Source organism: Exiguobacterium sp. s125 (genome assembly GCF_018618605.1).
Taxonomy (GTDB): Bacteria; Bacillota; Bacilli; order Exiguobacteriales; family Exiguobacteriaceae; genus Exiguobacterium_A; species Exiguobacterium_A oxidotolerans.
Genome location: NZ_JACSMI010000005.1, coordinates 57,032 through 114,702, shown reverse-complemented (window position 1 = coordinate 114,702; position 57,671 = coordinate 57,032). Strand labels below are relative to the sequence as shown.

Genomic DNA, 57,671 nt, shown 5'->3' with positions numbered 1-57,671 from the left:
ATCTTATTGATTTTGTGGAAAGGGGTGCCGCTGTTCGGACAAGTCCAAAAACGACTGGACCGGTTAAATCTCGTCTTACGCGAGAATTTGACAGGTATCCGTGTCATCCGGGCCTTCAACCGGGAGAAAGAAGAAAAAGTCCGCCTGACGCAAGCCAATGCGGACTTGACGGACGTCTCGATTAAAGTTAATAAAATCATGGCATTCTTGATGCCGACGATGATGCTCGTGATGAACTTGACGGTCGTCGGCGTCATTTGGTTCGGTGGGATCCGGATCAATAACGGCGGCATGCAAATCGGTGACTTGATGGCGTTCATCCAATACGTCATGCAAATCATGTTCGCCCTCGTCATGGCATCCGTCATGTTCGTCATGATTCCCCGTGCTGCGGTCTCGGCGAAACGGATTAATGAAGTCCTCGAGATGACACCGACGATGGTCGATGAAGGAAGCGCTTCAGCAGACCGTGAGCCGGGCACGCTCGTCTTCGATCACGTGACGTTCAGCTATCCGGGAGCAGAAGCGCCGGTGCTGTCGGATATCAGCTTCAAAGCACGTCCTGGTGAAATCACCGCTGTCATCGGCGGGACCGGTGCCGGGAAATCGACGCTCGTCAATTTGATTCCCCGTTTTTACGACGTAACGAGTGGCAGCATCCAAGTCAACGGTGTCGACAGTCGTGACGTCCCGCAAGAGGAATTACGTTCAAAAATCGGCTTCGTGCCACAAAAAGCCCTATTGTTCACGGGATCGATTGCGGACAACATCCGTTTCGGGAAACAGGATGCATCATTAGAAGAAATCGAACATGCAGCGCGTGTCGCCCAAGCGACCGACTTCATCGAACGGATGCCGGACCGGTACGATTCCGTGATTGAACAAGGCGGATCAAACGTTTCCGGTGGCCAAAAACAACGGCTTTCGATTGCCCGGGCGCTCGTCCGGAAACCCGACCTTTATGTGTTCGATGACAGCTTCTCCGCCCTCGACTTCAAGACGGACGCGACACTCCGAAAAGCATTAAAAGAAGAAACGCGTCAAGCGACCGTTCTGATTGTCGCCCAACGTGTCAGTACGGTCATGGATGCGGATCAAATCATCGTTCTTGAAGAAGGGCGCGTCGCAGGAATCGGCACGCACGACGAACTGTACGCAACAAACGATGTCTATCAAGAAATCGTCAAATCCCAACTGTCAGAGGAGGAAATCGCATGAGTCAGACAACGAAACGACCTGCCGGCGGACCTCCGGGTGGACCGGGTGGCGGTCCCGGCGGTGGAAACATGATGATGATGGGGGAGAAACCGAAAGACTTCAAAGCGACGTTCCGTCGGTTACTCGCCTATTTAAAACCACGGCGGACGGCACTGATTGCTGTGTTTGTCGCCGCGATTCTCAGTACGGTCTTTATGATCGCAGGACCAAAAATCATGGGGACAGCGATTACAGAACTGTTCGAAGGGGCGTATGCGAAGTTCCAAGGGGTGCCGGGCGCTGAAATCGACTTTACGAAGATTGGTCAGATTTTGTTACTGCTCGCAGGACTTTACGTCATCAGTAGTATATTTAGTTACATTCAGCAATACATCATGTCGAGCGTCGCCCAAAAAACGGTGTATGACTTACGAGAGGACGTCAATCAGAAACTTGAGCGATTACCGCTGAAGTATTATGACGGACGACCGAACGGGGAAACGCTCAGCCGGGTGACGAACGATATCGATACGATTGGGAGTACGCTCCAACAAAGTGTCACATCGTTCATTACGTCAATCGTCACGATCGTCGGGATCTTAATCATGATGCTGACGATCAGTCCGCTCTTGACGCTGATTTCACTCGTGACGTTACCGTTATCGATTTTTGCGATCCGTCCGATTTTAAAACGGTCGCAAAAGTATTTTGCTGATCAACAACGGACGCTTGGTCAGCTGAATGGCCACGTCGAAGAGATGTATACGGGACATCCGGTCGTCAAGGCGTTCGGTCACGAACGGAAAGCCGTCGCAGAGTTTGACGACGTCAATGAACAGCTTTATGATGCCGGACGAAAAGCGCAGTTCATTTCCGGCATCATCATGCCGATGATGATGTTCATCGGGAACATCAGTTATGTCTTGATCAGTGTCGTCGGCGGGATTTTAGTGACGCAACGCAGTATCTCGATTGGGGACATTCAAGCCTTCATCACGTATACCCGACAATTCACACAACCGATCACGCAGACGGCGAACATCGCAAATATCGTCCAGTCGACGGTCGCAGCAGCAGAACGTGTTTTTGAATTGTTAGATGAAGAAGAGGAAATCAAAGAAGTGACAACGCATCATCTCGCGCGTGCGAAAGGTGCCGTCGCGTTTGAACACGTTGACTTCGGTTACGGAAAAGACCTCTTGATTGAAGACATGAACATCGATGTCCGGCCGGGACAAACCGTCGCGATCGTCGGTCCGACCGGTGCTGGGAAAACGACCTTAATCAACCTGTTGATGCGTTTCTATGAATTAAACGGTGGTGCGATCCGGATTGACGGAATCGATACCCGTGACATCTCCCGGGAAGACCTACGGACGACCTTCGGGATGGTCTTACAGGATACGTGGCTCTTTAACGGGACGATCCGCGATAATCTCGCGTACGGGAAAGTCGGAGCGTCGGAAGAAGACATCATCGATGCGGCGAAAGCAGCCCATGCCGATCACTTCATCCGGACGTTACCGGACGGGTATGAGACGGTCTTGAACGAAGAGGCCTCGAACATCTCACAAGGGCAAAAACAATTGTTGACGATTGCCCGTGCGGTTCTCGCCGATCCACCGATCATGATTTTGGATGAAGCGACGTCGAGCGTCGATACGCGGACGGAAATCTTCATCCAGCAGGCGATGCAACGCTTGATGGACGGACGGACGAGTTTCGTCATCGCCCACCGCCTGTCGACGATTAAAGATGCGGACTTAATCCTCGTCATGGATCAAGGGCGTGTCATTGAACAAGGAACGCATGAAGCGTTGCTAAAAGCAGATGGTTTCTATGCGGACCTCTACAACAGCCAGTTTTCCGAAAAAGAAGTCGTATGACAGGATCGTAAGAAATGAAGCAGTTCCTCGAGGAGAGGGGCTGCTTTTTTTGTCGGAATAATCCTTTCCCTTGATTTTTAATACCGCAGGGGGTATATTATGAGCAGAAATCATTTTGCCGAACGGGCAACAAAAGGAGAGAAACTTCATGAAAAACATGTCGACGACTGAACTTGAACAAACACTTCAAACGGATGCATCAATCCAGTTGATTGATGTCCGCGAAACGGATGAATACGCAGGCGGTCATATCGAACAGGCTAAAAATGTTCCATTATCTGAATTGACGGAACGCACGGCTGAACTGGATGCCTCTCAACCGCTCCACGTCATTTGTTTATCGGGTGGACGGAGTATGAATGCTTCGATGTATTTGGAACAAGCAGGCTTCGACGTCACGAACGTCGACGGCGGAATGATGAGCTGGGAAGGAAACGTCACACGCTAAGCAACGATCAATCGGGTACGACCATTCAACTAAAGGAGGAATCGTTATGTTATTACGCTATTTCTATGATGAAAAATTAGCACAAGCTTCATATATGGTAGGGTGCCAGAAGACAGGGGAAGCGATCGTCATCGATCCGGCACGAAACATCGAACCGTATCTCAAAGAAGCGGAAAAAGAAGGGCTTCGAATTTCGGCGACGGCGGAAACACACATTCATGCCGATTTCGTCTCTGGGACACGCGAATTCGCGAAGCGTCTCGGAACGACAGCTTATCTATCAAACGAAGGCGATGCTTCTTGGAAGTATGGTTTTGCTTCAGAGATTGATGCCCGTCTCGTCAAAGACGGGGAGACGTTCAAAGTCGGGAATGTGACGCTTGAAGTCATGCATACACCAGGTCATACGCCGGAACACATCTCGTTTGTCTTATACGATCGTGATCAGACAGTTCCGATGGGGATTTTCACAGGTGACTTCGTTTTCGTCGGCGATATCGGACGTCCTGATTTACTGGAAGAAGCAGCCGGTATTCAAGGAACGACAGCCCTCGGTGCGAAGCAAATGTTCCAGTCCTTGAAACGCTTCAAACAACTGCCTGACTTCACACAAGTCTGGCCGGGACACGGTGCAGGAAGCGCGTGCGGGAAAGCCCTCGGTGCTGTTCCGACATCGACGGTCGGCTACGAAAAAGTGACGAACTGGGCACTCCGGATGGAGGATGAAGCGGCATTTGTTAAAGAATTAACAACGGATCAACCAGAACCACCGAACTACTTTGCGATGATGAAAAAAGTCAACAAAGAAGGCATTGTCGTGACGACAGAAGTTGATCGTCCACGTTTTGCTGAAGCGAACACGGTGGAAGAACTCGTCAAGACGATGCAAGTCGTCGATACACGAGACGGAAAAACATTTGGTGCCGGACATGTACCGGGGACAATCAACATTCCCTACAATTCGAAATTCGTCGCCTGGGCAGGCTGGTTAGTCGATTTCAATCAGGATATCGCGATTCTCGCAGCAACGGATCAACTGGAAACGATTCAAACGGATTTACAATCGATCGGACTGGATCGTTTCGTGACATTGATTGATGTCGAAAAACTGACAGCGAGTCAGTTAACAGAAAGTTATCCGGACTGGACAGCAGACAAAGCCATCGCAGCAGCTGAAGCCGGTGACGTCTACGTCCTTGACGTCCGAAATAAAACAGAGTGGGAGGAGAGCCATTATGAACAGGCTCACCGGATTTTACTCGGAAAACTTGCGTCACGTCATGAAGAGCTTCCGAGCGACCAACCGATCGCCGTCCACTGTGCGTCAGGGGTCCGGTCACGGATGGCGGTCAGCGTCCTCCAATCACTCGGTGTGAAGAATGTCATTAACATCGATGGCGGGTATGCAGCGATTGAAGACGTCTTACACGATCAGACCGTCGCCGGAAAGGCAACGTCACGTTAATCAAATAAACAATGTCGAAACGGATGATTCTCGCGAGGGTCATCCGTTTTTTAGTGTTTCTTGAATTGTCTGTCAATTTGACTGAAAGCGTGTTTACTTCATTCACAACAGGGGGAAATGATAGATGTAAAGGTATGCCGATAATCCATTTTTTAAAAAAGGAGTGTGACAGGATGAACAATATGTGGAACGATACTTCGCTAAACCTGAACGGAATGTTCGGTGTTCTTGGTAACATATTAGGTGCACTACTTGTGTTCCTAATTGGTTGGCTGATCGCAAAATTAATTGCGAACGGCATTCAAAAGGCACTAGAAAAGTCAGGTGTCGTCAAGAAGTTGATGCCAGAAAAGTCAGCTGAAGCGACAACGAAGAAAAAGAAATGGACACCAGAAAAAGTCGTTGGAACAGTTATTTTTTGGGTCTTAATGGTTTTTGTACTAATTTTAGTGTTCAACATTCTTAATCTTGGCATCATTGCAGCACCACTCGCAGACACAATGAGCACGCTGCTTGCGGCAATTCCGAACATCTTAAAAGCTGCACTCGTTCTACTGTTCGCCTATATTATTGCCGTCGTCTTACGGATGGTCATCGTCAAAGGTGGAACAAAGTTGATGGCGAACGAAAAGGTTCGTTCAAACAAGATGTTACAAGGACAAGCCGATCTATCGAACTATCCGAAAATTGCCGGGGATATCGTCTTCTACTTGGTTTTATTGATTTTCCTACCAGGTGTACTTGATGCCCTCAACATTGACAGTGTTTCGGAACCGTTCAGTCAACTGTTATCCTCGTTCTTAAGCTTCATCCCACGACTAATCGCAGCAGCAGCTATTTTGCTAGTTGGGTTCTTGGTCGCAAAAATTGTCCGCGATATCGTGACGAACTTCCTTCATGCGATTGGGACGGATAAATTTGCTTCCCGTTTTAACATCGGGACAGACAATCAAAAAGATTCAAAATCGGTCTCGTCAATTCTCGGGACAGTCGTCTTCATCTTGATTTTGATTCCGATCACGATTTCAGCACTTGATCAACTGAACATCGAAGGAATCAGTGCACCAGCAATCAGCATGCTAAACGATGTCCTCGGAATGATTCCGAACATTGTAATCGGCGTCGTCTTGATTCTCGTCGGTGTCTATGTTGGACGATTCGTAAAAAAATTCGTCACCGACCTTCTCGTCCGACTCGGTTTTAACAATTTGACACGTCACTTGAAAATTGGAAACTGGGATGCTAACAATACGTCGATGTCACCTTCTTCACTCGTCGGTGCTCTCGTTGAGATTATCATCGTCGTCCTGTTCGTCGTCGAAGCCTTTAACCTGATTGGTCTGAACTTCATGGTCGATCTTGGACGAGCTGTCCTTGCCTTCCTTCCGAGTGTCTTGACGGCGATTGTCATTCTCGCAATCGGGATTATCGTCAGTAACTTGGTCAAACGCGCGATGGATAGTTTGTTCGGCAGTTCTGATCTTAAAGTCCTATCGAATGTTGCACGTTATGCGATTTTAGCCCTCGCGATCTTCATGGCACTCGATCAACTTGGGGTCGCAGCGACGATCGTCAACTCGGCCTTCATCTTGATTCTCGGAGCAGCCGCCCTTGCCTTCGGCCTCGCCTTTGGTTTAGGTGGTCGCGATAATGCTTCGCGCTACCTTGATCGTCTCGAGAAGAAAGCAGAAGAGACAGAGCTTGATACGTCGAGTCTTGCTTCGGACCGAACTCCATCAGCTCCTAAGCCAAGCCTGAAAGAAGCGGCTAAAGGTGCAGCTTCGAAAGCAGCAGATGATGTCACGCCAGACCGTGCCCCACGTGCTTCCCGTTCGACGGAATCGACTGATGAGAAACCGACGCACGGTAAGCCAAAAGGTGCGCTTCCTGAAAATGATTTGGCACAACAGGATGATTATCCGATTGACCCAGATGGAAATCGTGGACCAAATCTTGATCATCCAAACGATCGTCCGTAAGTAACGTGTAACTCCTTCGCTAGTATGCGAAGGAGTTTTTTACTCGGAATCGGTGCCATCATTGGTACAGGTATTTTCGTTTTAATAGGAACAGGCGCCTTATACGCAGGTCCAGCATTACCGGTCTCATTCATTATTTCAGCCATCGTTTGTGCGTTAGTCGCCCTCTGTTATGCCGAATTTTCCTCGATGATTCCTGTCTCGGGTAGTGTATATACATACACCTACGCTACGATTGGCGAACTCGTTGCCTGGATCATCAGGTGGTGTTTAATTTTAGGATACGGTCTGGCTTCGAGTGCCGTCGCGACAGGGTGGTCAGGTTACTTCCAGTCGTTGTTATCGGAATTCGGCATTGAACTTCCGACGACGCTCCGTGCGGCACCGGGCGCCGTACCTGGCAGTGAAACGTTCTTTAACTTACCGGCATTCTTAATTTTGATGGTCATTACGTTCTTGTTGTCACTTGGAATCAAGGAAACAAAACGCGTCAATAACGTGATGGTACTCGTTAAAGTCGCCGTCGTCATCTTGTTCATCGTCGTCTCTGCAATCATGGTCGGAATCGTCCCGTTCAAACAATTTGAAGGTGTCGATAGTCCGGTTTCGCTTGCGTTGAAAGTCGCAGGTCAAAACTGGGTTGCCGGATTGGAGCCATCGTCGGGATGACGACAGTTATTCTTGTCATGACATTTGGTCTCGTCCGTCTGTTGTTTGCGATGAGTCGTGATGGATTATTACCGAAAGTTTTCTCGGACGTCAATGAAAAATCGCATACACCGGTCAAGGCGACTTGGATTCTCGGTACCGCTTCTGGTTTGATTGCTGGATTCGTCCCGCTCGGTACGTTGGCGGAATTGATTAACATCGGAACACTCGCTGCGTTCGCATTAATCTCCGTCGCCGTCATCATCTTGCGTCGGACGCGTCCGGACTTGAAACGGGCGTTCAAAGTCCCGTTCGTCCCGGTTCTCCCGATTTTATCGGTCCTTGCTTGTATCATGTTAATGTTGAATCTCCAAACCTTTACGTGGATTGCGTTCTTCATCTGGACGGCGATTGGTTTGCTTGTCTACTTCGGTTACGGAAGAAGCCGTTCGAAATTAAATTAAGTACATGATCACTCTCGATTTCATCGGGGGTGATTTTTTTGTTGGAAACAAGTGCAGGAAACATCTTGTAAAAAGTCGAACGATTGAAGAGAGAAGAGGAGGGACTACATATGATTCATATTAAAAGAAATCCTGATTTAGAATCTGCCTACAACGCGATGCAAGAAGGGTTCAGTGATTACATGATTCCGCTCGGTTTGTCACTTGAAGTGTTTCAGGAACGGATTTTGACGCGAGATGCCAATCAATTGAAACACTCGTTTGTCGCCTTTCATGGAGAACGACCTGTCGGGTTATGGCTGAACGGCCTCAAGAAAATTAAAAAAGAGCAAGTCATGCGGTGTGGCGGGCTTGGCGTAGATCCGCAGTATCGCCGTCTCGGCATCGCAAAAGCATTATACGAGGCTCAACTAAGTTATGCGAAAGAGCTGGAAGTCGATCGATTAATGCTTGAAGTCATCCAAGGTAATACACCTGCAATTGATTTGTATCACCAGCTTGGCTACCGCCAAGACCATGAACTCGGTTATTTTCAGCGCGATGAACCGAACCAGGTGAATCCACTCGTTGAGATTGATGAAGTGGCATTTGAACGGAGATACGCCCAACAAGGCGAATACATTTGGCAACAAGATCCGGGCGTGATGAAATATAGAAAGGCCACCTATTATGAACTGGATGGAGCATTCATCGCTGCTTCAAACGACTCGATTTTTGCCATCTTGACAGAAGAATCGGAGGTCGCACGCATCGCAACGGAAGCGACCCGACGTTTGAGCGGAATGACGTATCAATTGCAGTCGACGAATCCACTCGTCTGGGAAACATTGCGTGCAGAAGGATGGGTACAGCGTGATTTAAAGCAATTCGTCATGAGTAAAGCCATTCGTTAACGAAAAAAATAGCCATCGTTCGTAAGTAGCAAGCACTACTATAGAACGAATGGCTATTTGTCATGTCCATAAGCTGATCATGACGAGGATGGCGAAAATTACGAATAAGATTCCAGTGCCACCCAGCATGATAAGCATAATTTTGTTCATCATTGGAAGTCCTCAAATCTTTAGAGCGCTACTCTTTATTTTACGAAGTAACTTAAGCGTGCACTATATTTATCCCATTCGTCCAGTCCTTTATTATAGGTTTTACTGTCAAAGTTGCGTGAGAGATAGCTATGTGACTCTTTTTGGACTAATTTGTTTTTTGTCAAAGCGAAATCGTGGAAAATAAAGCCAACTTTTTCTCCGCCATTTACATAGATGGGTGTTTGAATTAAATTTTTGGTCATTTTTGGACGCATTCCATAAGACACGATGGAATCAGGATGGCGAACTAATTTTTTATCAACAATCGAATAAGTTTTTAAACTGATAAATGAGTAAGTTTCACGAGTCGACAAAGAAAATACATTTGGTGACCCAGTCGTATTTTTTAGTTTTGCACTAGTTCTGAAGTCATGTGTAGCTCTGACGTAGGGATTATTTTTCGAGTAGTTGTATGAATACTTAGTCGCTTTTCCATTGAGATAAAGTGTGAATTTCCCAGTACAGAGTTCATCTTTATTCTTTATCCAAAAAGAGTCATTCGAAGTTGCTTTATGGCAAAGCGCTTTTGAAGAACGAACCGAAACAGTATACTTTTTGTTACTCGAATCAACCAATGTGTAGTTCTGAGTGATTTTTTTAGAGGTTGTTGCGGCTTGTGGATGAAGGGCAGATAAACTGAACATAGTCAGTACGCTTGTTGCGATAAACAGTTTTTTCAACGGATAGTCTCCCTTAATTAATTTTAAATTAAATCCATTTTATAACAAAAAAGGGTGTCGTGTAACTGGTTTTGATAAAATAAATAATTGTGAAGATAACACGTAAAAAAAACGCCTAGCTTTCTTTTTAGAAAGAGGCGCATTAATTTAGATCTGATTGTAGGAAAATCTCTATAGAGGCTTTTTTCAGACAGGCTCTTACATTAAAAAACTTTGCCTGCAACCTGAGCTTGTTTAAAGAGTTAGCGTTTAGCTATATAATCTTGAATCATCAGAAGATGCGAACCGACGATGTTATCCGGCAAGTCCGTCAGTGACACATACGTCAATGCAACACTTTCATCACTGACACGGAGTGTGCCGGAAGTATCGGACGCAACGTATGCGAGGGTTACACTTTGAAACACATCCCCGTTCGCGAGTGTCGTGACGTAATTTTTACCGGAGTAGACACCAAGCAACGCAAGCTGATCCGCGACGAGTCCGGTTTCTTCGAATAATTCGCGTCGGGCCGTCTCTTCCGTCGATTCTTCCCATTCCATGAGACCACCCGGAAGACCGAAACGTGCTTGTTCTTCATTTCGTTGTTCGAGTAAAATCTGACCTTCCTTAATGACGAGGACGACGGCACCGACTAAAATTAGTGGTGTGGGTCCGACTAAATCACGGATGGATTTGACGTAATTCACCGCGGCACCTCCTGGTGGAACGGACATCCCGTGGCTTGCGTCTGTTTCGGGAAAAAGTTCGGTCGCTGTAACGCATTGTCATAATCTTTATGGAAGACATGTGTCGCTGCTCCGCTCATCGGTGGAACGAGCCACGACCATTCCCCAGTGACGTCGCGACCGCAAGCGGCTTCATTTTTTTCGAACCGGGCGAATTGTTTGGCCGCCGTATGATGATCGACAATCGTCACTCCGGACCGCTCGAAGGATTCGAGGACGGCGACATTGAGTTCGACGAGGGCCCGGTCTTTCCATAAGGCGCGCTCACGGGACGTGTTCAGACCAAGTTGTTCAGCGACAAGCGGTAAGAGATTATAACGGTCCGCGTCAGCAAGGTTACGGGCTCCAATTTCAGTTCCCATATACCAGCCATTAAACGGAGCACACGGGTACGAAATGCCGCCGATTTCAAGACGCATATCGGAAATCATCGGGACGGCGTACCACTTGATGTCGCGTCCTGCGAACAAATCATAGTCGGGATGGATGATCGTAACTTCAAGAATCAGTTCTTGTGGAATCTCATGGAGTGTTACTTGACCATCGAGTTCAACCAACAGCGGTAAAATATCAAAGGCGGTCCCCTGTCCCGTCCACCCAAGTGCCTGACATTGTTTCGTGAAAGCGGTGGATGCAGGATCACCAAGTACGCCGTCGGCCGTTTCGTAGCCGGCGTAACGAATCAGTTGATGATTGAGGACGCGGACACGTTGCGGATGGAAAATCGTGATTGTCGAGCGGATCCGTCCCTCATTGGTGGCGTGGCAAATGTGGTGGAACAACGCGTCTCGAATCGCTTCGATCGTTGTCGCCGCACGGGCATCGATGACGTGCAGTTGATCCCAAAAGAGCCGTCCGATGCACCGGTTGCTGTTACGCCAAGCAAGTTTCGCCCCGAACGTCAATTCGTCCGTTGTTTGTGTATAGTTTCCCGTTCGTAAAATTTCTTCGCGCACGTCGTTCAAACGATTTTGTGTATGTGGTGTCTCTTCTATATAAGTCGTCAAGAAGCGTTCTGCTTCGTCTAGTAAATGTTGCACGGCGTTTGAGTCCTTTCTTCATCCAAAGCGACAGAGTTTCTTATTCTAGTGTACAAGGTGAATGGAGGAAGCGCCAACTCATAGCAATTGCCCGTTTTTTGATACGTTCAAAAGACGTTCACAGATTAAGTGGGAGAGGGAAGGGGGATAGATAAGAGAATCAATCGAAAGTGAGGAACTTGGCATGTCTTTAGTCAAACCGGTTTTTATTCGCTTTTTTGGCGAAGCTTTTTTCGATAAGTCGGCACAGCTGGCCTATTATTTGATGTTGTCCTTATTTCCATTCTTATTATTCGTTGTCGGATTAGTATCTTTTTTACCATTCACTTCCGGTGAAGTCCTTGATTTGATTCGTCCTTTCGCACCAGCAGAAACCTATGATTTAATTCGCCGAAATGTCGTAGGGATTTTTGACGAAGGGGGATTAAAACTTGCTTCGATTAGCTTCGTCGCAGCCTTTTGGCTCGCCTCGATGTCTGTCCAGTCGCTCGTCCGGTCCCTCAATGATGCCCTCGAGGTGACAAGGAAAGTGCCGTTTTGGCGGGGCTTATTACAAGACTTCGGATTTACGATTGGGATGATGTTCATCTTGCCGTTTTCGCTGCTTGTTCCGGTCGCCGAGAAATTGGCCCGACGCTTCATCAATCATTTTGCACTCATCGCGGATGTTGCAGCGGACTATTCGTCCATTTGGTTTGTATTCCGCTGGGGGCTCGGTTCCTTGTTTCTATTTGTGTTCTTTGTGTTGTTGTATCGCATTTTACCGAGTGTCCGTTTGACGATTCGTCAAGTACTCCCGGGGGCATTATTTACGACGATTGCCTGGCAGGTCGTATCGGAAGTCTTCTCGTACTATGCGGAGTTTGGGAGTTACAATCGTCTCTACGGTCAGCTCGCAGGAATCATCGTCTTGATGACCTGGTTTTATTTATCCTCCGTTGTTTTGATGCTCGGTGGATTGATGAACGCAGAACGGATGCGGCAGAAAAAAGAGGCGAAGATCATGAAGCCTGAAAAAATCAAAAAAGAAACTGTCCGCTGAGGGCAGTTTCTTTAGTTTGCAGATAAAGGGTTATGAAGATTGTTTTCGCTGTGGACGCGATTCAAAAAGACTCATGTCCTAGGAATGTCTACTTCTTACTTTTTGATAGAAAAATAGAAGCAATAGCCCAATCGTAAAGATGCCGAGCAAGATGAGCGATCCTGTTTCCTGCTCTAAGACTTTCAAGATGACACTGACGGCGACGACGGCGTAAAAGATGCCAAGACTCTTCCGGACGAAACGATCTTCGAACAGATGGAGTAAAGAAGCACCAATCGGAGAGCCGATAAACGCACCGACGATTAAAGCAATGCCGAGATAAAGCGGAGCTTCGGTACCGGAAGCAAGATAACTGGTGACACCGCCGAGGACGATCAGTGTCGCCGAGGCGATGCTCGTTCCGATAGCTTGCTTGAGTGGGAAACGGACCCAACCCATCAAGAGTGGCGTAAGCAGGAAGCCACCACTGACCCCCATGAGGGAGGAGAGGATCCCGGCAGCAAATCCGATGACGATCAATTTATAAAGATTCGCTTGTGTAACATGTCCTTCGACTGGTTTTCGTTTCGGTGGTGTTAAGAACTGAATCGCAAACCACGTCAACAAGACGATGTAGAGGGCAGAAATCATGGCATCGGCGCCGGTCCGTTGTTCGAGCCAAAAGACGACCGGTGTGATGACGGCAGAACCGACGATCCCGGATAATCCGACGGCTAACGCATCACGGACATGAAAATTTTTCAGACGCATATGGGATACTGTCCCGGTCACGGTCGAACCGAGTGTCAATAACAGACTGAGGACGATCGCGGTACTGGGTGGATAACCGAGGATTAATAAGAGAGGAGTTAAAATAATCCCTCCGCCGATTCCGAAAAAGCCGGATAAGATACCAATTGTTGACCCTAAAAGTATAAACAGGATGAATTCCATGCAGTAAACCCTTCTTTCTTTTGTTCTTAATCTATCTTTACTGTACAGCGTGATGATTGATTACGAAAATAGATTATACTGATCTAAATGATTATAAAAGTTAATGAGGAGGGAAAAGAATGCGTCTCCACGAACTAAGAACGTTTATTTCATTAGTCGAAACGAAACACTTTACGAAGACAGCAGAACAACTCTATATTTCACAACCAACGGTCAGTCTGCATTTAAAACGGTTAGAAACGCATTTTGGACAAGCGTTGATTCACCGGCATTCCTTTAATAAGACGATTGAAATATCAGAAGCCGGACAATTGGTTTATCGCCACGCGAAAGAAATCCTGCATCAAGTGGAGCGACTCGATCAAGAGATGGATGAACTCGAGGGGCTTGTCCGCGGTCATTTGAAGATTGCTGCGACACATACGATTTATGAAACGATGCTCGAAAAAATGATCCATCGTTTTGTAAATCTGTATCCGGAAGTCGTGATTGATGCGAAATTGATGAATCAGGAACAAGTCGAACAAGCTGTGCTTCATTACGAAATTGATTTAGGTCTAGTCGAAGGAGTTGTCGAAGCACCACAAATTGAGGTAACGCCGTTTACATTCGATCGCCTCCGGGTGATTGGTCGACGAGAACTTGACCTCAGTGAGGCGACATTCATTTACCGTGAGGAGGGGTCTGCCGGGCGAGCATCACTCGAATCCTGGTTAGCGACGAATGATATCGTTCCGCAACGTATCATTACGGTCCATTCGAATCGTCTCGTCAAACAGTTGATTGAAAATGGAACGGGTATTTCGATGATTTCCGAGCGGTTGGCGGGAGAGATGCTCGATTCAGCAAACTACCGGCTTCACAACGAAGATCCGGTTCACAAGCGGACTTTTCAATTCGTGACGTTAAAGGGACAACCGACGCGGCTTTCCGAGAAGTGGATGGCGATGGTAGTGGAAGAATTCAAACAGAATTAAAAAAAGAAAACTTTTCCGTTGACTTATACCCCCATAGGTATTAAAGTATGAAATGTACCAACGAGGTATGACGAACGTCACAAGAAAAAGGAGAGTGGTCTTCAAATGGAAAAATTATATGAAGATCGAATCATTCATCGAATGAACCGGATTGAGGGACAACTACATGGCATCGTCCGTATGATGAAAGAGGATGCTTCTTGTAAGGATGTCGTCACACAGCTCAGTGCGACACGTAGCGCGATTGATCGTGTCATCGGACTGGTTGTGAGTGAAAACCTCATCGGTTGTGTCAAAAATGATGAGACAGAAGAAAATCATGAACAGGCTGTTGCAGAAGCCGTTCAATTGCTTTTAAAAAGCCGGTAAAATTTTTTAGAATAATTTATACCCCTATGGGTAAAAGTAGACGGAGGAATTAGTTAAATGTCAGATGTTAAAAAAACAACGATTGTATTGTTCAGTGGAGATTACGATAAGGTGATGGCAGCATATATCATCGCAAATGGAGCAGCAGCGTATGATCACGAAGTCACGATTTTCCATACGTTCTGGGGATTAAACGCGATGCGTAAAGATGAACCGATTCAACCGGATAAAACGTTCCTCGAAAAAATGTTTGGTAAATTCATGCCACGCGGTGCAGATAAAATGCCACTTTCGAAAATGAACTTCGGTGGTGCCGGTCAAAAAATGATCAAAAACGTCATGAAAAAACACAACGCAATGCCACTTCCGGATTTGATTGAACTTGCAAAAGAACAAGACGTGAAGCTTGTCGCTTGTACGATGACAATGGACTTGCTTGGTCTGAAACAAGAAGAATTGCATGATGGGATTGAATACGCAGGTGTTGCAGCATACCTCGCAGACGCAGAAAACGGAAACGTCAATCTCTTCATCTAACTTAGAGAATGGAGGCATCACAAAGTGGATATCTTAACCGTTGTTTTTCTACTGATCGTCGCGTTTCTTGCTTACCGCATGTTTGCACCGACGAAAGGTGTCGCGAAAATCTCAACAACTGAACTAAAAAGTAAATTAAATGAGCGTAATCGGTTTTACTTGGACGTCCGGACACCGGGCGAATTTAAAGGAAACCACATTAAAGGGTTCAAAAACATTCCGCTCCAAACGTTACCGGCACAACTCGACAAAATTCCGAAAGACAAGGAAGTTATCGTGATCTGTCAAAGCGGGATGCGAAGTAAACAGGCTGTCAAGCAACTCAAAAAAGCAGGTTATCCGAACGTAACGGAAGTATCAGGCGGCATGAATGCGTGGCGCTGAACGTAAACTAAAGGAGGATGAAGTAAATGAAACGACTAACCGCTAAAGAAGTACAGGAAAAGCTTGAAAACGGGGAACACTTAAACATCATCGACGTACGTGAAGTCGACGAAGTGAAAGAAGGCAAGATTCCTGGAGCGAATCATATTCCGCTTGGTCTCGTTGAATTTAAAATGAATGAACTCGATAAGAAAAAAGAGTACGTCATGGTTTGTCGCTCTGGTGCACGCAGCGGTCGCGCGACAACATATCTCGAAGGACAAGGCTACAATGTCATCAACATGGATGGCGGCATGATGTCCTACGAAGGAAAAACAGAGTAAAAATTTTAATCTTAAATATACCCATAGAGGTAAAAGGAGCGAATACTTTTGCAGACAATTAAAACAGACGTTGTACTTGACGCACGTGGACTCGCTTGTCCGATGCCGATCGTCCGTACGAAAAAATCAATCAAGACACTCGAACCGGGTCAAGTCATCGAAGTGCAGGCAACCGATAAAGGGTCAACCGCTGATTTACGTGCTTGGGCGAACAGTACCGGCAATCAGTACCTTGGAACGATTGAAGAAGGGGACGTGTTACGTCATTACGTCCGGAAGTCTTCCGGAAACGATCAGGAAGCTCCTGCTTTCACACAAGTAGTGAATAACGAGACACTTGAAGCAGTGCGCTCAAACGACGACGTGCTCGTTCTCGATGTACGTGAAACAGCAGAATATGCCTTTTCACATATCCCGAACGCGATCAACATTCCGCTCGGTGAGCTCGACACACGCAGTGATGAACTCGATAAAACCAAAACGATTTACGTCGTTTGCCGGACAGGCAGCCGGAGTGATCTCGCATCACAACAACTGGATGCAAAAGGATTCACGGTTCAAAATGTCGTACCGGGCATGAGCCAGTGGACGTTTGATACGGCAACGACTGTTTAATTACTAAACCGCTTAGGAGGAACAACAACAGATGGCACATGCAATGACGACTCAAGAAGTCACACAAAAAGTTATTAACCGTCAACCATTCTTTATCTTAGACGTCCGGAACGAAGATGCATTCGCGGACTGGAAAATTGAAGGTGAAAACTTCAATTATTTGAACGTTCCATACTTTGATTTACTCGATGGTGTCGAAGACATTCTCGATCAACTGCCGACGGATCAAGACGTTCTCGTCGTCTGTGCAAAAGAAGGTTCTTCCATCTTCGTCGCTGATTTGTTAGAGGAAGCAGGACGGACTGTTTCTTATTTAGCAGGTGGCATGAAGGCATGGAGCGAGCACCTCGAACCGATTTCACTCGGAACATTGAATGAGACGGGTCAAGATCGTGGTGAAGTCGTTCAGTTCGTCCGAATCGGAAAAGGATGTTTGTCTTACATGATCATCTCGGAGGGCGAAGCGGTCCTCGTAGATGCAACACGGATGACAGATGTCTATCTTGATTATGCAGCAGCACGTAATGTCAAAATCACACATGTGTTTGATACACACTTACATGCCGATCATATTTCAGGTGGTCGTGAAATTGCTGAAAAAACGGGTGCGACCTATTGGTTACCACCAAAAGATGCGACAGATGTGACATTCGAATATGCGGCACTTGAAGATGGCAGCCATGTGCAAGTCGGGGATACACAAATCGACGTCCTTGCCCTTTATTCCCCGGGACATACGATTGGTTCGACATCATTCGTCGTCGATAACCGGTATCTCTTAACGGGTGATATCCTGTTCATCGATTCGATTGGTCGCCCTGACCTCGCAGGTCTTGCGGACGACTGGGTCGGTGACTTACGAAACTCCCTCTACACGACGTACCGTGAACTTTCGAACGACTTGATCGTGCTTCCGGCACACTTCATGTTGATTGAAGAGTTGAACGCAGATGGCAGTGTCGCGGAGAAACTGAATGTTCTCCTTGCGAACAATCACGGTTTGAACATCGAAGACGAAAGTGTCTTCCGTAAGATGGTGACAGAGAACTTGCCGCCGCAACCGAATGCGTATCAAGAAATCCGCGAAACGAACATGGGTAAGAAGACACCAGATCTCGAAACACAACGTGAGATGGAAGTCGGTCCGAACCGGTGTGCCGTTCGTTAATCAGCTCGAAAACTAAACTAAAGCAAGCAACTATTAGGAGGAATTCATCAATGAAATCAGAACTCGTACTCGACGCAAAAGGACTTGCATGTCCAATGCCGATCGTCAAAACAAAAAAAGCAATCGCAGGACTTGAATCAGGACAAATTTTAGAAGTACATGCAACGGATAAAGGTGCTAAAAATGATTTACAAGCTTGGGCAAACTCAGGCGGTCATGAGCTCGTTAAACACGAAGAAGAAGCGAGTGTATTGAAATTCTGGATTCAAAAAGGGTAATTCAAGTTTAAGGGGGCTGCTGACAGTCCCCTTTTTTTAAAGGAGTGATCCACATGGAAATCGGTTTTATTATTACCATCTTCTTAATCGGTTTCGTCGGTTCGTACATCTCCGGGATGTTAGGAATTGGCGGATCGATCATCAAGTATCCGATGTTACTTTATATTCCACCGTTGCTCGGATTTGCGGCGTTCTCTGCTCATGAGGTCGCAGGAATCAGTGCCATTCAAGTATTTTTTGCGACGATTGGCGGCGTCTGGGCGTATCGTAAAGGTGGTTACCTGAACAAATCGTTAATCATCAACATGGGTGGAGCGATTTTGATTGGGAGCTTCATCGGCGCATATGGCTCGAACGTCTTAGCGGAAGATACAATCAATCTCGTCTACGGCATATTAGCGTTAACAGCTGCTGTCATGATGTTCGTTCCGAAAAAAGGGCTCGATGACATTCCGCTCGATCAAGTGAAGTTCAATAAAGGTATCGCAGCAAGTGCTGCCTTCATCGTCGGGATTGGTGCTGGAATCGTCGGTGCTGCCGGAGCTTTCTTACTTGTTCCAATCATGCTTGTCATCTTAAAAATTCCAACACGGATGACGATCGCTTCGTCCCTCGCGATTACGTTCATTTCTTCGATTGGCGCGACCGTCGGTAAAATCACGACGGGGCAAGTCGATTGGGGTCCTGCAGCGATCATGGTTGTTGCCAGTCTGATTGCGGCGCCACTCGGAGCAATCGCCGGGAAAAAGATGAATACTAAAATCCTGCAAGTGACCCTTGCTGTCTTGATTCTCGCGACAGCAATCAAGATTTGGCTTGATATTTTATAAACAGACAAAAAACGAGTCGGTATCGTCAAAAGACGAAACCGGCTCGTTTTTTTGCTTACTTGCTTGCGTCGATGACGTGAAGCAATTGATCTTCGACTTCTTTTGCGACCTGTTTTAATTGTTCATCTTCAACGAGCGCAATCAGTGCTGTCGGACGTGGCATGCCGATTTTCGTTTGTCCATTCTCCGTAAAGACAGCCAGTTTACAAGGTAGGAAGTAACCCGCACGTCGTTCAGCTGACAGGACGCGGTGTGCTTCTTTCGGGTTACAGACTTCGAGAATATGATATTCGCCTTCAAAGTCGAGTCCCTTTTCATCTAATTTTCCTGCTAAATCGAATTCCCAAAGGACACCAAATGAAACTTTTTGGAGCTCCTCTTTCAAACGTGTGATGGTTTTTTCTGTTGAGTGTTCAGTCGTAACTGTATAATCAAACATCGATACCCCTCCTGGTGTTTAGTCTTAAAACTATTCCCTACTTTTTCATTAAATAATCATTCAGCATCAGATGTGCAATTTTGAGGCACGGTCAACGACAAACTATGTGAAATCAAGGTACATTAGAAAAAAGACATCTAACCATTCACCCGGAACGTATGCTTTAAAAAGGAGGCGAAGGGAGATGAAGAAGCGAATGTTGACGATTCTATCCGTCGTTGCATTACTTGCCATCATGATTGGCGGGTATTTTGTTTTCCAGCAGCAACAGGCGAAGTCGAGCGGAAGTAAAGAACTGACCTATGCGAAAGAGGAGACGGCGATTTTAGCAGGGGGCTGTTTTTGGTGTATGGAACCGCCATTTGAGGAATTGAAGGGCGTGAAGTCCGTCATCTCGGGTTATACCGGCGGTGACGTTGAAAACCCGACCTACAATCAAGTGTCTGCTGAGACGACCGGTCACCGGGAAGCCGTTTTGATTACGTTTGACCCGACTGTCATTTCGTACAAACAGTTACTCGATGTCTACTGGCGCCAAATCAATCCAACCGATCCGAACGGTCAATTCGTCGATCAAGGCGAGTCGTATACGACAGCGATTTTTTATACAAACGATGACCAAAAGCAAATCGCTGAACAGTCAAAACAAGACCTGGCAGACCGCGGCATCTTTGACGACAAAATCGTCACACCTTTGATTGAGTCCGGTCCTTTTTATGAGGCGGAGGCATATCATCAGGACTACTACTTGAAGAGCGAGAAAAAGTATAAGTTTTACCGTGCCGCTTCCGGGCGAGATGAGTTCATCGACCGCTACTGGAACGATCAACCGAAACTCGATTTACCGAAGTATGACAAGTTAACGGATGCTCAAAAGAAAGCAAAATTGACCGATATTCAGTATAAAGTCACGCAAGAAGACGGGACCGAACCTGCCTTTGACAATCCTTATCACGACTTAAAAGCGGACGGGATTTACGTCGATCTGATTTCTGGTGAACCGCTCTTCTCATCAAAAGATAAGTACGACTCGAAAACAGGATGGCCCAGTTTCAGTCAACCACTCGAGCCTGGGAATATCATTGAAAAAAGTGATTTTGCCCTCGGGATGAAGCGGATGGAAGTCCGGAGTCGTCATGGCAACGCCCATCTCGGTCACGTCTTTAACGATGGTCCTGAGCCGACCGGTCTTCGGTACTGCATGAACTCGGCAGCTCTACAGTTCATTGCGAAGGAAGATTTAGAAAAAGAGGGGTACGGTCAGTATCTGTCTGAATTTAAATAACATATGCGCCCCATCCTTTCGTTCGAAAGGGTGGGTTTTCTTCTGAAAAAAAGCAGGGGGACCAAGTCGTTCGGTCAAGTGAATATTTTTCCTTTCGAAATTGTAAGGTAATATAACGAAAAAATTATCATATTTATCCAAATATTGTTTATACTTGAGAAAAGCACGATTTATTTTTCTTAAGGAGGAACAGTGGTGAAGAAGTTGACGATTTGGCTCATGTTGAGCTGCCTCATTCTGACACTTGGAGTGGGACCTTTCGCTATGAAAACGATAGCGGCAGACGAAATAGGACAGGCAATCGGATTAAAAGCAGGACAAGAAACGGTTCTCGAAACGGGGACGAACGACAAAAATACATATTGGTATAAAGTCGAACAGCAAGCAGGAATCGAAAAAACGGCATCGCACTTCGAATTATCAATTGATACGGATCAATCGATCGAAGTGACCGCCTATCCGAGTGAAGAAATGGCAGCGAAAGATGAAACATTCGATCGTTACCGGAGCTACGCTGAACCTGATGAAAAAGAAGCCATGAAACTGGCGGTTCCTTACGCTTGGGATGGCCCGTATTATATAAAAGTCGAGTACTATCCGAATATCGAAGAAGGCAAAACGACGAAAGCGGCACACGTTAAACTGACATACAATGATGTCAAACTGGCAGTCGAGTACGAACCAATCAGTGATATTAGCTGTGCAGCGGAAGAAGCGTTGAAGCAAACGACTGAAGAAAAGCCGATGCTAGCGTTGATGCACGCGATTCAAAAACAAGTGTTGAGTCAATCGGAGCAAGGACGTAGCTTAACGTCGCTGTATTACAAAGCGTCACCCTACGTCGTCAAAGCGATTTTATTTAATAAAGATAAGCGAACACAAGCAGCAGAAGACTTGAAGACGTTGAAACCAGCGATGACGGCGCTCGTCAATGGAACGACGTATACATTATCAAAAGCCGATCAGCAGGCAGTCAATCGTCTGTTTGAATTAACACGTGACGCGTCACCAGAAATCATCGCGAATGAAATCAATCAGTATGCGAAAAAAATGGAAATTTCAACGCTTGGTGGAAGCACGCTGAGTGAAACATTCCGTTCACTCGGAATGACGATTCAATCAGAAGAAAAAACACGGTTCATCGTTAAACTAAAACCGGGTCAGATGAATCGGTCGATGAAGATCGCTGGAACTCCGGCGACAGATGTTGAGCGTTTATCGCTTGGTAAAGCGGGCGACTTCGTCATTGTCACGGAAGATCCGACAGTCAAAAGTCAAACCGCGACGGCACTGAAACAGTCACTCAGCCGGTCTTCTGCCGTCGAGTATGTCGAGAAAATTCAGACGTACCGCGCAACAGGGGACATCAACTATGACTACCAGTGGGCGTTAAATAAAAATGCGATCGTCGAACAGTTACCGGATGTCGGAATCGGTTTTGAACAATTCGTCGCCAGTCCAATCAGCAAAACACTGACTCCGGTGACGATTGCTGTCATCGATACTGGAGTCGATTACCGCCTGAAAGATTTACAAGGAAAAGTCGACATCGCGAACGAAAAAAACTATGTCGATGTCAATGGAAAAGGAGATGCCCTTGACGACAATGGTCACGGGACACACGTCTCAGGTGTCATCGCGGCAGCACTCGAAAATGAATATGGCATTCGCGGAATTCACCAATCTGCTAAAATCCTCCCGATTAAAGTATTGAATGCGAATGGGGAAGGCGAAACAGATGCCATCGCACTCGGAATTAAATATGCTGTCGATCACGGAGCAAAAGTCATCAACATGAGCCTCGGAGGCGGCGAGAGTCGAACGATGGCTTACATGATGAAGTACGCAGCGGACAACGGCGTCACAGTCGTCGCGGCGTCAGGGAATGAATATGACAGTTACATCGGGTTCCCGGCGAACTCGGAGTATGCCATTTCAGTTGGAGCAACGAATCCACTCGGGATGGTCGCTGACTATTCGAACTACGGTTTCGGGCTTGACGTCGTGGCACCAGGATCAAAAATCGCAAGTCTCGTCCCGGACGGTAACACCGTTTACATGGATGGAACGAGTATGGCAACACCACACGTTGCGGCAGTCGCAGGCATCTTGGCGTCACTCGACGGGACACTGAAACCAAAAGAAATCGAAAACATCTTACGAACAAGTGCAGAACCACTCGCCTTCGAAAATCCGAATGATTGGTACGAGGATGATGAAGAGGACATGGAAGACGAGTATCCGCCTGGTAAAGCGCCGGAAAAACTTCCGGCCTACGTCAGTCCGATATCCGGTTACGGGAAAATCAATATTTTGCGTGCGATTTCACAATTGCATTTACAAGGAAAAGTCAAACCGGTCTATGACAATCAACTCGTTGTCAGCGGGACTGTTAAGACGGGCACAAAAGTAGAAGTCTGGTCAACAAAACGTTTAGCTTCGACGGTAGCAAAAGCTGGTACGTTCTCCGTTCAAATTCCACGCCAAGCAAAAGAAACGGTCTTGACGATTCGTTATGCGAATGGAACGGATGTTACATCTGAGCGGACGGAAGTATTGCCTGGGAAAGCACCTGCTGCACCGAAAGTGAATCCTGTACTCGCAGGCGCGACGAAAGTGACAGGAACAGCCAGTGCAAGTGGAAAAATCGTCATGAAGGACGCTAAGAATAAGACGATTGCCACAAGCATGGTGGATGCCAAAGGTAAGTTCAGCGTCAAAGTACCAAAACAAACAGCTGGAGCACGCCTCAGCGTGACGGTGCTTGATATCGCAAAACGTTCAAGTAAACCAACTGTCGTAACGGTTTTGGCACCACCTGCGGCACCAAAAGTCAAAGCCATCACTAGTAGTCAGACGAAACTGTCTGGGACAGGTGAGAAAAAAACACGCGTCTACGTACAAAATGCGAAAAAGAAAGTCATCGCTAAAGGAACCGTTACGTCAAAAGGAACGTTCTCTGTAAAAATCGCGAAACAAAAAGCAGGAACGAAACTTTCCGTTTATCTTGTCAACGCGCATAAACAGACAAGTGTAAAGACGTCGATCACGGTCAAAAAAGTGAAAAAATAATCTGTTGAACAGACCTTCTCCAGTCATCTGGAGGAGGTTTTTTTGTAGTCGATTATTTTTAAGGTATTTTTCGATAGATTATGCTATTTTTAAGTAACTGAAACCATTTTAAAAAAGGCATCATCCCTGAGTGGGTGGTGAGGAGGATATTCTATGATCAAGTGGATTCGGAGACGAATCGGACGCCAGTTGCTAGCGGTGTTTTATGTAGTATTGCTATTAGTATCGGTGACATCATTTTTTGTTTATGACTACATGGAAACACGAATTGAATCGTCCCGAAGTGATCTTGAGACGATTAGTGAGAAAAATAGACGGGCTGATACGCTTTGGGACAATTGGCAGAACGTCCAATTTGGATTACGCGGATTCGTGATTTTTGGAGATCAGGAACGATTTGATGAGATTGAAGCCTTACGGACTGAAATCAAAAGTGAGACGGATTGGTTTGGACGCAGAGCAGAAACGGATCAAGAAGAAGAATTCGCTGCTCAAATGTTGAACTTGTATGATTTATATTACGGGGCATTGTTCCCGCTGACGCAATCATACGTAACGGAGAAAAAAGCAAATCGCATCAATGAAGATTTTTTACAAGGTGATAGTTTGTTTTCGTTACCAATCGCGCAACGTCTCGTCGAGCAAGGTCAAATCAAACCAACGGCAGACGGATCGATTGATATCACCCCAGACATCGAAAAAGCATCATCGGCACTGGAAGAATACCGTGATACGTTGCAGCAACAACAAGAAGCTGCCGTTTTAAAATTACGGACTGAAGTCGCGAATACACAATGGATTTGGATTTCAAGTATTTTTGTTTTAATCAGTTTCATTCTATTGTTCGTTCATCCGTTCATTCGTCGGATGACAAAACAGTTATTTCGCTTAATTGACGACAATCAAAAATTGACGCGAAGTGAACCGATTGAAATAGATGAGGTGGCACAACAACGTCCGGATGAAATCGGTCTACTCCGGGCCTCATTCAATCAAATGGCGATGACGACGAACGCACATAAAGATGAGATGCAGGGGAAAAATGAAGAGTTGCAAGCGCAAAGTGAAGAATTGCTTGCACAACAAGAAGAATTGCAAGCACAGCAAGAAGAATTAGAGGAAGCCTACCAGGCAACGAAACAAAATGAAGAAAAACTAAAGCTCAGAAGTGAACTGACAGAAGCCTTAGCCATTCGAGAAACGATGGAAGCCTATCCGTCAATCATCCAGAAAATGATTGATATCACGTCTTCAGAGTACGGAGCGCTTCTTCTTTATGAAGCAGGAATGTACATCAGTGCGACGACGAATGGTATGAAACAAAGTCACCTGGAAGCCTTACGAACTGACGATACGTCCGTGTTAAGTCGGATGCTGTTAGGTAAAAAGATCGTTCAATCTGAAAAACGTGTCGACCGAACAGCGGACATTCCGTACAGCTTTAGTACACACGAAGTGGCACTACCTATCTATGATCCGGCAAGTGGTCAGTTGATGGCGGCAGTTTATTTAGTCCGGTACAAGTCGCCTTACAAAAAGCAACAGTTACTTGATATGCGCGATTTCTCCCAACAAATGACGCTCTCTCTGTTACGGACACGTTCGTATGAAGAGATGAAACAAGAAAAGAAAAAAACGGAACAAGTGTTAGACTCGATTCGTGAGGCCATCATCTATCTAGAAGACGGAAATGACGAACTGTATGTCAACCGTCCGCTGTTTGACCTGATTCCGGAATTACAATCGGAGTTCACGAGTGACCGGACCTTATCATCCGGGTCCTATGTGATTGAAGTGATGCGAAGTGTAGTCGACGATCGTGACGTATTTGATGAGTATGTCACTTTAATTCGCTCAGGCATCGTTCCTCCGGATAAGTTTCAGTTCGATGTGCGAAACAATACAGCACACCTCGAAGTGTATGCGGAACGGATTGATATTGAAGGCGGATGGAAAGGTGTCATTCTTGTCATTCGTGATATTACCCGGGAAACAGAGGCGGATCGCCTGAAAACAGAACTCGTGTCAACGGTCTCCCATGAGTTACGAACACCGCTTTCATCCATTTATGGATTTACGGAGTTGATGTTGAACCGTGAAATCGATGTCATGAAGCAAAAAAAATATTTAGCAACGATTCATGACGAAACAGGTCGTTTGTCGAACTTAGTGACAGACTTCTTAGACGTTCAACGGATGCAATCAGGAGCGCAGCTCTATCAAAAGATGACACTTAATTTGTATACTGTCGCGAAACAAGTCGTCGAAATTTATGAGACGTCGAGTGTACGCCACTCGATTCGACTACGCCTCTTAAATAAGGAATTGCCAGCCATTCATGCTGACGAAGATCGCATTAAACAGCTCTTAAGTAATTTAATTAATAACGCAATCAAATACTCACCGGATGGTGGAGAAATTGACGTCGTTCTGGACTTGGACGATGAACATGTCATCATTCGTGTCATTGACGAAGGGATCGGTATACCGCCTCATGCGTTTGCTCATCTGTTTGATAAATTTTATCGCGTAGACAATTCCGATACGCGTCGTATCGGTGGAACGGGACTCGGGTTATCAATCTGTAAAGAAATCGTCAAGGAACATGATGGAACGATCCACGTTGAATCTGAAGAAGGCGAAGGCAGTACATTTACGATTCTACTTCCATTGTCTAGCGTACTTCCATCTTAAAAATACACTAAAATGCTTGCTCGTTCATTCGAGCAAGCATTTCAGCGTGTAGAAAAACTATTAAAAAGCGTAAACATACGGTATCGAGAGGCAATCCGTTCACGCTTGCCTGTCTCGCCTCGTCTTCAAAGCGGCAATCGGTCACGCCGCTACAGCAAAGCTGCTGGGTCGCTTACGATTGCTTTTCGCTTTAAAAGCGAGTCAAGACGGATTGCGCTCTAAACCGTCTGCATGCCCGGCTTTCCGTCACGGTGTTACCTAAAAAGCGTCACATTTCGTTGACTCCTACGGGAAAAGTGCGTTTTTAACGCACTTTCAGAGGCAGCCAAGACCCTGCTCGTTGTCCGTGAGGACTAAGGAGCAACGGCTTGCGCCTCGCCCGAGGAAAGCAACGAAAAAAGATGCTTCGTCTCTCGATAGCACTTTGTCTACAGTTTAAAATGCTTGCTCGTTCATTCGAGCAAGCATTTTTTAGGGTCGACCAAACCAAATACTTCGATAGGCGGAATAGAGGAAAATAAAAAACTTTTTGAATATAATAAGAAAAGAAGGTTAAAAATATATTGTTTTGACCGATAGATGATAGGACATTAGAACTATTTGAAGGGAGGAGGACGAAGTGAGACAAAAATTAATTTATATTTTGATAATTGCTTGGATTTTGAGTCATTTTAGCTGGTTAGGTATCGTAGGAACGTCCTCCGATCTCGCACGAATCGGTAATAGTCTATTTATGACGGGTGGTGCCGTTTTATCTTCTGCAATGCTCCTACTGGCGATTTATAAACATCCCACTCGTCCCTTTACGCAACGACTTTTTTTCCTGTTGCTCTTAGGAAATATCGCTTTGATTGCAGGTGAAGTAGGTCAATTGGTTTTGCAAATTCAGCGGGCTGAACGCTTTGGACCATTCGACTGGATTGACTTTGTCTTCAGCTTGCAGATTATCTTTTATTTGATTGCGTTTTGTTATTTTTTATTCAATCGCCGTACTCAAATCAATCTGCGATTTTTCTTATTCGATGAATTAATTATTCTGATCGTTGCAGGATCGATATCTTGGCACTATATGATTACACCCTATTTAAAAAATGCGACCGGATTTGACTTAGAAACCTTGCTGTTGATTCGCTATCCGCTAGGTGATTTGTTACTCCTTGGAGGAATGATCATCTTATTCTTTGGCGTGATGAAACGAGGCAACAGTAGATCGTTGTTGCTCGTCTTATTAGGTTTTCACTTACAACTATTAGCCGACCTTCTGTACGTCGTGTTGTATCGGGCGGACTTCCCGGTGTCCGCCATGTGGCTCGATCCAGTTTGGCTCGCGACGACGTTGACAGTAGGGGGAGCCGCGATTTTATTTAATGCAGATGAGCGGTCTGTCGATTTCATGTTAAATCGTCGCGTGCTGGATTGGGTACGCTTAGTGACGCCTTATATTTTCTTGTTGATTTTATTTATCACAATGGCGCGCCAAGCCGTCACCTTTAACGGGTTGACCATCGGGCTGATGATTGCGACACCGTTGTTGATTTCGCGACAAATTCGTATTGTCATGGACAATCAACGGCTTCGGGAAAACTTGGAGGCGAAAGTCGACCAGCGGACGGCGGACTTGGAGCGAGCGCTCGAAGAAATGGAGCACATGGCTTATCACGATGCATTGACGAATTTGCCGAACCGGTATTTGTTTGCCCGTCTCTTTAAAGAAGAGCTGCGTCGCGCTGAAATACACGAACGGTTAGCCGCTCTGTATTTTATTGATGTGGATCACTTCAAACAAATCAATGACACCTATGGTCACCAAATCGGCGATCAACTCATCATCGATATTGCCAGCCGTCTTGAGAAAAAATTACCACACAACACTGTCATTTCCCGTCAAGGCGGTGATGAATTCGTTGTCCTTTTATTTGACGTGAAAGAAACGAACGTGATTGAGGAGTGTGGACAATTACTCGTACAATTGTTTGAACGCCCCTTTATTCTTCAAGACACACCGGTCTGCATGACAGCGAGCATCGGGTGCGCAATCTATCCGACACATGCGACGTCACGGACGACGTTGATTGAACAAGCGGATATTGCGATGTATGAAGCGAAACGGCGCGGGAAAAATCAATTCTATTTACAAGCTGATTAAAAAGCGAAGCCTCCCGAAAACAGGGTGCTTCGCTTTTGCTGTTATTTAGCATTTGTTAAAAATTTTTCAAGATCAGAAATCGCTGTGATGGAAGCGTTACACTGGTCGCTATCGATGCATAAGTAGTTCCCGACAGCACGATAGTGATCAGCTGATTTATTTGTTCGAACCGAGACGAGCGCGACCTCATTGTTTGTTTTACAGAGGCTGCAAATTCCGTGCTGAATGTTTGGTAAATAGGTGCTCTCGAGTCCGATCCACGTCCCGTCGAGCGGATAAACAAAAAATTTCTTTTTGTTGCTCGTATCATTCCAACTCAAATACGTCGTCATTAAAAAATCAATCGTATCGAGTGGAGGAAGATGGAGTTTTTTTACCTTTGGAAAAAGTGCCTGGATTTCAGCGGGGGTGATCGTCGGAAATGGTTCGACGAACGGTTGGATTTGATCGAGATACGTGAACAGCTGTTGCTCTGAAGCTTGATTCCGGATCGTCATCAAAAGTTCCTCTTGTTCCGGGGACAGAATGGGAATGATGTCGAAAATTTTTGTCGTCGCGCTGTATAAAACGGCATCACGGACATCGGGGTCATTCACGGTCGTTAATTGTTGAAGTAATAACTCAATTTGATTCCGGATGAAATTATATTGGTGGGGCTTGATGAATGGTTGCATATGATCAACGCTCCTTTGTATTTCCATCGTACCTGAATCCGTTTCTTGAAGACAGGTTTTTTGTTTTCGAGCATGTCGCGTCGGGAAAAGACTAGGTAAGGAGGTGGACGCGAGATGTTGACACTGACAGGACTTCGTTTACTCAATTTTTTATCGTTTTTATTCGTTTTACTTGCCCGTGTCGTGTGGTATAAGACGCCGACCGAGTTACCGTTAGCAATCATGCCGGCACCATTCGTTGATGCTGTCGTCGGTGTTTTGTATACGACACTCCTGATTTGGTGCATCCGTCCAGTCCGATCTTATCCGGCAGATCGAACGTTGATACTTGATATAAGTGGATGGTTCAGTTTGACGATGATTGGACTCGGAGTAAGTTCGATTGTAGGTCCGCCGTGGGAACTCGTGTTGATGACAGTGTCTTTCATAAGTCTTTGTCTCATCTATTCAAAAATTCAACAGCATCCGAACCGTTCCCCTTGGATGCGCTCGCCTTTTTCCGTCTTTCTAGCCTGGTCGAGCGTCCAAATCTTAATTTTACCGTTTCGGATTTTACGTGATTTCCGGTTTGAGGAACTGTTTGGTTTAAGTGTCTCGCTTTGGACGAGTATCATGCTGATTGTTTTTGCCGGTGGTGTACTAGTATTCAGCTGGTTCCATTCGGATTGGGTGTTTGGTGTAGTGATGATTTGGTTTTATAGTGGGCTGTTCTTTAACGATCGTCTCACTTTAACACAGGAATGGATTACCGTTATTGCGACGGTGGCAGTCGCAATCGTCACAGTAGTGGTCTTTCGGAGACGACAAAAGGTTTTTTCAGAACAAAAAACACCAGTTTCTTGAAACAAACCGACAGTTTGAATCATTGCTTTTCGTTTTTTCGGGTATATCCCTTATAGAAGTTAAAAAGGGGGACACAGTCAAATGGGGAAAAAACAATTTATCGGAACGTATGAAAATGAAACCGAATTGATTCGGGATATTGAAGATTTACATTTTAAAGGGTATCTTGAGGAAGATTTATACGTCGTCTTACAGGATAAAACCGATATGGCGATGTTGCGGGGACAGTCAGCAGCACAACTCGTCACGGGTAAACGGACATTATTCGAGCGTTTTACTGGAAAGCCGGCGACAGAAGATGAAATCCGAACGGCATTTACGTCGCTTGGTCTAGCGGACGAGGAAATCGAACGTCATGTCGTCGGTGTCCGGCATGGTGCTTACGTCTTGTTCGCGGATCGAGAAGGTGCGGAGCGACCGACACCGTCACCTAAAAGTATTCTTGAGACGGAGCCGGAAGGCATCGAAGCAGAACGGAAACTCGATCATGAAAACAGAGCATTGGAGAACGAAAACAACGATAAATTATGAGTGTTGCCTTTGTTTGAGTGGAGAGGGTGAATCATGATGGACAGCCACTACCATACAATTCTGGTCGCAGTAGACGGATCAAAGACAGCAGACTTGGCATTCGATAAAGCGGTCCAGTTTGCAAAAATTGATCATGCAAAGCTCGTCATCACACATGTCATCGACATTCAGACATTCGCGAATGTCCGTGCCAACCAACGCTTCATTGACCAAAACGTGACAGAGTATGCACAAGAATTACTTGAACGATACGAAAAACAGGCACATCAAGCCGGGTTGGATGCAGTCGAGCTCGTCATCGAGACAGGGTCACCGAAGACGTTGATCCCGAAAGTCATTGCACCGCGTGTCGGGGCAGGACTGATTGTCTGTGGGGCTGTCGGCATGAACGCAATGGAACGGATTATGATTGGGAGTGTATCCGAAAACATTGCCCGTTATGCGAAATGCGACATTTATATCGTCCGTCCAAAAACGTTAAATTAATCAAAAAAGATAAGCAGTCTCTTAAAGGCAGTAGCTTAAGGGACCGCTTATCTTTTTTTAGTTTACTTTGTCAGCAGGTAATAAAATACACCAAGCACGATTAAGATGACCGGTAGTAAAATCAAGTACATCCAAACCATGTTTTTAGCAGTTGTTTTGTTACTGTAGCTTTCTTCATTACGGCTACGTCCGACCATGAGTGTAAAAATAAGTCCAATGATACAAATCACAAGGGCGATCCAAAATAAAAGGGTCATCGTTCTTCCTCCTTTATCTAGCAAACATCAAGCTCTCTTTTATCATATCGAACATTGCTCGGGTCTGTCTGCCTAATTGTGACAGTTTGAAGTTGACGTCAGCTAGTTGAGGGGCTAAACTAACACTAACAGTTTAGGAGGTAAACTAAAATGAAAGACAATCTTCGGGAAGCCGTCCTTCTGTTTGAGGAAGTCATGATTCATGGGACGGAACGCGTATTAAAGTCCGTTGAATCTCCCGTGTGGCGTTTGTATTCTCCAGAGCAACTTCATTTATTGAAAATCGTCGGTAAATACGGACCGATTGCTTCGGGACGAATCGCCGTCATGCAAGGTGTCCATAAAAGCGCGATTTCAAACCGTCTGAAAAAGTTAAATGAAAAAGGACTCGTGGAAGTCGAACGGGCGGAAGATGATCATCGGACGAAACAAATCATTTTGACGCAAGCAGGACGCGATGTCGTCGAGGAATCGAACCAGGCAATCTATCTCTATTTGGAACAATTGATTGACGGTAAGGTCGAGGACGATGAAATTCAACAGTTTATCGAAACGTTTAAAAAGGTTAAATCGATTTTAAAGATTGAAGATTAAGCAGCAGAGAAAAATAGAACTAGAAGAGGTGGAGAAGGCATGCGACAAATCGTCAAGTGGCGCTGGCCGATCGTAATCGTCTTATTGATTGCGACAGTCGGTCTATTTTTAGCGGCACCGAACTTATCGAAACAAGCAGAGGATGCTGGAGCGATTCAGCTCGCAAGTGATGCAGATTCGCAGCGCGCAGCAGATATTTTACAGGCAGCTGGTGCAAGTGAAGAAACCATTTCGCTCGTCATCCCGTTAAAGGACAAGGTCTCAGCGTCTGACCGCACTGACATCGGTCAAATCGTGACGGATTTAGAAAAACTCGACAAACCTGTGACCGGTGTCCTTAATCCGTTTGAAAGTGAGGAAACGGAAGGACAACTTGTCTCAAAAGATAAAAAAACGGTGCTCGTTCCAATTACAGTGGACGGGTCACAAGAAGAAATTACAGCGCTCGCGGAAAAAATCCGGGCGGATGTCCTTCCGAATGACCGGACGATTTATCTGACAGGTGAATCGCTGATTAATGCAGACGTCAACAAAAGTTCGCAAGAAGGACTGAAACGGACGGAGTTAATTACTGTCGGTTTGATTTTTGGTTTATTGCTTATCGTCTTCCGTTCGATCGTCACACCGTTCGTTCCACTGCTTGCAGTCGGCGTAACCTACCTGATGAGCCAATCATTTGTGGCGTTTTTTGTTGATTGGTTCGGTTTCCCGGTCTCGAACTTCACACAAATCTTCCTCGTCGCGATCTTATTCGGGATTGGGACAGATTACTGTATCTTACTGTTAAGCCGCTACAAGGAAGAACTGACAGCTGGACATGACGTCGAAACGGCAATCGTCAACACGTATAAAACAGCGGGTCGGACATTGCTGATTAGTGGGATTGCCGTTCTCGTCGGTTTCTCGGCAATCGGATTCGCAGATTTCCCGATCTTTAAATCATCGGTTGCAGTAGCGGTCGGGATTGCCGTCTTACTGCTCGTCCTGTTTACACTCGTCCCATTCTTCATGGCGACGTTAAAAGAAAAATTATTCTGGCCGTCGAAAAGTGCAGCGAGTCACCGTGATAGTAAGTTATGGGCACGTTACGGCGGATTATCGATTCGCCGTCCATTGCTCGCGATGGCAATCGTCGCCGTCATTACAGTCCCGACGCTCTTTACGTATGATGACGATCTTTCATTCAATACAGTCGATGAGATTGGAGAAAAATACGAAACCGTCAAAGGGTTAAATGCGATTTCAGACGGATTTGGTGCGGGAGAATCGCTCCCCGTCAACGTCATCTTAAAGGACGATAAAGACATCGTGACAGAAGAAACACTTCCTTATGCGGAGCAGTTAAGTCGCGAGCTCGTCAAATTGGATGGTGTCAAATCCGTTCGGTCGATTTCAAGACCAACGGGTGAGGTCATCCCCGATTTATACGTCGACCGCCAACTCGCGCAAATTGCAGATGGGGTCAAAGATGCCAATACGGGTCTTGGTGAAGTCGGTCAAGGTTTAGAGGAAGTCGAAAAAAACCTTCAATCGATTAGTGGACAGCTTCCGGCTGGAGACGAAGCGACGGCTGGGGCAACACAATTGCAACAGGCAGCAGATGGTCTCGGTCAAATCAATCAACAGCTCGGCGCTGTCGGTCAAGGACTGCAAACGACACAAAACATACCGCAAGCGGTCGGGACGTTGTCCGCTTTATCGGAACAATTGACGCAAATTGAAACCGGCATTGCGCAAGCGGCGACAGGAATTGAACAACAAGGTGCACAAGCTGGACAGCTCGGTGGTGGCTTGACGCAACTTGCGGACGGTGTCGGTTCGGCAAATGAGGGTCTTCAAAAAATCGAAGACGGTTTAACGGATGTAGCGGATATTCTAACTGAGATGGGCGATTCGAAAACGATTCGCGGGACCGGAATGTTTATTCCGAAAGAGACGTTAACGAATAAAGAGTTTGAACCGGTCATCGAACGCTATGCAATTGATGACGAAACAGGATTGAAGTTTGAAGTCATTTTAAACGACGATCCATATTCGCCAAAAGCGATCGAAACAGTCGCGGCGATTAAAAAAACGACTGCGAGTACGTTAAAAGATACGCCACTCGAAGAGGCAAAAGTTGCTTACGGTGGTATTTCAAGCATCAATAGTGACTTAAACGATACGTCAAAAGCGGACTTTTCGCGGACGGTCGCGATTATGATCGTGAGTCTGTTCATCGTCCTCGCAATCATGTTCCGTTCGTTCATCATGCCGCTGTTCATGATTGGTTCATTGTTACTGACGTACTATACGTCGGTCTCAATCGCAGAGTTGATCTTCGTCAACGGATTGGGGTATGACGGAATCAGTTGGGCGGTTCCATTCTTTGGCTTTGTCATGCTTGTCGCACTTGGCATCGACTATTCAATCTTCCTCCTTGATCGCTTCCGCGAAGAAACGATCAACGGACTTGAGACGAAAGAAGCGATGTACATCTCGATGAAAAAAATGGGCTCGGTCATCATTACGGCAGCGATCATCCTCGCCGGTACGTTCGGTGCGATGATGCCATCCGGTGTCCTCAGTCTCGTTCAAATCGCGACGATTGTCATCACGGGTCTTCTCTTGTATGGATTGATTGTCTTACCGCTCTTGATCCCGGCGATTACGGTTTCGTTCGGTTCAGGTGTCTGGTGGCCTTTCCGTCAAAAAGAAAATAAGAAGTAAAGGCATTGAACTGGTCCATCCGGGCGTCATCCGGATGGGCTTTTTCGTTATACTACAAGCAGGAGGCGGTGAAGATGCAACAATTTAACCAATTGACGGATCGTGTATGGTATCAAACACCGGTCAGTGAAACGGATCGACCGATTTTAGGACTGATCGTCGGAGCAAAACGTAGTTTGATGATTGACGCAGGAAACTCGAGCCGGCATGCAGCACTGTTTTTAGAAGAAGTGGAGCGACATGGCTTGAAAAAACCTGATTTACTGGCATTGACCCATTGGCACTGGGACCACATTTTCGGACTAAAAGAAATGAACCTTCCGGCGATGGCAACGAAGCGGACGGTCGCGCGAATTGAACAGATGCTAGATTATGACTGGACAGATGAAGAACTCGAAGCGCGGATCGAGCAGGGAATCGAGATACCATTTTGTGCCGATGCCATCAAGCTCGAGTTTGGTCCGACACGTGATATAGCAGTACAATTGCCAGATATTCAATTCGAGGGAGAACTTGTCGTCGACTTAGGGGATGTGCATTGTATTCTGCGCGAAGTCGAAAATGACCATTCACCCGGGAGTCTGCTTGTTTACATACCGGAAGAACGTGTCTTATTTTTAGGGGACGCGATGTATGCTGATATCTTTTCGGCGAAATGGAACTATACGGTCGAGCGAATGACGTTGTTACTTGATACCATCGCGGAGTATGATGCGGCGTATTACGTCTGGTCGCACGGTGAGGCAATGCCCCGCGAAGCCTTTGAAAAAGAAGTCGCGATGTTACGTCAGGCGATGGATGTGACGGAGCGAGCAGGTGGGAAGATTTCAGAGATGCGTCGATTATACAAAGAAACGGTCGACCGTGTGTTAACGACGGACGAAGAAGAAACGCTCGTCTTTTTTGCGAACGGGATGAAATCTTAAAGCAATCGATCGTCAGTTCGGAAGGAATTGATGCCGCAAAAGGCGAAACTGTTCAATATGAGAAAAATTGGATAGATGAGAAAGGGAGTTGTATAATGTATCCGGATAAAAATAATCGGAACGAAACAAGCGACCGTGTTTTTTTTGGTACGGGAAAATTCTTTTTCGTCTTTGTGATTGCGCTAGTGCTCTATGTGCTCTACGACTTGTATCTCCAATGAAAACAATCTGACGCGTCACCTTCCTGAAAAAATCGGGAGGTGATTTTTTGATTTTTAGGGGAGTGCAAAGAGACCAAATTTTGGGTAATAATCAGCATGAGACACTTACAGGTTTTTGCAGAGGAGGCACAACATGAAACGCATCCAGATTGCCGACTTTGATCGTCGTTTACCTGGGAGAGAGCTCCGGGAGACGACGCATTATTATGAAGTGATTTTTATGAAAGATTACGAAGAAATGTATCCTTCAACACAAGTACGAACGATTCAATTGGCAGATATCTGTGTCAACTTAATCGTGATGCCGGAGCGGACGTATCTTGTCTCCGCGTTATTCTTGAAGCCGGTCGAAGTAACAGATGTCGTCGCCTGGATTCAACTGTACACGATTAGTTTTGCGACAGCTGATGACTCGGGTTATTATGTCGAACAGGCGGATGAAATTCTTGAAATCGTCCTGTATCAAGACAATCCGATTGTCATTGCGACACGAGGGGATGACCGCCTTTATTATGAGACGAAAGGAGCGATTGAAGTGCGCCGAGCCACCAATGAAGGAATTGGAAACAAACCATTGTTGTATTTGAACGGAGAAGCATGGTTCGGGGTCCCGCGACTTGAATTCAACCCGAAGCAAGACGAAATCCATGTCAATGGAACGTTTTTGTTCGCTGATTATATGGACGTTTATCAAGGTCATGTCAGCTTTTTTCGGAAGACGGACCCAGAATTGCCGGCTGTGTTGCTAGTCGGGCAGGCCATTATTGAAATGGAGTTGACGGAAAAGCCAGACGGTAGCCGAATCCTCGTCATCGAGCAGCCGTATGATGAAGCGTGAAACCTCGCCTCTTTCTCTTTCAAAATGAGTTAAAAAGGAGACAGTGAAATCCCTTACAAAATGTGCGAAGATAGGAAGGAGAAGGTTAGAGGGGATGAGGGGAAGTATGACTAAAGAGACACCACGTAATTCAAAATGGATGCGCTCCTACAATCGGGCACTTGTGTTACGCCTGATTCGAATGCATCAGCCAATTTCGAGGGTCGAACTTGCCCAGCGGACAAATTTGACGAAGCCGACGGTCTCGAACATCGTCAGTGAGTTGATTGCCGATGGTCTCGTGACGGAGCGGGAACTCGGAGTTTCGAATGGGGGACGCAAACCAATCATGCTTGAATTGGTTGCGACGGAACAATATGTCATCGGAATCGATGCGACGAGTCATCGTTTCATCGGTGTCATCGCCGACTTGAGTGGAAATACGATCCATGAAGTCGAATCAATCGGACACTTTGATACGAGTGACGATATGATTGATGCCGTCAGTCAACTGTGTGAAGAATTGATTGAAGCGACAAACGGTGTCGGGACGATTCATGGCATCGGGATTTCTGTCCACGGGATGGTTAATCCGGAAACAGGTGTCATCCTATTTGCCCCTCGGTTCCACCTTCATGATGTCGCACTAAAAAAACATTTAGAGGAACGATTTGCCTATCCAGTTTTCATCGAGAATGACGTGCGTGCGCTCGCTTCCTTCGAATTGTTATTTGGCGAGGGGGTCGGGGTCGATCAATTCTTTTACCTTTATGCAGGCGAAGGGATTGGAGGCGCCTATGTACTGGATGGAAAGTTGATTGATGGGGAAAACCACATCACGGGTGAAGTCGGACATATGCGACTTGATTTAGATGGACCCATCTGTTCTTGTGGCAATCGTGGTTGCCTTGAGGCATTGGCAGGCGAAAAGTCACTGTTGCGCGATTTTGAAGTCATTGATCCGCAAGTAAAAACCTTACTGGAACTGCGGAGTCGTTTAGTGGCAGGAGACGAACAAGCGGCGCGCGCCTATCATCGAGCAGGAGAGTATATCGGGATTGGTGTATTGAATACGATTCACTTGTTGAACCCGAAACGGATTTTACTAGGCGGCCCGATGTTTGAACGCGCACCGGGCATCGTCGAGCAGATTAAAGAACGGGTTGCGCATACGGCGCTGACAACAGCCTCGCGACAGACGGACGTGAAGATGGTGCCGTGGAGTGAAAAACAAGGAGCACTTAGTGCAGCTGCCTTAGCGACAAATAGTGTCTTTCAAACGATTTAAAGTATAAACTACTTCCATCGATATGACGGAAGTAGTTTTTTTGACTGTAGGCAAACTCTTATGAAGAGTGAAAATGCGATAACGAGAAGCAATCAGTTCGCGCTTCCCTTTCTCGCTTCATCTTCAAAGCGGCAATTGGTCTAAAGCGATTCAAGACGGATTGCGATCCAAATCGTCTGCATGCCTGGATTTCTCTCACGGTATTACTTAAAAAGCGTCACGTTTCGTTGACTCCTACGGGAAAAAGTGTGTGTTTAACGCACTTTCAGAGGTAGGCAAGACCTTGCTCGTAAGGAGCAACGGCTTGCGCCTCGCCCGAGGAAAGCAACGAAAAAGACGCTTTGTCACGCCCTCAGTTATCAGGACTTCAAGCAATCTCGAGATAATCCCAAAAAATAATTTATGAAAACGTTTACAAATATAAAAGTCATATGCTATAGTCTTTTTAAAGATAGATAATAAATTTAATTTACTAAGTTCATGTGAACGGTGGAGGTGGATGCGGACTGGCGAAGACCAGTCGAGCTGAAACGGAAAGAAGGAGGCAACGCGCCGATGGAAACAAAAGATCCGTGGGTTTCCTATCGTGAAGCTTTTGGGCGTTACGGGGCCATCCGCGGCTTTTACTATGATCGTCAAACGCAGCGGATGACTGAACAACAACTAGGGGATGAACGGTCACCGGACCAAGACATCGTGCTCGTCCGTCCGCGACAAGATGGAGTTTTTCAATTCCGGATGTCATCCGTGCAAGGAGTATTGACAATCCGTTCCTCAGAACTGCATGTTCGAAAAAATGAGAGCGGATACATCGAATTACGCGCATTGATGCAACAAATGCGGACGGCAGGCTGCTTAACACTTGGCGGAGAGTTTTACTTATTTGTCGCTCGCGAAGTCGACACATTGGATTATCGGTTACGTTTGATTGCCCGCGTGTTGATTCGGCTACAGGGAATGCCGATCGACCAAACGGTGATGGAAGACTGGTGCAAACAAGCGAAACTGGAAGGTCAACACGGTCAAAAATACGCATGATACTTACACATAAAAAGGGGATCAATCAGATGAAATTTAAAAAATCGAAAATTTTAGCGGCAGCATCGGTTCTTACATTATCAGCACTACTCGCAGCTTGTGGTGGCGAAGATGAGCAACAGACGACAACAAAAGACGGTAAAACAATCGTTACCTGGTGGGGCTGGGCACCACAACCTGAAGCTGGGAAAGCCGTTGTCGATGCGTTCAATAAATCGCAAGACAAGTATTCAGTCGAATTCAAACGGTACAGTGAAGACTATGAAAAGCAACTTCAAGTCGCAATGTTGTCAGGTAAAGGCCCGGACATCATTGGCTTAAAAGAACCGATGATTCAGCAGTATAAAGATCGTGTCGTACCGGTCGATTCATATATGGATAAAGCAGCCGGAGATGGATGGAAAGATAAATTCGTCGAGCTCGGGATTGAACAGACGACACTTGATGGTACACAATACGCAGTCCCAATCGGTTTCACAGGACAAGCATACTTGATGTACAACAAGACGATGCTTGATAAATACGGTGTCACGCCACCTAAGAACTATAAAGAAACGGTTGATGCCGTCAAAAAAATCAAAGCGTCTGGCGATAAAGTCATTCCATTGATGCTCGGAGCAAAAGATGCTTGGATCGACATCGATGTCTACAATGTCCTCAGTCACCAAGTCGCGCCGGGTTACATTCAAAAAGTCTTGTCGGGTGAAGCAAAATGGACAGATGACGAAATGGTCAAAACAGCACAAGTATGGCAAGACCTCTTCGAAGATAAAGTCTTCCAAGAAGGAGCGCTTGGTCTTGCGACTTACAATGACGGGATGAACCAGTTCTTCGATAAAAAAGCTGCGATGTGGGTCATCGGTTCATGGGAAGCACACTCGATGACGACGGCTGAGAAAAAAGACAAATGGAAAATTGACGATGAGCTTGGATTTGCACCACTTCCTAACCTCGTAGGCGGAACAGAACAACCAATCATCGCTTCAATCGATATGGCGCTTGGCGTCAATAAAGAATCGAAACAACAAGAAGGTGCAGCAGAGTTCATCGCCTTCATGAGTCAAGGTGAAGGACAAGAAGTATACATGGGTGAGTTCGAGATGGCACCAGGAATTAAAGATGTCACGATCGACTCTGATTCCGCTTTCACATCGGAAGGCGAAAAAGAATCATACAAAATGTTAAACGATACGCTTGCGGACGCAGTCGCGAGCCGTGGAATCCGGGATACGAAATTGAACGATATCCTCGGGAAGGAACTTCAAAATATCGCAACAGGTCAAGATCCGAAAGAAGCACTTCAACGTGTTCAAGATACAGCGGATAAATCGGCGAAATAAGCAGTAGACAGCGAAGTGATGCGCCTGGCGTATCACTTCCTGATTTTTGGAAAAGAGGAAAGTGAGGAATCAACATGCAGACAGAGCGTCAGGAATTGCCGATTAAACCAAAAGCAGAGCCGTTAAAACCAGCAGCGACACGTTCACCTGCTCCAAGAAAAAAAGGCAAGATGAAACAAAATATGGTCGGTTGGGCATTTGTCGCACCAATCGTCCTTTTCGTCGTCAGTTTCATCTACTACGGGATTTTCTACAATGCCTATAACTCGTTTTTCTCATGGGACGGGATTTCGTTTGATAAAGCGTTTGTCGGGCTTTCAAACTATGCGGAAATGTTCGGAGATCCGGACTTTTATCTTTCGCTCAAAAACACCTTCATCTTCACCGTCTTGACGGTCACAATCCAGGCTGGAATCGGACTTGTTCTCGCGTACTTCCTGCATACACAAGGACCGCTGCGGACTGCGATGAAATCGGTCTTCTTCTTCCCGGTCGTTTTGAGTCCGGTCGTCCTTGGGGCAGCTTTCACACAAATTTATGATTTCCAATTTGGATACATCAACGAATTCTTACGTGCAATCGGTCTTGGGAGTCTCGAGCAGAATTGGCTCGGCGATCCAGATATCGCGCTTTATTCCGTCATCGCCATCAATATCTTCCAGTGGACAGGGTCGTCGATGGTCATGTACTACATGGCGATGTTGACGATTGAAAAAGAAATTTTCGAAGCTGCGAAAATTGATGGAGCCGGTTTCTTCCGGACCCTTTGGAGCATCGTGTTCCCGAACTTAAAGGGCACGACCTTCACGTTATCGATCCTCGGTGTCATCGGTGGACTGAAGACATTTGACTTAGTCTGGATCACGACTGCCGGTGGGCCGGGATCGTCCACAGAATTTATCTCGACCTACTTATTCCGAAAATCAATGCTCCAACAGGAAGTCGGCTACTCGAGTGCTGTCGCCATCGTGCTACTTACAATCGCGTTGCTGATCACGTACTTCCAATTACGGATACAAAAGAAAATGGATAACTAAGGAGGAACGTACCATGAATGTAGAATCTAAAAAGAGTCGTTGGATGATCAACCTTGTCCTTGCCTTAGCTTCAATCGTCTGGCTGTTCCCGATCTTTGTCATGTTCAAGGAAAGCTTACGTGTCAATGGATTTGAGAACTATATCGCGACGTTACAAAACCCGAATTTCCCAACGTTCGTCTTCAACAGTTTCTTTGTTGCTTTCTTCATGATCATCATCTCAATCACGATTCTTGCGTTTGCAGCGTTCGCTTTTTCAAAGCTAGAATTCGCAGGGAAGCGTCTCATGTTCAATATGGTCCTCGCCGGTTTAATGTTACCGGTTGCTTCGATGATCGTCCCCTTGTTCTTTACGCTCCGTTCGTTTGACGGACTGAACAATCATTGGGGATTGATTGGGGCAGAAGTTGCATTTTTCCTCCCGTTCGGCTTGATGCTCATCAAAGGGTACTTTGACGAATTGCCGAACGAACTGATGGAAGCGGCCTATATCGACGGTGCGACAATTTTAGAAGTCTTCTTCAAAGTCATGTTGCCACTCGCGAAACCGGCACTTGCGACAGCATTAATCTATGCGTTCCTCAACTCGTGGAACGAATACTTGATGGTCTTGACGTTCATGACCGATCCCGCTTACCAGACAGTCACGATGGCACCGAGCTTCTTCAAAGATGCACTCGGCGGCGATCCAGGTAAAATCTATGCCTCACTTGTGTTAATCAGCTTACCGACGATGGTCTTCTATATCTTCTTCCAACGTTTCTTCCAAAAAGGAATGACAGCCGGTGCAGTAAAATAATTTGTTTTTTGAGTCAGGGGGAGCAACATGTATTTAGGAGTCGATTATTATCCGGAACAAACACCACGTGAATTGTGGGAGGAAGATTTTCGTTTGATGAAAGAACTGGGGGTCAACGTCGTCCGGATTGCAGAATTTGCGTGGACGATGATGGAACCGGAAGAAGGGGTTTATGACTTCGACTTTTGGGATGACGTCGTCGCACGACTCAGTGACGCGGGCTTCGATATCGTCCTCGGTACACCGACGGCAACACCACCCGCCTGGATGTGTTATAAGTATCCGGAAATTTTACCGGTCGACGAACATGGTGTGACGATCAGCTTTGGTGCGCGTCGTCACTACACGGTTCACAGTGAGACCTATCAAAAATTTTCCGTCGCGATTACGACGGAAATGGCGAAACGGTACGGGCAACATCCGCGTGTCATCGGTTGGCAGACAGATAATGAGTACGGTCATGAAAAGTCGGACCGCTCTTACAGTGCTATCGACCGGGCCGCTTTCCAGGTCTGGCTCAAGAAGCGGTATGGCACGCTTGACGTGTTAAACGAGACATGGGGAACGGTCTTTTGGAGTCAAACCTATACGGCGTGGGAACAAATTCCCGTCCCGCGTAAAGTTTACCAAGAGCATAGTCCTGCCCTGCTCGTCGATTTCGACCGATTTTGTGCCGACGGCTATAACTATTACAACAAGCTGCAAGTCGATGTCTTACGGGAACATATCCATCCGGATGCCTTTATCACACATAACCTCGTCTACAGCGATATGGCTGTGAATCAACAACAGATGGCGCAAGATCTTGACTATGTCTCATTTGATAACTATCCCGTCTGGGGCGGGTTACCGGAACCAAACCGTTTCGAGAAGATGGCGAGCGATCACGATCTCTGCCGGTCGTCGAAACAGGGCAAAGGTTTCTGGGTCATGGAACAGCTCAGTGGCGCACAGGGGTGGAGCAAAATCGGATACTTACCACGCCCGGGTCATATTCGTCTCTGGACGTATCAAGCCGTTGCGCGCGGCGCGGAAGCGATCGTCTATTTCCGCTTCCGGGCAGCCTTGTTCGGGACGGAAGAATTTTGCCACGGCATCATCGACCACGACGGGAAACCGAAACGGAAGTTTGCTGAAGTCAAACAGATCATGACGGAACTAAATACGTTCGGCGACGAGATCAATGCCAGTACGTACCGAGCGGATGTCGGTGTCTATTTTGATCAGGAAAACGTTTGGGCCTGGACGCATCAACCACACAGCGATGCATTTGATTTCCGGACCGAGTTCGTCCGTTTTTACGGCGGGGCTGTCCGCAAGCAGGTTGCGACGGACATCGTTTTCCCGGGCGATGCGCTTGACGGCTACAAACTGATTATCGTGCCGCTGTACTTCCTGACGAACCCGACGTTCGATCAAGCATTGATTGATTACATGGAACAAGGGGGGCACGTCATCTTTACGTACCGGACAGGTGTCAAGGATCCGCATAACAATGTCATCCCGAAAACACTTCCCGGGAAGTTTGCCACGTATGCCGGCATTGAAATCGATGAATATGAATCCCTTCAAGCGGTCCAGCAAAACCGTGTCGAGGGACTTGACGGACAATCGTCGACGGCACGCCTCTGGTGCGATCTCATTACACCGACGACGGCAGAGTCGCTCGCCGTTTATCGCGATACATTTTACGATGGTGTCGCAGCCGTCACGCGAAATCAATACAAAGGAACAATCACTTACATCGGAGCGTCGATCGATGACGCGATGATCGATACGATTTACGCGCAAGCCTTTGAAGAAGCAGGAATCGAGACGCTTGAAGTGCCGGACCAGGTCGAAGTCGTTCGCCGTCACGGGGAAACACGCGATTTCGTCTTCCTGATGAACCATGACACAAAAGAAACGAAACAAGTCACGCTTGACGGAACATATCAGGAGCTGACGACGCAAGAGACATACAGTGGAACAGTGACACTCGCACCGCTTGCGACACTGATTCTGACGACGTAAGGAGGTAGGACCATGGCAATCTTTGAAGTATCGAAACACCGATTCGTGATTGAAGGACAAGATGTCGCGCATGTCGTGACAATCGGAGCGAATGGGAAGCTCGTTCATACGTATTTCGGGGCACGACTTCCGTATCGAGCAGATTATGCGGCGTTACCGAGTGCGGTTCTTGCCCACAGTTCATTCGAATCGCCAGACGGCGTCGCGACGTACGACTTTATCCCGTTCGGTGAGATGGTCTATACAGAACCGACGTTAAAATCAGAACGGGCAGACGGAGCAAGAATCAGTCAATTTTCTTTCGAGCAAGCAGAGCTGTCGGATACGGCACTTGTCTTATGGCTCCACGATCCCCTCCAAGATTTGCGCGTCGGGGTACGGTATGAACTTTTCGCGGCATACGATATGATCGGGCGCTCGCTCATCGTCGAAAACGCAGGAGAAAGACCTGTCCGTTTGACGACGGCGCAGTCGTTCGCGATGGGACTTTTAAATCGTCCGACGCTCAACTTCCATCATTATGCCGGGACATGGACGGGCGAATTCCAAAAACAAATCACGCCGCTGACAGCAGGACGCAAGACGATTGAAAGTCGACGCGGTGTGACGAGTCACCAGGCAAATCCCTGGTTCGCGCTTGAACACAATGCGACAGAGACGACGGGCGAAGTCATTTACGGCCATTTTGCCTATTCGGGCAACTGGTCGATTCACGCTGAACAAGATGCCTTCGGGTTCGTCCAACTATCGGGTGGGATGAATGGATTTGACTTCAGCTGGACGCTTGACGCTGAACAACGTCTAATAACACCGGTCTTTTATATCGGCTATACTCCGGACGGCTTCGCCGGAATGAGTGCGCGCGCGCATGACTTCCAGCGTCACGTGATCATGCCGGCGTCTGACCGTGAAAACGTTCGACCGGTCCTCTATAACTCATGGGAAGCGACGTATTTCGATGTGACGGAACAGGGACAACGGGCACTCGTCAATCAAGCAGCGGACATCGGATGTGAACTATTCGTCGTCGATGACGGCTGGTTCGGTGAACGTCACTCCGATCAAGCGGGATTAGGCGACTGGGTCGTCAATCGGAAGAAGTTTCCGAACGGTCTGACCCCTTTGATTGAGTATGTGAAGGGAAAAAACATGCAGTTCGGTCTTTGGGTCGAGCCGGAGATGGTCAATCCGGACTCCGATTTATATCGCGCACATCCGGACTGGATTTATCATGCTCCGGGTGCTGTCCGGACGACATCGAGAAACCAGTTCGTCTTGAACCTCGGTTTACCGGAAGTCGAACGTTTTGTTTATGACATGATGGATGAATTATTGACGTCGCACGAAATCGACTACATCAAGTGGGACATGAATCGGGCATTCTCTGAGCCGGGTGTCCCGTCGCAAACGCCGGACGCGCAAAAAGAACTTTGGAAGCGTCACGTCGATGCCTTATATCGAATCTTCGACGAGCTACGACTCGGGCATCCGACGGTCGACTTCGAAGCGTGTGCCGGTGGCGGAGGTCGGATTGATCTCGGGATTTTAGAGCGGACGGAACAAGTCTGGACGAGTGACAACACGGACCCGCTTGACCGGTTGACGATTCAACATGACTTCTCGTTTGCCTATAATGCAAAAATGATGAGTTGCTGGGTGACGGATGGTCCGAACTGGTTGAATGGGCGGAACTTACCGCTTGCGACGCGGTTCGTCTCTTCGATGCAAGGGACGCTCGGCATCGGTGGAAACTTAAGTGAGTGGACGGCAAGTGAACTCGCGGAAGCGAAAGGATGGATTGAGACATACAAGACGATTCGGCCGACAGTTCAGCACGGACGTCAATACCGCCTCAGTCCATTCTCACAAACGACAGCGAGCATCATGCAGTATACGTCTGAAACTGAGACAGTCATTTTGGCGGTTGCACCGATGCGTAAGCATGGCATTCACCAGTACAGCTTTAAACTGACGGGATTAGATGCAAGTAGACTCTATCAAGTGGAAGATCGCCAGGTGAGCGGTGCTTACTTGATGAACCAAGGACTGAACTTCTCTTATTCGACGGACTATGAAGCACGTTGTTTACGAATTCAACCCATCTATCAATTGAAACAAATTGAGCAAAAGGAGCCGATCGCATGACCGACCAGACGTTAGAACAAATCTTTGAAGAGCAATTCGATGTACAGGCGACACATCGCTTTTTTGCGCCAGGGCGTATCAATTTGATTGGAGAGCATACGGACTATAACGGAGGTCATGTGTTTCCATGTGCCTTGACGCTCGGGACGCATGCGATTGCCCGAAAACGGGATGATGCAACGTGTCGTTTCTATTCACTCAACTTCGAAGCAGACGGCATCATCGAAGTCGGATTAGACGACTTGGCCCATAATCCGCAAGACGGTTGGACGAATTATGCCAAAGGAATGGTGCACATCCTCCGGGAAGCCGGGTACGCCATCACGTCAGGATTTGACGTCTTGATTAAAGGGGATATTCCGAACGGAGCAGGGTTGTCTTCGTCTGCTTCACTCGAACTCGTCATCGGTGTCATGCTCGAGCGTTTATATGAATTGGATCTCGACCGGGTCGAACTCGTGAAGTTCGGTCAGCAGGTCGAAAATCACTACATCGGCGTCAACAGTGGCATCATGGATCAATTTGCGATCGGGATGGGACAGGCAGGGTCAGGATTACTCCTTGACTGCCAAACGCTTGATTACACGTATGCACCGCTCGACTTGACGGGCTATACGATCATCATCATGAACACGAACAAGCGGCGTGAACTCGCCGATTCAAAATACAACGAGCGACGTGCGGAGTGTGAACAGGTGCTCGAACAGTTACAGCAAGTCCGGCCGTATGCAACGCTCGGAGATTGGTCGATGGCAGAATTCGAAACCGTCACACTCGACGACGAACGCTTGATGCGCCGGGCACGCCATGCCATTTCTGAAAATGAGCGGACGTTACAAGCCTTGGAAGCACTACAAGCAGGGCAACTCGAGGAATTCGGAGAATTGATGAATGCGTCGCACCGGTCACTCCAACACGATTATGAAGTGACAGGGCAAGAACTCGACGCGTTGGTCGAAGCGGCTTGGGCGCAACCGGGTGTCCTTGGGGCACGGATGACAGGAGCCGGCTTTGGTGGCTGTGCGATTGCAATCGTTGAAACGTCAACAGTCGACCGATTCATCGATGCCGTCGGACAACGCTATGAAAGCCGGATCGGTTATCCGGCAACGTTCTACACGGCGACTGTCGGAGACGGAGCGCGTGAAGTCGAACGGGAGGTCATCTAATATGGCAGTACTAGTTGTCGGTGGGGCCGGCTATATCGGCTCCCATGCGGTCTATCAGTTGATTGATGCTGGAAAAGACGTCGTCGTCATTGATCATTTACAGGCAGGTCACAAAAAGGCGGTCCATCCGCAAGCCCGTTTATACGAAGGAGATATTCGCGACCGGTCGTTCCTTGACCGTGTCTTTACAAAAGAGACGATTGAACAAGTCGTTCATTTCGCTGCCTTTTCGTTGGTCGGGGAGTCGATGGAACAACCATTAAAATACTTCAACAATAACGTCTACGGAACGGAAGTCTTACTCGAGGCAATGGTCGCACATGATATCAAACAAATCGTCTTCTCTTCGACGGCTGCGACATACGGTGAGCAAGAAACGATGCCGATTCTCGAGACGGCAATGACGAACCCGACGAATACGTACGGTGAAACGAAATTGATGATGGAGAAGATGATGAAATGGTGCGAACAAGCACATGGTCTTCGTTATGTGGCGTTACGTTACTTCAACGTCGCTGGAGCACGCGCGACAGGAGAAGTCGGAGAGGACCATACACCAGAGACACACCTTGTTCCACTTGTCCTTGAAGTCGCAAACAATCAGCGGTCTGTCATCTCGATTTATGGGGATGACTACGCGACGCCAGACGGGACATGCATCCGGGATTACATTCATGTCGAAGATTTGATTGATGCCCATATTCTCGCACTCGATTACTTACAACAAGGACACACGAGTGATGTCTTTAACCTCGGTTCGAGCAACGGATTTTCCGTCCGCGAAATCATCGAGGCGGCGCGCCGGGTGACGGGGCACCCGATTCCGGAACAAGTCGTCGCAAGACGTGCCGGTGATCCGAGTACGTTAATCGCAGGATCAGAAAAAGCAAAACGTGTTCTCGACTGGTCACCGCGTCGGACGGACATCGACCAAATCATCCGTGATGCCTGGAACTGGCACGAACGCCGTCCGAACGGCTATCAGACAACATAAGAGAGAGAATGGATTGAGGAGAGTGAAGGCGATGAATGAACACATCAAACGATTGATTGAGCAAGCGATTGCTGAACATCTGATTGACGCAGAAGATGAAATCTATGCGCGTAATCGAATTCTTGCGCTTGTCGGTCAGGCGGATTATACCGATCCAGGGACTGTTACAGCGGAACCGATTCCAGACATCCTCGAGGCGCTGGTGGAAGAAATGATTGCGTCCGGACGGCTTGCAGCACGACTCGATGAAAAAGAACGTTTCGCAGCTGAATTAATGGATGTGTTCGTCGATCGTCCTTCGACGATCACGACGACGTTCAATCAGCTCTACAAAGAAAATCCGGTGCACGCAACGGATTATTTCTATCAACTCAGTCAGGCGAGCAATTATATCCAGACGAAACGGATTGCGAAAAACATCCAGTACAAGGCAGCGACGGTTTACGGGGAAATTGATATTACAATCAACTTATCGAAACCGGAAAAAGATCCACGCGAAATTGCGGCAGCCCGGACAGAACCTGTTGCAGCATCGACCTATCCAACGTGTTTGCTTTGTGTCGAGAACGTCGGTTATGCCGGACGCAGCAATCATCCGGCTCGGGCGAACCACCGGATCGTTCCGTTGACACTCCAAGGTGAGGATTGGGCATTGCAGTATTCGCCATACGTTTACTACAACGAACATAGCATCATTTTGTCGCAGGCGCATCGCGATATGGTAATCAACCGCGACGCCTTTGAACGATTACTGGAGTTCGTCGATCAATTCCCGCATTATTTTGCAGGGTCAAATGCTGATTTACCAATCGTCGGCGGTTCGATTTTGACGCACGATCATTACCAAGGCGGGCGTTATGAGTTCGCGATGGACCGAGCAACGATCCAAAGCCGGTTCGACTTGCCGCAACAACCGGATGTCAGTGGGCAAACGTTACACTGGCCGCTCAGCGTCATCCGCTTGAGTAGCCCTGATCGTCACCAGTTACTCGCTGCTGCCGATGATGTGTATACAGCCTGGCTGACGTATAGTGACGCGGAGCAGGAAATCATTGCGATGACAGACGGCGTCCGGCATAACACGGTGACACCGATTGCCCGGATGCGAAACGGCGTCTATGAACTCGATCTTGTCTTACGAAACAACCGGACCTCTGTCGAACATCCGGATGGCATTTTCCATACGCACGCGGACATCCACCACATCAAACGTGAAAACATCGGCTTGATTGAAGTGATGGGACTTGCGGTCTTACCAGCCCGGTTGCTTGAAGAACTAAAGCAGGTCGAACAGTTCATCGTCGGTGAAACGACGGACGTCTTGCCGGTACACCGGACTTGGGCAGAATCGTTGAAGCAACAGTACACCGGTCAACCGGTCACAGCTTACGTCGAACAAGCGGTGGCCGAAAAATTCGTCCGTGGACTCGAAGACTGCGGTGTCTTCAAACAGACGGAGGCAGGGCAGGCGGGACTTAACCGGTTCCTGCAGACGGTGACACATCAAGTGACAGGTGACCGGCGATGACGTACGAGACACATCAAACAGAAGACGCGCGACTCGTTCGGCACCGCTTGATGCAACCGGACATGGAAGTCGAGATATGGAATTACGGTGGCATCATCAATGACGTCCGGGTCAAAGATCGCTCGGGCAAGATGGAGAGTGTGGTGCTCGGCTTCGATACACTGGCCGCGTACAAAGAACATTCGCCGTATTTCGGAGCAATCGTCGGCCGGGTCGCCGGACGGATTGGGCAAGCCCGCTTTTCAATTGCTGAACAAACCTATCACCTTGCGGCAAATGACGGAACGAATCACTTACATGGCGGCACGCACGGCTTCGATCAAGTCTTCTTTGATGTCATCGAAGCAACGGAACAGCTGTTGCACTTACGGACGCTCAGTCCGGATGGTTGCGAAGGGTATCCCGGAAATGTAACCGTGGATGTCATCTACCGGCTAAACGGGACAGCATTGACGTTGTCGATTGAAGCAACGACGGATCAGACGACACCACTGAACGTGACGAATCATACGTACTGGAACCTGTCCGGGAACTTACAACGCGATATTCTGGATCATCAGTTGACGTTACCGAGTTCGACCTATCTACCGCTCGGATCCGATCTGCTACCGACGGGTGAATTCCGTGCGGTCGACGGAACGGTCCTTGATTTCCGGACAGGGCGGTCGATTCGCAGTGGCGCTGAATCGGAAAGTGAGGAGACGGTCAATGCCGGGAACGGTTATGATCATCCGTTCGTCTTAGACGAAGGGAGAGCGCAACTCATGGATCCGGTATCAGGACGAACGTTACAGATGACGACGAATCAGCCGGTCGTCGTCTTATATACGGGAACACAACTTTTGACCGACTATACGGTTCGCGGTGTCCCGTCCCGTCCGTCACTTGGTCTTTGCCTTGAGGCACAAGTTCATCCGAATGCTGTCAATGAATCCCGTTTTCCATCGATTCTCATCGAACCGGGTGCGACGTACCAGTGGGAGACGACATATCAGTTTGGAATCAATAATGTAAACTGATATCGGAGGGGTGACGTCCCTCGTTTGAGTCATCCGCTGTTCATCTTTATATTCTTTTGATGAAGAACATGCTGAAGCAGGTGTCATCCGTTGATTCTCATGCGAGACGGAGACTCCTGCGGGAACAGCGGAATAGGTGAGACCCCCGAGGAACGTAAGTGACAAGGAGGCTCGCCTTCCGCCCGTGGAAAGCGAAGTCTCGCATGAGAATCAACAACCGCTTGATCGTTGACTTTTAGCTTGTCTCCATTTCATTTTGTTTTAATCTCGATGACTCATGCCTCAACCGAGAAAAACATATGAACAAAAGGCTAATTGTTCATCAACCGCGACGTAATAAACGCCGTGTCTACGAGAAAACCCGAGTGCTCCGCTTCTTGTTAGAAAACGGAGTCGCTCGGGTTTTCAATTACATTGAATTCGGACTGACTTCTTGCTCTAAGGCAAGCAAGCGGCGTTTCATGTTCAATCCACCCCAGTAGCCAATCAAATCACCGTTCTTGCCGACAATCCGGTGACAGGGGATGACTAACAGCAACCGGTTTTTCCCGATTGCCGTGCCGACTGCCCGGATGGCACGAGGGCGTGAGACGGCCGCTGCGATCTCGGAATACGTTGTAGTGTTTCCGTATGGAACAGCTTGCAATGCTTGCCAGACATCGAGCTGGAACGGTGTCCCGATCGGGTGAAGTGGCAATGTAAAGGCCGTCCGCTCTCCCTGCAAATAACCGAGCAGTTGCTCCCGGTACGGATTGATTCTTGAATCGTCAATTAAGACTTCAGCCCGTGGAAGATGCTTTCGTTTCCAGTCTTCAAAGAGTTCGGACGGTTCGTTAAACGCACCGACATAACAGAGACCGTCCGACGTCGCAGCAATCGGAAAGCAATGGTGTTCCCATTCAAGTTTCGTAAAGTAAAGTTCCATCGGGCATTGCTCCTTCAAAAACAAGTGGTGTGGTTACGTGTTCGAGAAGACAGCCTGTTGACGTGGTGGAAGATGGATTGCTTGTCCGACCAGTGCTTCGAGTGCTTCCGTCAAGGCTTCATTGCGACTCGGGTGTGCTTGGACCGGAAAACGTAAATCTTCTTGTTTCGCAGCCATTTCAAGGGCAAGCGCACATGTACCGGCGAGTTCAAGGGCACCGTCCCCAATCATATGAATGCCTAAAATCAGTGATGTCTTCGCGTCCGAGACGACTTTGATAAAACCGCTGGCCGCATCGATACTGCTCGCCCCGTTTGCCGTCAATGGAAACTGTCCGACCTGCACCGTGAACCCGCCTTCAGTGGCTGCTTGTTCCGTCAAGCCGATGGAAGCGATTGGCGGAAGTGAGCGGATGATTGTCGGGAAGTAAGGAATCGTCGTATCAGGTGAAGCGCCACCGAGATGTTCCGCCGTCCGTTTTGCTTCATGGATTGCCCGCGTCGCGAGTTGCGGACCAGGTGTTACGTCCCCAATCGCATAAATATGGGGGAAATTTGTTCGACCAAGCGCATCTACGACTAGTGTTGCATCCTCGTTTAACGTCAGACCAAGCCGATCGACACCTAAATCAAGTGTATTGGCTACGCGTGGCAACGACTGGAAGAGGTAACTGGCCTGGACAGTTTTTTCTTGTTCAGCCTTGACGATTGTGACGTCGACGTGAGTATCCGCCGGTGTAATCGTCGTCACAGTGCCACTGACAAGTGTGATTTTTTGTTTTTTGAACGTCCGCTTCAATTCTTTTTCGAGACTTGTGTCGAACTCGAATCCGTCAGCAATCAACGTCACATCTGTCCCGAGTGCTTGAAAACTCATCGCTGCTTCAATCGCGATATAATCGTTCCCGATGATAATCAGACTGTCCGGTAACTCTTGTAATTGATACAGTTGTTCCGCGTTCAAGAGAACGGATGATTCTTCACGGATGCTGTGGCTGCCGGTTGCGATCACGATATCTTGAAAACGATACGTATCGAACTGATGTCCGTGTTCGACACCGATCCGGTCGTCTGAGAGGAAGGACGCAGACCCGGTCACGTATTCAATATCATTTGCTTTACAAAGCGCTTCGACGCCTTGGCGCAGCTTCGTCACGACTTGATCACGGTAGTTTGCTAACTGGCCGAAATCATGTGTCGTTTCGATGGAAAAGCCGAGTGCCGTCAAGTGTGAGAGACGTGTTCGCTCCTGCGCAGCATGCGCCAATACTTTCGACGGAATACATCCGACGTTCAAGCATGTTCCACCGAGTCGTTCCCGCTCAATCAATGTGACGTCGCGTCCAAGCTGTTTCGCCCGAATCGCAGCTGTGTAACCAGCTGGTCCACCTCCGAGAATGAGGAGGTCACGCTCTTGTGTCAGTTCTCCTACGACCATTTAAATCAACTCCATTAATAAAGTAGTCGGTTGTTCAATCAGACCGGCGAAGCGATTCGTGAAGGCGACGGCCGTCGCTCCGTCCGCGACGCGGTGATCAAACGACATCGAGACGTTCATCATCGAGCGGACGACGATTTGATCGTTTTCATCGACGCAAGCCCGTTTTTTTGTTTTATGAAAAGCGATTAGGGCGGTCTCCGGGTAGTTGATGATGGGCGTCGCACCGGTACTGCCGAGCGGTCCGACATTACTCATCGTGAACGTGCTCGCTTTTAAGTCGCCCGCCCGCAACTCGTTTGTTTTCGCCCGTGTGTGCAGTCCGGCGAGTTGTTCATGTAACATGCGGAGTGAGAGCTGGTCGGCTTGACGGACGACAGGGACGATTAAGCCGTCTTCCGTTTCCGTCGCGATTCCGATATGGTACTCCTGCTCTAAAATGATTTGATCATTGGCTTCATCCAGTTTGGCATTGAAGACCGGGAAGTCTTTTAGGGCGACGACAAGTGCCTTGACGAAGAAGGCGTTGACACTGATCGGTGTCCCGTTCGCTTTTAGTTCTGCCCGCAGTGCAAGGAGACGTGTCATGTCGATTTCTTCAAAGTGCGTGACATGAGGAATCGTAAAGAGCGATTGCGTCATCTTCTTCGCAATCTGTTTGCGGATCCCGCGAAACGGTAACGTCGTCGGAGTAGTTGACGGTGTGACCGCTTCAGGAGCCGTGACGGCTTCAGGCCGGACAGGTGACGCGGATTCTCGACTTGTGACGAACTGCAAAACATCCTCTTCCGAAACGCGTCCGGATGGGTCCGATGCGGGTACTTGTTCGATATCAATTCCGTGATCGCGAGCAATTTTTCGTGTGTACGGTGTCGCGAGGACACGGCGCGTCTGTATGGCAAGCGGTGTTCGCGCGTTCACGACAGGACGCGATGGCTCGGTGACGGTTTCACGTGTTGCCGCTTCCTCGTCACCGGATTCAATCAGGAGGAGCGTCGTTCCGACAGTGACGGTCTGTCCAACCGGAATTAAGATGTCTTTGATGACGCCGGAAATCGGTGCCGGTAGTTCAGCGACCATTTTATCGGTCGACACTTCGACAACCGGTTGATCAAGCGTCACATGATCACCGATTTTGACGAGATAATGGGCGATTTCACCTTCCGTCATGCCTTCTCCGACATCATGTAGTTTCACTTCAGTCATAAACTCAGCTCCTTAGAAGTCGACCGTACGCGTAATCGCTTCAAGTACGCGGGCGGGTGTCGGAATATAGTGATCCTCTAGTGCGAACAACGGGACGGGTACATCAAATCCGGTCACGCGGGCAATCGGTGCCCGTAAGTAGAGGAAGGATGTGTCATTAATCAAAGCAATCAAGTCTGTCCCGAGACCACCCATCGCATGGGCCTCGTGGACGATGACGGCACGTCCTGTTTTTTGGACGGAGGCGGCGATTGTCTCTTGATCGAGCGGATAGAGTGTCCGCAGGTCGAGCACTTCACAAGAAAGACCTTGTTTTTCTGCCTGTGCTGCTGCTTTTTGAGCGACTTGCACCATTCCACCCCAGGCAACCAACGTGACATCTGTTCCTTCCGAGACGATGTTCGCTTTACCGATTTCAATCGTATAGGCTTCGTTTGGGACGGGTTCTTTGAAAGCCCGATAGCTCCGCATCGATTCGAGGAACAGAACGGGATCGGGGTCATCGATTGCAGCAAGTAACAGTCCTTTGGCGTCGTAAGGCGTCGCAGGACAGACGACCTTGAGTCCTGGCATCGAGGTGAATAAACTTTCCGTGCTGTCCGAATGGATTTCCGGGGCGCGGATTCCGGCACCATACGGCGCACGAATGACCATCGGTACGCTGTAGCGTCCCATCGTCCGCATCCGAATGCGCGAGACGTGGGTCATGATTTGTTCATAAGCCGGATAAATGAACCCGAGAAATTGAATTTCGACGATCGGTTTAAAGCCATTGACGGCAAGTCCGACCGAGGTCCCGACAATCCCCGCTTCACTGAGTGGGGTGTCGATGACACGGTCTTCGCCGAATTCGGCTTGCAGTCCGTCCGTTGCCCGGAAGACGCCGCCGTTTTTCCCGACATCTTCGCCGAGGACAAGCGTCGTGTCGTCGGTCGCTAATTTAATGCGTAATGCATCCGTGACGGCTTGGATGAGCGTCATGTCGGTCTGCTGATTGATTGGTGTCGCCATGTTAGTTCCCCCTCGCAGTCAGGTAAGCGGTTTTTTGACGCGCGACGTCTGCTGGCAACGTCGCATAGGTATGATCGAAGAGGTCATCGATCGCCGGTAGCTTGAAGGCTTCCATCGCTTTGACGGCCTCCTCGACCTCCATTTGATGGCGTGTCCGGATTGCATCGATTTCCGTGTCGTCGTAAAATCCATGCGTGCGCATGAACTGTTCGAGGCGCTCGAGCGGATCGACACGGTCGCGCGACCGTTCTTGATCGCGGTACTTCGACGGGTCGTCCGCTGTCGTATGGGCACCGAACCGCCATGTGACGGCCTCAATCAATGTCGGTCCCTGACCGTTCCGTGCGCGGGCGACAGCTTCTTGCATCGTGAAGTAGACGGCAAAGGCATCGTTTCCATCAATCCGGACGCTCGGCATGCCGTAAGCGAGTGCTTTTTGGGCGATTGTCTCCGAGTGCATCTGCTTTTGGATCGGGACAGAAATCGCATAACCGTTATTTTGGTTGAACAGAATGACCGGTGCCTGGAAGACACTTGCGAAGTTCATCCCCTCATGGAAGTCACCTTCAGACGTCGCCCCGTCTCCGAAATAGGCAACGGAGACGGCGGACGTTCCTTTTCGTTTTTCCGCCCATGCGGCACCGACCGCGTGGGGGATTTGTGTGGCAATCGGAACGGCAGGGGGGAAGATATGCAAGTCGTCCGTCGGGACACACCCCTCGACCCGTCCGTTCCAGTAAAGGAGTGTCCGTACCATATCGGCACCGAACGTCAACGTCGCCCCGTGATCACGGTACGTCGGAAAAATCCAGTCCGTATCGTTTAACGCCAGGGCACTGCCGACTTGAGCCGCTTCCTGTCCTTCAAACGGGGCATAGGTTCCGAGTCGCCCTTGGCGTTGCAAGTTGATCGCTTTTCGGTCGAATGTCCGAATCCGGTTCATGTGCGTGAATAACTGTAACGCTAATTCTTTCGTCAAAGCGTCTCGTTTCGTCTCGTCGACGATTTGACCGGCATCGTCGATGATACGTTGAATCGGGAATTGTGATTCCATCTCGTCCACCTCCATCAAGATTGATTGCGAATGTTCCACTTTGGTTTCGTTGTATTCGTGAAGATATTATTGTGGCGGGCGCGGACGTGAATCCGTTTGTCACACATCCGGTTTGCGGCTTCGAGTGTCGTGATTGACTCGGCACGTGATTGTCCGAATACTTCCAGGACGGCATCGTAAATGTGGCGTGTTTTCAGGAGGACTCGTTCATGATTGGCTCCGTACAGTTCATCTGCGACTTGAATCAGACCACCGCCATTGACGATGTAATCAGGGGCATAAAGGATGCCGCGCTGCATCAATTCTTCAGCGAGCGAATCGTCTGCGAGCTGATTGTTTGCTGAACCGCAGATTGCCTTACATGGAAGACTTGCGATGTTATCCGCACGGATGACACCGCCGTAGGCACAAGGGACGAAGACATCGGCATCCGTCAGGTGAATCTCGTGTGGGGCAACAACATGAACCGTTCCCGGTGTCATCTCGGCTTCTTTGACGATCGAGGCGAGTGCTGCTTCGTTAATGTCCGAGACGTACAGATTGGCACCAGCATGTAAAAGTTGTTCTGCGACCTTATAACCGACTTTTCCGAGTCCTTGGACGGCGTAAGAGGCACGACTCAAGTCGTCCGATCCGAACAGGCTCTCAATCGTTGCACGTAATCCATTGACGACACCTTCAGCAGTTGGAATCGACGAATCACCACTCCCGCCAAAGGCTTCCGGGATGCCGACGATCCGTGAGGTTTCGCGACTCGCATGGACGAAGTCGTCCATCGTCGTCCCCATGTCCGTCCCCGTATAGAAACGTCCGCCTAACGAATCGACGAATCGACCGAAAGCACGAAACATTTCCGGCGTTTTGTCCGTTGCCGGATTACCGATGATGACAGCTTTCC

The 57,671-nt window shown here is 47.8% G+C and carries 51 protein-coding genes and 1 pseudogene (2 of these 52 running past the window's edge); 39 read left to right on the top strand and 13 right to left on the bottom strand.

All coding sequences use genetic code 11. The annotated features are described in order from the left end of the window. From KNQ05_RS12565 to KNQ05_RS12535, 7 genes and pseudogenes are all read left to right on the top strand, one after another. On the top strand, nt 1–1,218 hold the 3' portion of the coding sequence (locus tag KNQ05_RS12565; protein WP_088836168.1) for an ABC transporter ATP-binding protein. Its footprint begins 507 nt before the window's first position; the window shows 1,218 of its 1,725 coding nt (coding positions 508–1,725); its start codon lies beyond the left edge, outside the window; its stop codon occupies nt 1,216–1,218. Further along, nucleotides 1,215–3,083: an ABC transporter ATP-binding protein gene (locus tag KNQ05_RS12560; protein WP_088836169.1), complete on the top strand. Its 1,869-nt coding sequence runs from the start codon at nt 1,215–1,217 to the stop codon at nt 3,081–3,083. The genes KNQ05_RS12565 and KNQ05_RS12560 overlap by 4 nt, the downstream gene beginning before the upstream one ends. Before the next feature lie 148 nt (nt 3,084–3,231). After that, a complete protein-coding gene (locus KNQ05_RS12555; RefSeq protein WP_088836170.1) occupies nt 3,232–3,531 on the top strand; it encodes a rhodanese-like domain-containing protein in 300 nt (99 codons plus the stop codon). Between the two features lie 46 nt (nt 3,532–3,577). Further along, nucleotides 3,578–4,996 carry an MBL fold metallo-hydrolase gene (locus KNQ05_RS12550; protein WP_088836171.1) on the top strand — a complete coding sequence of 473 codons (1,419 nt, stop codon included), beginning with the start codon at nt 3,578–3,580 and terminating at the stop codon, nt 4,994–4,996. 173 nt (nt 4,997–5,169) lie between these two features. Beyond that, complete coding sequence (locus KNQ05_RS12545; RefSeq protein ID WP_088836172.1) at nt 5,170–6,975, top strand: mechanosensitive ion channel; 1,806 nt, start codon at nt 5,170–5,172, stop codon at nt 6,973–6,975. A 39-nt stretch (nt 6,976–7,014) separates the two neighbouring features. Continuing rightward, nucleotides 7,015–8,087 (top strand): annotated as a pseudogene (locus tag KNQ05_RS12540) (amino acid permease); the annotation flags it as partial. 110 nt (nt 8,088–8,197) lie between these two features. Continuing rightward, a complete protein-coding gene (locus KNQ05_RS12535) occupies nt 8,198–8,980 on the top strand; it encodes a GNAT family N-acetyltransferase (RefSeq protein ID WP_088836173.1) in 783 nt (260 codons plus the stop codon). 185 nt (nt 8,981–9,165) lie between these two features. Here the strand turns inward: KNQ05_RS12535 and KNQ05_RS12530 are convergent, their stop codons facing one another. The 3 genes from KNQ05_RS12530 to KNQ05_RS12520 all read right to left on the bottom strand — a co-directional run bounded on the left by KNQ05_RS12530 (nt 9,166) and on the right by KNQ05_RS12520 (nt 11,620). Beyond that, nucleotides 9,166–9,852, bottom strand: coding sequence for a hypothetical protein (locus KNQ05_RS12530; protein WP_214803499.1), 687 nt, complete (start codon nt 9,850–9,852; stop codon nt 9,166–9,168). A 242-nt stretch (nt 9,853–10,094) separates the two neighbouring features. Continuing rightward, nucleotides 10,095–10,541: an NUDIX hydrolase gene (locus KNQ05_RS12525; RefSeq protein ID WP_159172856.1), complete on the bottom strand. Its 447-nt coding sequence runs from the start codon at nt 10,539–10,541 to the stop codon at nt 10,095–10,097. Next, nucleotides 10,538–11,620 carry a nitric oxide synthase oxygenase gene (locus KNQ05_RS12520; protein ID WP_214805549.1) on the bottom strand — a complete coding sequence of 361 codons (1,083 nt, stop codon included), beginning with the start codon at nt 11,618–11,620 and terminating at the stop codon, nt 10,538–10,540. Before KNQ05_RS12520 ends, KNQ05_RS12525 begins: the two co-directional genes overlap by 4 nt. A 184-nt stretch (nt 11,621–11,804) precedes the next feature. On the opposite strand from KNQ05_RS12520, the gene KNQ05_RS12515 reads away from it, so the two are divergent. Continuing rightward, entirely contained in the window at nt 11,805–12,662 is an 858-nt protein-coding gene (locus tag KNQ05_RS12515; RefSeq protein ID WP_088836176.1) for a YihY/virulence factor BrkB family protein, read from the top strand. Between the two features lie 78 nt (nt 12,663–12,740). Here KNQ05_RS12515 and KNQ05_RS12510 read toward each other — a convergent pair whose 3' ends face one another. Further along, entirely contained in the window at nt 12,741–13,595 is an 855-nt protein-coding gene (locus KNQ05_RS12510) for a sulfite exporter TauE/SafE family protein (RefSeq protein ID WP_214805547.1), read from the bottom strand. 119 nt (nt 13,596–13,714) lie between these two features. Between KNQ05_RS12510 and KNQ05_RS12505 the strand changes: the two genes are divergently transcribed. The 9 genes from KNQ05_RS12505 (at nt 13,715) to KNQ05_RS12465 (ending at nt 19,076) form a co-directional block, all read left to right on the top strand. Beyond that, nucleotides 13,715–14,572, top strand: coding sequence for a LysR family transcriptional regulator (locus KNQ05_RS12505; RefSeq protein WP_088836178.1), 858 nt, complete (start codon nt 13,715–13,717; stop codon nt 14,570–14,572). A gap of 105 nt (nt 14,573–14,677) precedes the next feature. Continuing rightward, nucleotides 14,678–14,941 (top strand): metal-sensitive transcriptional regulator, encoded by a 264-nt coding sequence (locus KNQ05_RS12500; RefSeq protein ID WP_029332497.1) that lies wholly within the window; start codon nt 14,678–14,680, stop codon nt 14,939–14,941. Between the two features lie 57 nt (nt 14,942–14,998). After that, nucleotides 14,999–15,478, top strand: coding sequence for a DsrE/DsrF/DrsH-like family protein (locus tag KNQ05_RS12495; protein ID WP_088836179.1), 480 nt, complete (start codon nt 14,999–15,001; stop codon nt 15,476–15,478). Between the two features lie 78 nt (nt 15,479–15,556). Beyond that, nucleotides 15,557–15,862: a rhodanese-like domain-containing protein gene (locus KNQ05_RS12490; RefSeq protein WP_088838404.1), complete on the top strand. Its 306-nt coding sequence runs from the start codon at nt 15,557–15,559 to the stop codon at nt 15,860–15,862. 26 nt (nt 15,863–15,888) lie between these two features. Then, nucleotides 15,889–16,185 carry a rhodanese-like domain-containing protein gene (locus KNQ05_RS12485; RefSeq protein ID WP_088836180.1) on the top strand — a complete coding sequence of 99 codons (297 nt, stop codon included), beginning with the start codon at nt 15,889–15,891 and terminating at the stop codon, nt 16,183–16,185. A 48-nt stretch (nt 16,186–16,233) separates the two neighbouring features. Continuing rightward, on the top strand, nt 16,234–16,800 hold the full coding sequence (locus tag KNQ05_RS12480) for a sulfurtransferase TusA family protein (RefSeq protein WP_088836181.1): 567 nt from the start codon (nt 16,234–16,236) through the stop codon (nt 16,798–16,800). 31 nt (nt 16,801–16,831) lie between these two features. After that, nucleotides 16,832–17,968 carry an MBL fold metallo-hydrolase gene (locus KNQ05_RS12475; protein WP_214805545.1) on the top strand — a complete coding sequence of 379 codons (1,137 nt, stop codon included), beginning with the start codon at nt 16,832–16,834 and terminating at the stop codon, nt 17,966–17,968. Nucleotides 17,969–18,018: 50 nt separating this feature from the next. Further along, a complete protein-coding gene (locus tag KNQ05_RS12470) occupies nt 18,019–18,246 on the top strand; it encodes a sulfurtransferase TusA family protein (protein ID WP_029332503.1) in 228 nt (75 codons plus the stop codon). Between the two features lie 53 nt (nt 18,247–18,299). Beyond that, complete coding sequence (locus KNQ05_RS12465; RefSeq protein ID WP_029332504.1) at nt 18,300–19,076, top strand: sulfite exporter TauE/SafE family protein; 777 nt, start codon at nt 18,300–18,302, stop codon at nt 19,074–19,076. Nucleotides 19,077–19,131: 55 nt separating this feature from the next. On the opposite strand, the gene KNQ05_RS12460 is transcribed toward KNQ05_RS12465, so the two are convergent. After that, nucleotides 19,132–19,515, bottom strand: a complete 384-nt coding sequence (locus tag KNQ05_RS12460) for a DUF302 domain-containing protein (protein WP_088836183.1) — start codon at nt 19,513–19,515, stop codon at nt 19,132–19,134. A gap of 184 nt (nt 19,516–19,699) precedes the next feature. Between KNQ05_RS12460 and msrB the strand changes: the two genes are divergently transcribed. From msrB to KNQ05_RS12440, 4 genes are all read left to right on the top strand, one after another. Continuing rightward, entirely contained in the window at nt 19,700–20,800 is a 1,101-nt protein-coding gene (gene msrB, locus KNQ05_RS12455; protein WP_214805543.1) for a peptide-methionine (R)-S-oxide reductase MsrB, read from the top strand. A 195-nt stretch (nt 20,801–20,995) separates the two neighbouring features. After that, nucleotides 20,996–23,872, top strand: coding sequence for a S8 family peptidase (locus KNQ05_RS12450; protein WP_214805541.1), 2,877 nt, complete (start codon nt 20,996–20,998; stop codon nt 23,870–23,872). Between the two features lie 153 nt (nt 23,873–24,025). Beyond that, nucleotides 24,026–26,566 carry an ATP-binding protein gene (locus KNQ05_RS12445; protein ID WP_214767253.1) on the top strand — a complete coding sequence of 847 codons (2,541 nt, stop codon included), beginning with the start codon at nt 24,026–24,028 and terminating at the stop codon, nt 26,564–26,566. A gap of 619 nt (nt 26,567–27,185) precedes the next feature. After that, the gene (locus KNQ05_RS12440; protein ID WP_353048420.1) at nt 27,186–28,712 is read left to right on the top strand and encodes a diguanylate cyclase domain-containing protein; all 1,527 of its coding nucleotides are present in this window, start codon (nt 27,186–27,188) and stop codon (nt 28,710–28,712) included. A gap of 41 nt (nt 28,713–28,753) precedes the next feature. On the opposite strand, the gene KNQ05_RS12435 is transcribed toward KNQ05_RS12440, so the two are convergent. Further along, nucleotides 28,754–29,386 (bottom strand): FusB/FusC family EF-G-binding protein, encoded by a 633-nt coding sequence (locus tag KNQ05_RS12435; RefSeq protein WP_214803519.1) that lies wholly within the window; start codon nt 29,384–29,386, stop codon nt 28,754–28,756. A 114-nt stretch (nt 29,387–29,500) separates the two neighbouring features. Here KNQ05_RS12435 and KNQ05_RS12430 point away from each other — a divergent pair, with 114 nt between their 5' ends. The 3 genes from KNQ05_RS12430 (at nt 29,501) to KNQ05_RS12420 (ending at nt 31,246) form a co-directional block, all read left to right on the top strand. After that, nucleotides 29,501–30,229 carry a hypothetical protein gene (locus tag KNQ05_RS12430; RefSeq protein WP_088836188.1) on the top strand — a complete coding sequence of 243 codons (729 nt, stop codon included), beginning with the start codon at nt 29,501–29,503 and terminating at the stop codon, nt 30,227–30,229. A gap of 81 nt (nt 30,230–30,310) precedes the next feature. Beyond that, on the top strand, nt 30,311–30,760 hold the full coding sequence (locus tag KNQ05_RS12425; RefSeq protein ID WP_214767247.1) for a YflT domain-containing protein: 450 nt from the start codon (nt 30,311–30,313) through the stop codon (nt 30,758–30,760). 36 nt (nt 30,761–30,796) lie between these two features. Then, nucleotides 30,797–31,246 carry a universal stress protein gene (locus KNQ05_RS12420; protein WP_088838409.1) on the top strand — a complete coding sequence of 150 codons (450 nt, stop codon included), beginning with the start codon at nt 30,797–30,799 and terminating at the stop codon, nt 31,244–31,246. Nucleotides 31,247–31,308: 62 nt separating this feature from the next. On the opposite strand, the gene KNQ05_RS12415 is transcribed toward KNQ05_RS12420, so the two are convergent. After that, complete coding sequence (locus KNQ05_RS12415; RefSeq protein ID WP_088836190.1) at nt 31,309–31,503, bottom strand: hypothetical protein; 195 nt, start codon at nt 31,501–31,503, stop codon at nt 31,309–31,311. A 150-nt stretch (nt 31,504–31,653) separates the two neighbouring features. Between KNQ05_RS12415 and KNQ05_RS12410 the strand changes: the two genes are divergently transcribed. The 15 genes from KNQ05_RS12410 to KNQ05_RS12340 all read left to right on the top strand — a co-directional run bounded on the left by KNQ05_RS12410 (nt 31,654) and on the right by KNQ05_RS12340 (nt 51,140). Beyond that, complete coding sequence (locus KNQ05_RS12410; RefSeq protein WP_214805539.1) at nt 31,654–32,097, top strand: MarR family winged helix-turn-helix transcriptional regulator; 444 nt, start codon at nt 31,654–31,656, stop codon at nt 32,095–32,097. A gap of 39 nt (nt 32,098–32,136) precedes the next feature. Continuing rightward, the gene (locus KNQ05_RS12405) at nt 32,137–34,806 is read left to right on the top strand and encodes an MMPL family transporter (RefSeq protein WP_214770429.1); all 2,670 of its coding nucleotides are present in this window, start codon (nt 32,137–32,139) and stop codon (nt 34,804–34,806) included. Nucleotides 34,807–34,880: 74 nt separating this feature from the next. Beyond that, the gene (locus tag KNQ05_RS12400; RefSeq protein ID WP_214805537.1) at nt 34,881–35,732 is read left to right on the top strand and encodes an MBL fold metallo-hydrolase; all 852 of its coding nucleotides are present in this window, start codon (nt 34,881–34,883) and stop codon (nt 35,730–35,732) included. Between the two features lie 354 nt (nt 35,733–36,086). Further along, complete coding sequence (locus KNQ05_RS12395; protein ID WP_214767241.1) at nt 36,087–36,791, top strand: hypothetical protein; 705 nt, start codon at nt 36,087–36,089, stop codon at nt 36,789–36,791. Nucleotides 36,792–36,897: 106 nt separating this feature from the next. Continuing rightward, a complete protein-coding gene (locus tag KNQ05_RS12390; protein ID WP_214767239.1) occupies nt 36,898–38,058 on the top strand; it encodes an ROK family transcriptional regulator in 1,161 nt (386 codons plus the stop codon). A gap of 555 nt (nt 38,059–38,613) precedes the next feature. Beyond that, the gene (locus KNQ05_RS12385; protein WP_029332520.1) at nt 38,614–39,096 is read left to right on the top strand and encodes a hypothetical protein; all 483 of its coding nucleotides are present in this window, start codon (nt 38,614–38,616) and stop codon (nt 39,094–39,096) included. A 29-nt stretch (nt 39,097–39,125) separates the two neighbouring features. After that, the gene (locus tag KNQ05_RS12380) at nt 39,126–40,436 is read left to right on the top strand and encodes an ABC transporter substrate-binding protein (protein WP_214767237.1); all 1,311 of its coding nucleotides are present in this window, start codon (nt 39,126–39,128) and stop codon (nt 40,434–40,436) included. Between the two features lie 74 nt (nt 40,437–40,510). After that, on the top strand, nt 40,511–41,473 hold the full coding sequence (locus tag KNQ05_RS12375; protein WP_088836196.1) for a carbohydrate ABC transporter permease: 963 nt from the start codon (nt 40,511–40,513) through the stop codon (nt 41,471–41,473). A 13-nt stretch (nt 41,474–41,486) separates the two neighbouring features. Then, the gene (locus tag KNQ05_RS12370) at nt 41,487–42,272 is read left to right on the top strand and encodes a carbohydrate ABC transporter permease (RefSeq protein WP_088836197.1); all 786 of its coding nucleotides are present in this window, start codon (nt 41,487–41,489) and stop codon (nt 42,270–42,272) included. A 27-nt stretch (nt 42,273–42,299) separates the two neighbouring features. After that, nucleotides 42,300–44,285 (top strand): beta-galactosidase, encoded by a 1,986-nt coding sequence (locus KNQ05_RS12365; protein WP_214805535.1) that lies wholly within the window; start codon nt 42,300–42,302, stop codon nt 44,283–44,285. 12 nt (nt 44,286–44,297) lie between these two features. Next, a complete protein-coding gene (locus KNQ05_RS12360; RefSeq protein ID WP_214805533.1) occupies nt 44,298–46,430 on the top strand; it encodes an alpha-galactosidase in 2,133 nt (710 codons plus the stop codon). Beyond that, the gene (locus KNQ05_RS12355; RefSeq protein ID WP_214805531.1) at nt 46,427–47,599 is read left to right on the top strand and encodes a galactokinase; all 1,173 of its coding nucleotides are present in this window, start codon (nt 46,427–46,429) and stop codon (nt 47,597–47,599) included. The genes KNQ05_RS12360 and KNQ05_RS12355 overlap by 4 nt, the downstream gene beginning before the upstream one ends. 1 nt (nt 47,600) lies before the next feature. Continuing rightward, nucleotides 47,601–48,593 carry a UDP-glucose 4-epimerase GalE gene (gene galE / locus KNQ05_RS12350; RefSeq protein ID WP_088836201.1) on the top strand — a complete coding sequence of 331 codons (993 nt, stop codon included), beginning with the start codon at nt 47,601–47,603 and terminating at the stop codon, nt 48,591–48,593. A 31-nt stretch (nt 48,594–48,624) separates the two neighbouring features. Further along, entirely contained in the window at nt 48,625–50,121 is a 1,497-nt protein-coding gene (gene galT / locus KNQ05_RS12345) for a UDP-glucose--hexose-1-phosphate uridylyltransferase (protein ID WP_214803373.1), read from the top strand. Further along, nucleotides 50,118–51,140 (top strand): aldose epimerase family protein, encoded by a 1,023-nt coding sequence (locus KNQ05_RS12340; protein WP_214767231.1) that lies wholly within the window; start codon nt 50,118–50,120, stop codon nt 51,138–51,140. The genes galT and KNQ05_RS12340 overlap by 4 nt, the downstream gene beginning before the upstream one ends. A 409-nt stretch (nt 51,141–51,549) precedes the next feature. On the opposite strand, the gene KNQ05_RS12335 is transcribed toward KNQ05_RS12340, so the two are convergent. The 6 genes in view from KNQ05_RS12335 to KNQ05_RS12310 are tightly spaced (at most 33 nt apart) and all read right to left on the bottom strand, a layout consistent with a single transcriptional unit that may run on beyond the window. Further along, nucleotides 51,550–52,065: a methylated-DNA--[protein]-cysteine S-methyltransferase gene (locus tag KNQ05_RS12335; protein WP_214805529.1), complete on the bottom strand. Its 516-nt coding sequence runs from the start codon at nt 52,063–52,065 to the stop codon at nt 51,550–51,552. A 33-nt stretch (nt 52,066–52,098) separates the two neighbouring features. After that, nucleotides 52,099–53,502 (bottom strand): dihydrolipoyl dehydrogenase family protein, encoded by a 1,404-nt coding sequence (locus KNQ05_RS12330; RefSeq protein ID WP_214767229.1) that lies wholly within the window; start codon nt 53,500–53,502, stop codon nt 52,099–52,101. Continuing rightward, nucleotides 53,503–54,708 (bottom strand): dihydrolipoamide acetyltransferase family protein, encoded by a 1,206-nt coding sequence (locus tag KNQ05_RS12325; RefSeq protein ID WP_214767227.1) that lies wholly within the window; start codon nt 54,706–54,708, stop codon nt 53,503–53,505. Between the two features lie 12 nt (nt 54,709–54,720). Next, nucleotides 54,721–55,719, bottom strand: a complete 999-nt coding sequence (locus tag KNQ05_RS12320) for an alpha-ketoacid dehydrogenase subunit beta (RefSeq protein ID WP_214767225.1) — start codon at nt 55,717–55,719, stop codon at nt 54,721–54,723. 1 nt (nt 55,720) lies between these two features. Continuing rightward, nucleotides 55,721–56,773, bottom strand: a complete 1,053-nt coding sequence (pdhA, locus tag KNQ05_RS12315; protein ID WP_214767223.1) for a pyruvate dehydrogenase (acetyl-transferring) E1 component subunit alpha — start codon at nt 56,771–56,773, stop codon at nt 55,721–55,723. A 14-nt stretch (nt 56,774–56,787) separates the two neighbouring features. Further along, nucleotides 56,788–57,671, bottom strand: partial view of a Leu/Phe/Val dehydrogenase gene (locus KNQ05_RS12310; RefSeq protein WP_088836209.1) — the 3' portion only. It continues 262 nt past the right edge of the window; the window shows 884 of its 1,146 coding nt (coding positions 263–1,146); its start codon lies beyond the right edge, outside the window; its stop codon occupies nt 56,788–56,790.

What these genes read in the sequence shown, in the direction of transcription:
- KNQ05_RS12410 (WP_214805539.1), top strand. Translation starts at nt 31,654, where the DNA reads ATGAAAGACAATCTTCGGGAAGCCGTCCTTCTGTTTGAGGAAGTCATG.
- KNQ05_RS12360 (WP_214805533.1), top strand. Translation starts at nt 44,298, where the DNA reads ATGGCAATCTTTGAAGTATCGAAACACCGATTCGTGATTGAAGGACAA.
- KNQ05_RS12510 (WP_214805547.1), bottom strand. Translation starts at nt 13,595, where the DNA reads ATGGAATTCATCCTGTTTATACTTTTAGGGTCAACAATTGGTATCTTA.
- KNQ05_RS12405 (WP_214770429.1), top strand. Translation starts at nt 32,137, where the DNA reads ATGCGACAAATCGTCAAGTGGCGCTGGCCGATCGTAATCGTCTTATTG.
- KNQ05_RS12490 (WP_088838404.1), top strand. Translation starts at nt 15,557, where the DNA reads ATGTTTGCACCGACGAAAGGTGTCGCGAAAATCTCAACAACTGAACTA.
- pdhA (WP_214767223.1), bottom strand. Translation starts at nt 56,773, where the DNA reads ATGGAATCACAATTCCCGATTCAACGTATCATCGACGATGCCGGTCAA.
- KNQ05_RS12425 (WP_214767247.1), top strand. Translation starts at nt 30,311, where the DNA reads ATGGGGAAAAAACAATTTATCGGAACGTATGAAAATGAAACCGAATTG.
- KNQ05_RS12355 (WP_214805531.1), top strand. Translation starts at nt 46,427, where the DNA reads ATGACCGACCAGACGTTAGAACAAATCTTTGAAGAGCAATTCGATGTA.
- KNQ05_RS12320 (WP_214767225.1), bottom strand. Translation starts at nt 55,719, where the DNA reads ATGGCGACACCAATCAATCAGCAGACCGACATGACGCTCATCCAAGCC.
- KNQ05_RS12325 (WP_214767227.1), bottom strand. Translation starts at nt 54,708, where the DNA reads ATGACTGAAGTGAAACTACATGATGTCGGAGAAGGCATGACGGAAGGT.
- KNQ05_RS12385 (WP_029332520.1), top strand. Translation starts at nt 38,614, where the DNA reads ATGGAAACAAAAGATCCGTGGGTTTCCTATCGTGAAGCTTTTGGGCGT.
- KNQ05_RS12370 (WP_088836197.1), top strand. Translation starts at nt 41,487, where the DNA reads ATGAATGTAGAATCTAAAAAGAGTCGTTGGATGATCAACCTTGTCCTT.
- KNQ05_RS12375 (WP_088836196.1), top strand. Translation starts at nt 40,511, where the DNA reads ATGCAGACAGAGCGTCAGGAATTGCCGATTAAACCAAAAGCAGAGCCG.
- KNQ05_RS12500 (WP_029332497.1), top strand. Translation starts at nt 14,678, where the DNA reads ATGGAAAAATTATATGAAGATCGAATCATTCATCGAATGAACCGGATT.
- KNQ05_RS12365 (WP_214805535.1), top strand. Translation starts at nt 42,300, where the DNA reads ATGTATTTAGGAGTCGATTATTATCCGGAACAAACACCACGTGAATTG.
- KNQ05_RS12475 (WP_214805545.1), top strand. Translation starts at nt 16,832, where the DNA reads ATGGCACATGCAATGACGACTCAAGAAGTCACACAAAAAGTTATTAAC.
- KNQ05_RS12395 (WP_214767241.1), top strand. Translation starts at nt 36,087, where the DNA reads ATGAAACGCATCCAGATTGCCGACTTTGATCGTCGTTTACCTGGGAGA.
- KNQ05_RS12400 (WP_214805537.1), top strand. Translation starts at nt 34,881, where the DNA reads ATGCAACAATTTAACCAATTGACGGATCGTGTATGGTATCAAACACCG.
- KNQ05_RS12470 (WP_029332503.1), top strand. Translation starts at nt 18,019, where the DNA reads ATGAAATCAGAACTCGTACTCGACGCAAAAGGACTTGCATGTCCAATG.
- galT (WP_214803373.1), top strand. Translation starts at nt 48,625, where the DNA reads ATGAATGAACACATCAAACGATTGATTGAGCAAGCGATTGCTGAACAT.
- KNQ05_RS12435 (WP_214803519.1), bottom strand. Translation starts at nt 29,386, where the DNA reads ATGCAACCATTCATCAAGCCCCACCAATATAATTTCATCCGGAATCAA.
- KNQ05_RS12415 (WP_088836190.1), bottom strand. Translation starts at nt 31,503, where the DNA reads ATGACCCTTTTATTTTGGATCGCCCTTGTGATTTGTATCATTGGACTT.
- KNQ05_RS12495 (WP_088836179.1), top strand. Translation starts at nt 14,999, where the DNA reads ATGTCAGATGTTAAAAAAACAACGATTGTATTGTTCAGTGGAGATTAC.
- KNQ05_RS12420 (WP_088838409.1), top strand. Translation starts at nt 30,797, where the DNA reads ATGGACAGCCACTACCATACAATTCTGGTCGCAGTAGACGGATCAAAG.
- msrB (WP_214805543.1), top strand. Translation starts at nt 19,700, where the DNA reads ATGAAGAAGCGAATGTTGACGATTCTATCCGTCGTTGCATTACTTGCC.
- KNQ05_RS12460 (WP_088836183.1), bottom strand. Translation starts at nt 19,515, where the DNA reads ATGTTTGATTATACAGTTACGACTGAACACTCAACAGAAAAAACCATC.
- KNQ05_RS12560 (WP_088836169.1), top strand. Translation starts at nt 1,215, where the DNA reads ATGAGTCAGACAACGAAACGACCTGCCGGCGGACCTCCGGGTGGACCG.
- KNQ05_RS12340 (WP_214767231.1), top strand. Translation starts at nt 50,118, where the DNA reads ATGACGTACGAGACACATCAAACAGAAGACGCGCGACTCGTTCGGCAC.
- KNQ05_RS12515 (WP_088836176.1), top strand. Translation starts at nt 11,805, where the DNA reads ATGTCTTTAGTCAAACCGGTTTTTATTCGCTTTTTTGGCGAAGCTTTT.
- KNQ05_RS12430 (WP_088836188.1), top strand. Translation starts at nt 29,501, where the DNA reads ATGTTGACACTGACAGGACTTCGTTTACTCAATTTTTTATCGTTTTTA.
- KNQ05_RS12535 (WP_088836173.1), top strand. Translation starts at nt 8,198, where the DNA reads ATGATTCATATTAAAAGAAATCCTGATTTAGAATCTGCCTACAACGCG.
- KNQ05_RS12505 (WP_088836178.1), top strand. Translation starts at nt 13,715, where the DNA reads ATGCGTCTCCACGAACTAAGAACGTTTATTTCATTAGTCGAAACGAAA.
- galE (WP_088836201.1), top strand. Translation starts at nt 47,601, where the DNA reads ATGGCAGTACTAGTTGTCGGTGGGGCCGGCTATATCGGCTCCCATGCG.
- KNQ05_RS12445 (WP_214767253.1), top strand. Translation starts at nt 24,026, where the DNA reads ATGATCAAGTGGATTCGGAGACGAATCGGACGCCAGTTGCTAGCGGTG.
- KNQ05_RS12485 (WP_088836180.1), top strand. Translation starts at nt 15,889, where the DNA reads ATGAAACGACTAACCGCTAAAGAAGTACAGGAAAAGCTTGAAAACGGG.
- KNQ05_RS12555 (WP_088836170.1), top strand. Translation starts at nt 3,232, where the DNA reads ATGAAAAACATGTCGACGACTGAACTTGAACAAACACTTCAAACGGAT.
- KNQ05_RS12380 (WP_214767237.1), top strand. Translation starts at nt 39,126, where the DNA reads ATGAAATTTAAAAAATCGAAAATTTTAGCGGCAGCATCGGTTCTTACA.
- KNQ05_RS12335 (WP_214805529.1), bottom strand. Translation starts at nt 52,065, where the DNA reads ATGGAACTTTACTTTACGAAACTTGAATGGGAACACCATTGCTTTCCG.
- KNQ05_RS12390 (WP_214767239.1), top strand. Translation starts at nt 36,898, where the DNA reads ATGACTAAAGAGACACCACGTAATTCAAAATGGATGCGCTCCTACAAT.
- KNQ05_RS12545 (WP_088836172.1), top strand. Translation starts at nt 5,170, where the DNA reads ATGAACAATATGTGGAACGATACTTCGCTAAACCTGAACGGAATGTTC.
- KNQ05_RS12550 (WP_088836171.1), top strand. Translation starts at nt 3,578, where the DNA reads ATGTTATTACGCTATTTCTATGATGAAAAATTAGCACAAGCTTCATAT.
- KNQ05_RS12465 (WP_029332504.1), top strand. Translation starts at nt 18,300, where the DNA reads ATGGAAATCGGTTTTATTATTACCATCTTCTTAATCGGTTTCGTCGGT.
- KNQ05_RS12330 (WP_214767229.1), bottom strand. Translation starts at nt 53,502, where the DNA reads ATGGTCGTAGGAGAACTGACACAAGAGCGTGACCTCCTCATTCTCGGA.